The organism is Enterococcus sp. AZ163 (genome assembly GCF_050498925.1).
GTDB lineage: Bacteria > Bacillota > Bacilli > Lactobacillales > Enterococcaceae > Enterococcus_A > Enterococcus_A ferrettii.
Map to the genome: position 1 here is coordinate 403,700 of NZ_JBIPAO010000003.1, position 57,671 is coordinate 461,370.

Genomic DNA, 57,671 nt, shown 5'->3' on the forward strand with positions numbered 1-57,671 from the left:
GCTTCGTTAAGGTAAAGGGACATTCCGGCGACAAGTTTAACGATTTAGCGGATGAGTTGGCCGACAAAGGTACACGGATGGAAATAGGATAGCTTTGCTGATTCTTTGTGACAGTAAAGTTTCCAACCTATAGATGGATTGCCAGTTGTGAAAAGGGCTTTAAGCTGTAAATTGCTTAAAGCCCTTTTTCTATTTGTACCAACTTTATTTTGTGAACGATAAAATCGCCTTTACTATTTTCTAATGCCAATCCGCAATTCGCTAACTCTGAACCCGAATAGACTTGCTCGGTGGCAGAGTCTTGATACAAACAGTCTTCTTTAAGAAACGGAATTTTTATTAATAGAGACAGTTCATATACTTCATATTGATTGCGAAAAACGTAAACTATCGCTTGTTCCATTTCTTTATCAGTAAACATCCAAGCACAATAATTACTGCTGAAGGGAGAAAGTAAACGATAAAAGTTTCCTTGTGTAATTAGCTTACGTTCTTCTTTATATTCCTGTAGATGATCACGAATAATCTCCTTTTTTTTAGGAGAAAGGTCAGTAATGTTCATCTCATAGCCCATATTCGTGGAAGATGCTAGGGCCGCTCTAGTTTCAAAGGATATCGTTCGATTGGTTTGATGGTTCGGTACATCAGAGACATGTCCTGTCATAGCTGAAATTGGAAACAAATAACTAGCACCGTATTGGATCTGTTGGCGATCTTTTCCATCGGTATTGTCACTAATCCAGGTTTGGGGAAAATAGTAGAGCATTCCAGGATCTAACCTTCCACCACCGCTAGAGCAATTTTCGAATAAAACGTTGGGATAAGTTGTCGTTAATTCATTCATAATGCGATAGAGTCCCAAAATATAACGGTGAGAATATTCAGAAGCCTCAAAAGACTGGAGCTGGGAAAAGGGATCCGTCATATGTCGGTTCATATCCCACTTAATATAACTCACATCAAATGTGTCAATTGCTTGAGATACAGTGTCAATAATAAATCGTTGAACTTCCCTATTAGTCAAATCCAGTACGTATTGACTACGCCCTAAGAGCGGTTGATAATTTGAGCTTCTCATGACCCACTCAGGGTGCTGTTGAATTAAGGTTGTTTCCGGTGAAATCATTTCTGGCTCAAACCAGAGCCCAAAACCAATATTTTTTTTCTTTGCGTAGGCTACTAACGGCTGAATACCTTTAGGGAACTTCTCTTGATCAATTACCCAATCACCGAGGGAAGTTTTGCTGCTGTTTCTCTGGCTGTACCAACCGTCATCTAGTACTACGGTTTCAAACCCCAGTTCATCAGCTGCATCAATTAACTGCTTGATTAAGGTCTCATTAACATCGTAATAGGTCATTTCCCAGCTATTAATCAGCAGCGGACGTACTTGATTTTTCCAAATTGGAGGAATCAAATGATCTGCAAAAAAACGATGAAAGCTTTGCGAGCATCCGTTGAAACCTTGGTCACTATAGGAGAGCAGGGCTTGCGGACTTTGAAACGAGTCACCAGGATTTAACTGCCAGGAAAAGGTTTCGCTATTTAAGCCAATTTGCAACCGCAAATGATTGTACTGATCACGTTCCAGCAAAACCTCATGATTGCCGCTGTAAATTAGGGTCATAGCATGAACGTCCCCTTTATTTTCAGTTGCCTCCTTTGATAGTGCAAGATAGGGCGGATATTGTGGGCCGCTGGCACCACGAGAGCTGCCAATTTTGAATAATCCATGTTGAATCGCACTCCGGTTTAACTGATACTCTTTTTGATGAGTCCCGTAAAAAGTTGTGACGAGTTGATCATCATAGCTAGCATCTACCGAGGCACTGAAAAGCCTAGTAAGCTTTATTGATTTTTCGCTTTGATTGTTTACTTTCGTCGAGCGAACAATCACCGGAGAGTTTTCGAAGATTGTATAGGACAAAGCAAGTTCAATTTGAGCGATTGGATCAAACAAATAAATAATGAGTGTTTGAGCTAGTTCCTCCGTATTCCTAGCATGAGGGAGATCGTCCAATTCAATGGCTTTGTTGATAATTTCATATCTCTGATAATGAAATCGAGTAATTCTTTCGCTATTCTTATGTTCAATTTGGACAGCAGGGTTTCGAAAATCACCTTGGTGAGCAACGGGAAGCTCAAAAGGCAAAAATTCTGGTGAGACTTCTGGTTTTTCATTATCAGGTGCAGCTGCAAACGTTCGTTTCTTTAAAATGGGACGGTTACTAAAATGATAACTGCTCAGGCGTTTTCCCCAATAGCGATGGATTAAATAAGTTTCTTCAATGACTTCCATAATGTAGCTGACTTTGCAGTTGTGTAAGCTGAAGGTGTTAGTTTGTGAACAATAATGAATCATGTTTTTCAATGGGGTTGTTGCTCCTTTCTAAATTCTGTGGGAGAATAACCAATTTCTTTTTTAAAGAACTTGGAAAAGGATAAGGCATCAGTAAAGCCGACTGAGCTGGCGATTAAACTGACGGGATCGTCACTTTCCATTAAAAGCTTTTTGGCTTTAGTAGTTTTTAGGTTGGTTAAATATTTTTTTGGCGTAACGCCCATCTCTTCTTTAAATCTTAAAGAGAGGTAATTAGGATGAACACCGATAAAGTGTGCAATATCTGAAATTTGAATGTCATCGTGATAATGTAGATCCATATACCGCATGGCTTGAAAGGCGGCAGAAGCTTCGTGAATATTGGCAGAATCATTTGGTTGAACTTCCTCCAGCAATGTTCCGACAATATTATACATAATCCCGTTAATTTTAAAGTAAGAGGAACGATTGTTGTGATTCAGAGATAGAATTTTACTGATTTCCTTCTCATAAAAAGCTGCATCCGAACAATCCAATACATAATTTTGCTTGCTGGATTGAAGTAAGGTGTGAATAAAATTACTTGATTCAATGCCAGTAAATCCAATCCAGCAGTATTTCCAAGGCACCTGATTATCGGCTGTATAGGTGGAAACAACATTTGCTGGAACAACAAACAGCTGATTCTCAAAAACTTCAATCGTACGATTCTCAACCTCCAGCAGTCCTTTGCCCTCCTTTACAAAATGAATAAAGTGATAATCCCTTCTTTTGGGACCGTAGCTGTAACCAGGTTCACAATATTCAATTCCGCTGTTGTACAAAATGAAGTCTGAGATACTTTTTTTTGAAAAATCAGTAAAGCGATCCGTGTATTCTTTTAAATTAGTATCCATGCTTGCATTATACATGGGAACTCTGCTAAAAAGTTTCGGATATTAGAAATTTCCATGTTTTCCTTATTTTTTTCCATATCCTAAACGGGGGAATTGATGATAAGATCTCATTAACCTAGGTGATGTAAACGCATTAATATGAAATAATAAGAGGAGGAGCTCCTGTTTTGAAAAGGAATGACAAAAATTCTTTCCATATAGAGCCGGTACAAGGATTATTAAATGATCCGAATGGATTGATTCAATTTAAAGGAAAATATTATTTTTTTCACCAGTGGAATCGCTTTGATACAGATCATACTTATAAAGAATGGGGTTTATTTACTTCAACTGATTTAGTCAATTGGGAGAATCCAGGCACAGCAATTGTCCCCGATCAGAAAGAAGATAAAGATGGCATTTACTCAGGAAGTGCTGTTGAGAAAGCTGGTATGCTGTACGTATTTTATACTGGAAATACTAAAGAGAATAACGTCAGAAAAAGCGCACAAAAAATAGCGATTTCTTCTGATGGAAAAACGTTTGTAAAAAAAAATCAGGGAATCAAAACCCCTGAAGGTTTCACGGAACATCATCGTGATCCGAAGGTTTGGCAAAGCCAGGGCAAATGGTGGATGATCGTTGGTGCTCAGACAACCCAAAACGTAGGAGCAATTACCTTGTTTGTATCACTGGATTTGTTACATTGGGAATTTCAAGGAACTTTTTATACTGATTCAGCTTTAGATCAAATGTGTGAATGCCCAGATGTATTCTCATTGACCAATGATGTGGATATTTTGACCGTATGCCCACAAAGACGAACATCCATAGAAGAAAATGACTTGTCACTATCGAGCTATGCCGGATATTTGATTGGAAAGATTGATTACAAGAAAAAGAAGTTTGTACCTGAGAGTGATATACTTCTGCTGGATTATGGCTTTGATTTTTATGCACCGCAATCCTTTGAAGATGATAAGGGTCGTCGTATTATGGTGGCTTGGATGTCGCGAATGAGTGAATTGGAAGAGGCGCAATGTCCCACGACTAAGTCAGGATATGTGCATTGCCTTACGATGCCACGAGAGTTGAAATGGCTGAATAATCAATTACGACAGGTTCCTCTTGAAGAGTATAAGCAACTGAGAAAAGAGGAGCAAAAATATACTACTGCTAATGCGGTCATCAAAAATTGCCAGAAAGCTTATGAGTTATTGATTGATCTTGGTGATTCAACCCCGACTTTTTATTTGACTTTAAATGCTGGGATGAACTCGCTAGAATACAAAAAAGGACTTTTGCAAATTAGCAGAATAAATTGGGTTTCAGGCAAAAAAGAAATGAAGGAGCTGGCGTTAGAGGAATTGCATAATCTTCAGATTTTTTGCGATAATTCAACAGTGGAATTTTTTATAAATGAGGGACAGTATGTGTTTTCGATGCGTAGTTTTTGTGACAGTTTCTCTCGAGAAATTACTTATCAAGAGTTGGGGAAAAAAGGGTCGGTTGTAGTTTACAACTATTAAGGAGAATGATGAATGAATAATAAAGAAATCGCAGCTAAAATTTTAGAGCTGGTAGGCGGAAGCAGCAATGTTCAATCGGCTACTCATTGTGCGACTCGCTTAAGAATTATTACCAATGATAAGGAAAAAATTGATATCAAGGCGGTAGAAGATATTGATAAGGTGAAAGGGAGCTTTTTTAACTCAGGGCAGTACCAGGTTATTTTAGGAACCGGCTTGGTGAATAAAGTTTACGACGAGTTTCTTCCATTGATCGATAGTTCGGAGCAAGCTTCAGTTGCAGCGACTGATGTGAAGCAAAAGCTGACCTTCCAGCGAGCCGTCAGAATCTTCGGTGATGTTTTTGTACCAATTATTCCAGTGTTGGTAGCTACTGGATTATTTATGGGATTGCGGGGACTTTTTACACAGGAAGCAGTTTTAGGAATTGTTGGTTTAGCACCAGAAGATATCCCTCAGCAGCTCTTAATGTTTACTCAAATTTTAACCGATACGGCATTTGCCTTTTTACCCGCGTTAGTGGCTTGGTCAACCTTTAGGATTTTTGGAGGCACACCAATTTTAGGAATTGTTTTAGGTTTAATGCTGGTTAGCTCTGTTTTACCCAACGCCTACGAGGTTGGACAGCAAGCGGCAGAACCATTAGTATTTTTTGGTTTTATCAATGTTGTGGGTTATCAAGGCTCTGTTTTGCCTGCTTTTGTTACCGGAATTCTAGGATCTAAAATTGAGATTTTCTTGCGCAAGCGAATCCCTGATTCATTGGATCTGATCCTGACACCCTTCTTAACGCTATTAATTGGTCTTATTCTAGCATTATTCATTATTGGCCCGATTTTTCATGAGGTCGAGATTGGTGTTCTGCATGCAGTTGAATTTTTACTTGGGTTACCACTAGGAATTGGTGGCTTGATCTATGGCAGTTTTGGTCAGCTATTAGGAATTTTTGGGATTCATCATATTTTAAACTTTTTGGAAATTAGTATGCTGGGACAAGACGGCTGGAACTATTTGAATCCAATTGGTACCTGCGGAAATGTTGCTCAAGCAGGAGCAGTATTAGCTGTGGCTATTAAATCTACTTCGCCAAAAATGAAGCAAATTGCTTTTCCATCCGCTCTATCAGCGGCATTAGGAATCACTGAACCAGCTGTTTTCGGTGTAACTTTACGATTAATAAAACCGTTTGTTATGGCAATGATTGGAGGGGGAATAGGAGGCTTTTTAGCATCAATTCTCCACTTGCGGGCAACATGAATGGCTTTAACTGGAATTCCAGGGACATTGTTATATTTAAATGAACAATTACCATTTTATATTTTAGTGAATTTGGTTGCGTTTGGAATAGCCTTTGGGTTGACTTGGACGATTGGATATAAAAAGGACCAGCAGTTGTAGAAAAGAAAATAATTCTTGAATATTTTACGAGAAATAACAATAAAGTTGTGGTTATTGGGTATAGTGTCAACTATTCTCGATTAACTCCAACTTTTTTTGATGGAGGAAGTATCGTCATAATCTAGGAAAGAGTGAGAAGTCACACAAAATGATTTATTATTTAAAGGGTTGTTGTACTCAATGGCGTTATTATTTTTTTAGCAGGTAAAATATACAAGTAAATCTAAGTATAATTTATGAAAATAGAAAGCAATCAGTTTCCTTTTTAACCCAGAAAAAATCCATATAACTTTTTTGAGCTTTCTTAAATACGAACTATCCAAATGATCAAATACTGTTTATAATAAGACACATTAATCAGAGTGTTAGTGTGGGGGGAGTCAGACATGAACTCAGTAGAAAATTTATATAAGTTGTTGCTGGAGCACCTGCAGCTGGTAGAGGTTGTAACGACACAAGATGTGGAGCAGCTGACAGGGATGAAACGCAGCGTGACGAGTCTTTATCTAAACCAGCTGGCGGATCAGGGACGTCTGGTAAAAACGAATACGCGACCAGTGAATTTTCGGCTGCCGTCAAAAAAAGGGAATTCGTTTCGGACCTTCATTGGTTACGATGGTAGTGTGAAAAATCAAATTGAACAGTGCAAATCCGCGGTGACTTATCCTCCTCACGGCTTGCCGATCTTGATCCATGGCAGCAGCGGAGTGGGCAAAAGTTACTTGGCTAAGCTGATTCACCAGTATGCAATAGAAAAAAAGGTTGTTACGGAGGATGCCCCTTTTGTGGTATTGAACTGTGCCGATTATGCCAATAATAAAGAATTATTGTCTTCTTTATTATTCGGTTATGTCAAAGGGGCCTTTTCGGGTGCGGAAAAGGATACGCATGGTTTAATTAATGAAGCTGAGGGCGGATATTTGTTTTTGGATGAAGTACATAATTTGTCGGCGGAAAATCAGGAAAAGCTGTTTTTGTTAATTGATGAGAAGAAATATCGGCCAATGGGCTCCAATGCTGAATGGCAGCAGGCAAATGTTCGCTTAATCATGGCGACTACAGAAGATCCTGAGTCGTCCTTGTTGGTCACTTTAAAGCGAAGAATTCCTTTTGATGTTTTTTTACCGGATTTTAGCCAGCGGTCCTTTTCCGAAAAAGAAAAATTGATCTTCAGCTTCTTGGACGAGGAAAGGAAGCAGCTGGATTGTTCGTTGCAAGTGGGTGAGGACTACATAATTGAGTTAATTCAATCAAATTATCGCGGAAACATCGGGGAAATCCGTAACCGGATCAAAGCCGATTGCGCGAAAGCCTATAACAAAGCGAAGACAGATGAACCGCTGGTGATTGGAACCGGACATTTTCTCTCCATTAAGGAAAAAAATAAAGAGTTTACCGAGACTTTTCAAGAAGAGGAGACCTATATTGGCAACTTCGGCTTTATTGGTTTTGAAGAGGCGGGTCAAAAGGCGCAAAACTTGATAGACGAACTCTATCACTCTTATTTTCTTAACAAACATTTCAGCAAACGCTTAAGCTATCAGTCTGACTTGGAGCGGTATGTACAGAAGAAAATGGCTTTGCAGAAGTATCTTACCAGTAAAGGTGTGGAAATAGAGGAGGCCGATTTAAATAAGATTATTTTACTGGCAGTTCTGCTGCAATACGATCCTTCCAGTGAATTAATCAATATTAAGGATGGATCGGAGGCACGCTACAACTATCACAAATTTTTCAAGCTGGCTGAAGGAGTTTTGCAGGTGTTGTTCTTGCAAAATACCTCGATCAATGAAAATGGCTTGAGTGTGCTAGCTGCTTACTTGAACCGAGTGCTGGAGATTAGTACCAAAATCAATGCCTTGATCATTATGCATGGGCATAAAAATGCTCAAACTTTAGCTAACACAGTTAATCAACTGGTAAAGGACTTTGTTTTTGAAAGCTTTGATCTGCCAATGGATGTCTCGGCGGAAACGCTGATTGCGGAGGTCAATGAGTACATCAAAAAATACAATACCTCAGATGGACTTGTTCTTTTGGTGGATATGGGTTCTTTGGAGCAAATGTATCAATCAATTCAAGGCAATGTGACCGGAGACCTTTTAATTATGAACAATGTGTCGACTTCCTTAGCATTGGATGTTGGCTTGAAGCTGAGCCAGCGTCAAAAAATTACTCAGCTGGAGCAGTTAGCACTAGAGGATTTTGCGGTGTCGAAGCAATATTTTGCCGGTGTTTCGCAAAAAACCAACTTATTGATTTCCTGCATTTCTGGTGAAGGAATCGCCTTAAAAATTAAAGATATTCTCAGTAAATACGTGAACACAGATGAAATCGAACTATTGTCGATTGACTACAGCAAATTGAAGGAGCTGCTGCAAAAGGATCAGAAAACCTTATTTAAGGATACGGTAGCCATCTTAACCACTTCACCAGTGGAAAAAGCAGTGGTACCTATTATCAATATTGAAGGGATTATTAATGGAGCGGCTAATTTGGATTTATTGGCTTCCTTCTTTCAAGCCGACGAGCTGAAAAAGTGTACCAATGAAATCATCAAGCTGTTTACCTTGGAAGGGGCAGCAGCACGGCTGAACTTTTTGAATCCGGCGATGGTCATTGATGAAGTAGAAGAAGTAATTGAAAAGTATGAAGAGTTCTACCAAATTCATATTGATAATTTTATGCGGATCAACCTTTTTCTGCATCTATCAGCGATGATTGAGCGTATATTGACTGGTGATGGGATTGACGAGAGTGACGAGGGAATTACGGCTCTTCCGCTATATCAACCCTTCAAAGAAACCTCTGCTCATTTCTTTACAGCAATTGAACAAAAATACAAATTGAAGATTCCAGATGGCGAGCTGGAGATGATTTTCCTGATCATTCAGCAGCAGCTGTGATTGTGTGAAACGAAAAAAGCTAGTGTTAAATCTTTTTTTAACACTAGCTTTTTTGCTTGTTTTGCTATACTACCGGGATTCTTGCAGGAAATGTAAGCAAAAAATAGTTGGCACGGTACTTGCTTTTATAAGAATGAAGAGAGAGGTGGAGATCAATGTTTAAGATTATTATCGTTACTCACGGAAGCTTAGCCAGTGGATTTGCGGATACATTGGAATATTTTTTACCAGAGGAGCGGGCGGTTACAGCAATCGATTTGGGAGGTAAGAGTTTAACAGCTTTCGAAGCGGAAATCACTGAGGCAATCAATGGAACGGAGTTGCCGATCCTAGCTTTGGTCGATTTGTTTCAAGGAACACCATTTAAAACTGTTTACGGACAATTAGTGCACCGTCCGGGAAGTCAGGTAGTTAGTAATGCCAATTTTGGCAGTGTGTTGACGGCAGCAATGAACAGAAACAATCCATTGTCTGAGGTGATGGAAGAAATTCTTGCAGCTGGTCAGCAGAATATGTATGATCCACAGCAATTGTTAATGATTGTCAATGAAGGCGACGAATAAGGGGAGGAAAAATAATGGGCGTTTCATCAGTATCAACGGTATTAGTAATTATTTTCGGATTTTTAATGAATTATGAGCGTTGGATCACATGTGTTGGGTTATGGCAGGCATTAATGTGTGGTACGATTACTGGTTTGATCTGTGGAGATTTACAAACAGGATTATATATCGGTGGGACCTTGCAGTTGATGACGTTAGGTATCAGCAGCTTCGGCGGTGCGTCTGTACCGGATTATCCGGTAGCGGCAATCGTCGGAACATACTTGGCGATTACAACAGGTGCCAGTCCAGAAGTGGGTGTAACAATTGGAGTTCCTGTGGCAATTATTATGGTGCAGCTGGACGTGTTGAACAAAACCTTGAACATCTTTTTCCAGCATGGTGCGGAAAAGGATGTTGCGAAAGGCGACTTCCATCGTATTCCAATGTGGCAATGGCTAGGCAATATTTTCACGATGGTTTCAACTGGAGTTCCAATCATGTTGGCAGTTTTATTTGGCCAAGGCTTGGTGGAAAAGGTATTTGAAATCATTCCTGAATGGTTATTGACGGGCTTGCAGGTAGCCGGCGGACTTTTACCAGTAGTGGGTATTGGTTTATTGTTAAGAACGATGCCGGTGAAGCAAAATGTGGCACCGTTGATTGTCGGATTTGTGTTTGCTTCTTACTTAGGGATGCCAATTTTAGGAATTGCGCTATTGGCAATGGCTTGGGCCTTTGTATCTTTTAAAAATAGTCAAAAGACCGCAGTCAGCACAGCGGCAGTACCAACAGATGGGGGGATTGAAGGCGATGAATAATGACATTTCATTCAAGAAAAAAAGAACAGCGATGCTGCGTTACTGGTTAACTGGCGGCTGCGGATCCTTTAACTACGAGAAAATGCAAGGACTGGGGTATTGTTATTCCATGTATCCAGTTCTAAAGGAAATCTACAAGGATGATCAGGAAGGGCTGAAGCAATCGTTACTGACTCATTTACAATTCTTTAACACGAATGCGATGTTTACGCCTTTTATTATGGGTGTTAACATTGCGATTGAGGAAAATGAGAAGGAAAAATCCTTGCCGACCGTTTCATCGCTAAAAACTAGTTTGATGGGACCTTTAGCAGGCCTAGGTGATACATTATTACTATCGACACCTAGTGCAATCTTCGGGGGCATCGCAGCTTCTATGGCGGTTCAAGGAAATCCGGCGGGTGTAGTTCTATGGCTGGTGGTTATGATTGCTATTAAATCATTGATTTTTCCATTTTTCAAAACAGGCTACAAAACTGGTTTGAAGATGATCTCAACTCTAGAAGAAAAAATGCAGCAGGTAACTGCTTCTATTTCAACAGTCGGGTTAATGGTCGTGGGGTCCCTCATCGCGACTGTTGTTTCGGCTAATGTGAAAGTTTCTTACAAATCAGGTGATCTAATGTTACACGGACAGGACATCCTGGATTCAATTATGCCGAATCTTATTCCTGCGTTATTGGTTGCTTTAGTTTACTGGTTATTAGGGCGAAAAAATATGACCCCAGTTCGAGTGATTTTAATCGTTATTGCTTTGGCAATAGGTTTGTCGCTTATTGGTTTATTAGGTTAGTTAAATTAGAAAATTGAAGATAGAATCTAGGAGGAAAATAATGAGTACATTAGAAGGAATTATTCACATTCGAATTGATGACCGGTTGATTCATGGACAGGTAGCCGGCTTATGGACCAACGAATTAAAAGCTACCCGTTTAATGGTGATCAATGATCAAGTGGCTACAGATGACACCCAGAAATCTTTGCTGCGAATGGTCGCACCAGGAACTGTGAACACCTCAATCATTACGGAAGAAACGGCATTTGCCAATATTTCAGCAGGAAAGTATGCTGGGCAACGTGTGTTTGTTATTTTAAAATCACCGGTTGAAATTTTGAATCTGTTGGACAGGGGCTTACCAATCAAAAGAATCAATGTCGGCAATATGTCTTCCCGTGACAATACTGAAGTCATCAAACAAGGCATTTCGGTAACAACTGAAGAGAAAGCGGCCTTTAAGGAATTGTTGGAGAGGGGCATTGAAATCACAACGATTCGCACCCCTAGCAATACGGAAAGCTTTTTGAAATTGTCAGACTTAGCTTAAGGAGGAACTTATGTTAGAGCTGTTGGATAATCAACGAACCTTTCATATTCAAGTGAAGCACACGAGCCTGGTTCTTCATGTTCTGCCGACGGGGCATGTGACCGTCATCTATTGGGGGAAAAGACTGGGATCAAAATCCTTGGCTTATGTCATTCAAGACATCGGTCGGGCAAGCTACATCTCTGATACAGATGGAATAAAGGACTTTAAGCTGGAGCAATTGCCGCAAGCAATGCCAACTTACGGAAATTCTGATTTACGCACGCCAGCCTTGGTGCTGGAGTATGCAGACGGCAGTCGGATCACGAATCTGCGTTACAAAGACTTCAAGGTTTATTCAGGTAAAGAACGGCTGCCCGGAATGCCGACGATTACGAGTGGCGAAGAGGTGGAGACAGTAGAAATTTTACTGGAGGACTATTTGCAGCAAGTAACAGTTAAACTGATTTTCTCCGCTTTTTACGAATACAACGCAATTACGCAATCTGTTGTAGTAACCAATTTAGGTACAAGCAGCGTAACAATTGAAAAAGTAGTCAGCAGCAATATTGATTTTCTAGAAGCAGCATATGATGTTTGCTACCTGTCTGGTGCATGGGGACGAGAAACGCATCGCCAGGTGAGACCCTTATCTCAAGGAGCATTTTTACTAGATAGTAAACGAGGAGCCAGTGGCCACGGACAAAACCCGTTTCTGGCCTTAGCTGATAAGCAAGCCAATGAAAACAGTGGATCGATCTATTCCATGAACATGGTTTATAGTGGGAACTTCCAGGCAATTGCTGAGGTAGATATGCACCAAAATACTCGGATGCAGATGGGAATTAATCCGTTTGATTTTGCTTGGCAGTTAGTACCGCAGGAGTCCTTTTATACACCAGAAACGGTACTGATTTATTCCGATCAGGGCTACAATCAATTATCGGCCATCTATCATCGCTTTTATCGGGAATGTTTGATGAAGAGTTCCCATGCAGAAAAAGTGCGACCGGTTTTAATTAATAATTGGGAAGCTACGTATTTTGATTTTGATAAACGGAAGTTATTGTCTTTGGCAAAAGAAGCAGCCGATTGTGGCATTGAATTGTTTGTACTGGACGATGGGTGGTTTGGCAAGCGATCGGACACGACAACTTCTTTGGGTGATTGGCAGCCTAATCATCAAAAAATTGACGGCAGCCTGTCAGGACTAATTGAGGAAATTGGCCAATTAGGCTTACAGTTTGGTCTGTGGGTAGAGCCGGAAATGGTTTCACCAGACAGCGAATTGTACCGGGCCCATCCAGACTGGATTATTCAAGTAGCAGGACGAGATCCGCAGCTCGCTCGCCATCAATATGTATTAGATATGGCTAATCCGGCGGTACAGAATTATTTGATTACTGAACTATCGACTTTGCTGGAAAAAGAAAACATTGCCTATATAAAATGGGACATGAATCGTAATATCACTGACAGCGGATCAAGCTATTTAGCCGTTGCTCAGCAAAAAGAACTGAGTCATCGTTATATTTTAGGACTATACCATGTGCTGGAAGTATTAACGGAACAATTTCCAGAGGTTCTATTTGAAAGCTGCGCTGGTGGAGGCGGTCGCTATGACCCAGGCATGCTGTATTATATGCCGCAAACCTGGACCAGTGACGATACTGATGCGATCGAACGGTTGCCGATTCAATCTGGTACATCGCTGATTTATCCACCTATTTCCATGGGTTGTCATGTTTCAGCTGTTCCCAATCATCAAGTGGGCCGGATTACTTCAATGGATACTAGAGGAATTGTAGCTATGCAAGGGAATCTCGGGTATGAGCTGGACTTGACCCAGCTTTCCACCGAAGAAAAGCTGCTGGTAAAAGAGCAAGTGGTTCAGTATAAAGAAATTCGCGAAATCGTCCAATTGGGTCAATTGATACGATTGACAGAGATTGAAAACCAAAATCAGTATGCTTGGCTATACCGTTCAAAAGATGCAACAGCTTTCGCAGTCAGTTTTGTACAAGTGTTGGCCAGAGCCAATACGGTTCCTAAACGACTGAAATTAGCCGGTTTAGATGCTAAGGCTTATTATCAAGTAGGGGAACGTATATGTACGGGATCAGAGCTGATGTCCATCGGCTTAAAGCTGGATAAACCAATCGAGGATTATGCTGGACAGCAATGGTTGGTGAAAAAGATCGAAAAATGATCAAATGGAACTATTCACAAATAGACAATATCGAAATAAAGCCCGCGTGTTGATATACTACCCCGAACTAGGACAAAGAAATATTTCTTAGTTAGGGGTTTTTAGTATTGGGAAAAGAAAGATGGCTGAGACTTCAGAAGAACAGGGAGCAATCGTCGAACAGTCTTTGAATGAAAAGATTAGTAGAAACCAAGCCATACAAAAAGCTCAAGTGAACGAATTGATGATTCAGAAAGGGTGCACTCTCTAAGGCAATGAAGAGCCGACTGAGTTACTTGCTACCAAGAAAACAAGCATTATTTCAAAGAATGAAAGGATTTTTTTGGATTCTCAAGAGAGAAAGCTAATACGGGCTGTTAGAGTAGCCTCCAAATCAATTAAGATGAATTCTCAACTTCATTTTAGGTAATTAGCAGAATGGTGTAGTCTACTCATCCCGCATCAGTTCTCCAGCGGTTTTAAAGAATTCTTTTTCGCCAATTCGGCCTAAGACAAATTCCTTGCTTAACAGATACATTTGAATAGTGACTGTAGCCGACGTTTGCAGCTGCTGCACTAATTCTTCCTCATTGGGTAAAGCTTCAAAAACAGATTGTTTCCTAGAAAAAGCTTGATAGTAACGTAACCCAAATTTACGTTGTGAAACCGCATCGAGGTGAATGCCATCGGGATTAGGGGTTAACCCTTTCGCAGTTACAAAATAGCAATTGTCTTCTTGGTCGGCGGCCTGCTTTAGCAGCTGATTAATTTCTTTATATTCAACAGCACTAGCTCCAAAGCCACTTTTGCCTAGATAATCTCCTAGCCCTCCAATCACAATGGGGATTTCAGGCGCGTTTAACTCTTGCCTTAAATAATCAAATAGAGCCTTCAATTTAGGTGCATAGGTTTTGTATAACTGGTTCAGGCTGTCACTTTCTCCTTGATGCCACAAAATACCGACCAGTTCACTGTTTTCCAATGCAAACTTAGCTTCAGAAATTGCATGGCGGGTCAACGAGCTGTCCAAGGCCCATTCATCAATTGTGCTGCCGCCTTCAGCGCAAGGAATTAATCCCAATTCCTCATCGGGATGCTGCTTCACCCACTCTAAAGCAAAGGAGGCAGCGGGGCCAACTCCGGCGACCTCCCGGTCAAAATGGATCGGCTCAACCATCATTTGCCAGCGTCCGTTGCGCAGCATTTGAATATGTTCGTGATAAATAGGTGTCACTTCTTCGATAAATCCGCGTCCAGCCATATTTGACTGACCAATTAGTAAGATTGATTTCATTCTGCACTCTTCTTTCAGTTATTCAAGCAATAATTTATTGGGGAAAGTAAAACGAATTTCATTTTTTTGCGTAACTTAATTACGAACCGATAAATAGAGGCGTCGAAGAACTCTAACAAACACTTTCTTCTCCACTCCTGTTAAATAATAAATCGCTGTCTTACGACGTCTTTATTCTATCGGTCCTGTTTTCAATTGACAACTATATCGATTGTTTTCCACTAAAAGAATATTTAATCGAGATCAGAACGGGTGGTTCAGGTCTTTTTTGTGCTTAAGGACTTTGCTGAGAAATCTAACCCCATGCTATACTAAAAAGGAGCCAACTTGCTATCAAGATAAGTATAGATACAGTCATAGACAGGGGAGACTACTTATGACACAAATTTTTCTCGTCGAGGATGATCTGACGATTGCTAAAAATTTAATGCTGCTATTACGGACCGAAGGATTTACAGTTACGCATGCAGCTACCCGTAATGAAGCGCTAAGATTGTTAATCGTTCGTAAGTTTGATTTGGCGTTAATTGATATTTCTTTGCCGGATGGGAATGGGTTTACAGTATGTACTGAAGTGAAGGAGGTCCAGCCTATTCCGGTTATTTTTCTGACTGCTTCAAATGATGAAGCGAGTGTCGTGACGGGATTAAATATGGGGGCAGATGACTATATCACAAAACCGTTTCGGCCAAGAGAATTAGTCGCTCGCATCAAAAATGCTTTGCGCAAGAATGGTGGCAAATCAAGCGCTTTTGAAATTCAAAATGTACAAGTAAATACAGCCAGCGGGGTTGTAAAAAAGGCTGGCAGTGAAGTTTTTCTTTCTGCTTTAGAATATCGCCTACTGCTAGTGTTTATTAACAATCCGACAAGCATTATTCCTAGAACACGTCTGTTAGATGAATTATGGGATGCCGCAGGAGAATTTGTCAATGACAATACATTGACGGTATATATTAAGCGACTGCGAGAAAAAATAGAAGAGAATCCTGCTAAACCAAGGATCATTTTAACGGTTCGGGGGATGGGCTATCGCTTAGGAGGCAGAGATCATGCTCCGGAATAAAGAATTTCGCTCGTTTATTTTATTGTTTGGATTACTGACTATCGTTTTTACAATCATTGGCTGGAAAATCACTGAAGCGGCTGGAATCTTAGTGTTGATCTCAGCCGTAGTTTTTGATGCGGTCTTTTTTGTTTTTACTCAAAAGCGGTATGAAAGTATTGCTCGCATTTCTGACCAAATTGACTTGGTGCTGCACAATGAGGAACGTTTATTTATGGAAGAATTGCAGGAAGGAGAGCTGTCGATACTCCAAAGCGAAATTACCAAAATGACTCAGCGAATCCGCGAACAAAATGATGCTCTGAAAAGAGAAAAGGCTCATCTTGCGGATTCTTTAGCGGATGTGGCTCATCAGCTTCGAACACCATTAGCTTCTGCCAATCTAACTTTGTCATTGCTGGAAAATACAACCAACCAAAATGAACGAAAGGTTTTGATAAGGGAAACCGAGGAGTTACTGCTGCGGATGGATTGGCTGCTAACTTCTTTATTAAAAATTTCACGTTTGGATGCAGGAGTGGTTATGTTTAACAATGAAACAATTGTTCTGAGTACACTGTTGGAAAATACATTGCGGCCGCTGGCTATTCCAATGGAACTGCGGAACATTCGTATTCGGATAGAAATTCCGGAGGCGGTTAGAATCATTGGAGATTCAGGTTGGTTAGCAGAGGCGCTGCAAAATATTTTGAAAAATTGTATGGAAAGCTTGGATGAGGGAGGTCAAATTGATCTAGTATGCAGTGACAATCCATTGTTTACTGAACTGGCAATTCATGACAGTGGTCCTGGCTTTCGTCAGGCAGATTTACCGCATCTGTTTGAACGATTTTACCGAGGGGAAAAGGATAAAGCTACTGGTTATGGTATTGGATTGGCTCTTTGTAAAATGATTGTTACTCAGCAAAATGGAACAATTACTGCTAAGAATCATCCTCAGGGGGGTGCTCTGTTTACTCTCCGTTTTCCAAAGTGACGAATCTCTCACTTAAAAGTCACCCAGTTGAAAGCTAGAGGTTCTATGATAAAAGAAAAGAAAGGAGCCGCCTATCATGGAGCTTTTAAGAATTGAAAATTTGAGTAAGGTGTATGGCACAGGAGAAAATCAAGTTGCAGCTTTGGATAAGGTTTCGTTGAGTATTGAAAAAGGAGAGTTTGTAGCTATTATTGGTTCTTCGGGTTCTGGAAAATCTACCCTGCTACATAGTATTGGTGGAGTAGATGTACCCACCAGCGGAAACGTGTACGTAGATGGACAGGATGTTTATGCGCAAACGAATGAAAAGCTGGCAATTTTTCGGCGCCGCCAGGTGGGCTTGATTTATCAATTCCATAATTTGATTCCAACTTTAAATGTGGTCGAAAATATTACCTTACCAGTATTAATGGACAAACGAATGGTTAATCAAGAACGGTTGAAGGAATTATTGGCATTATTAGGTTTGGAAAAAAGGCAACATCATTTGCCTAATCAGCTTTCAGGAGGTCAGCAGCAGCGGGTTTCGGTTGGTCGTGCTTTGATGAATGCTCCGGCGGTTATGCTGGCGGATGAACCAACGGGCAGTTTGGACAGCCGTAACGGTCATGAGATTATTCAATTGCTGAAGCTCAGCAACCGCAAGTATGGACAGACTCTGATCGTGGTTACCCACGACGAAAGTATTGCTTTACAAGCCGATCGGATTATCGGTATTTCCGATGGTAAGGTGGTACGGGATGAGAGGACGGTACGTCCATGAATATTTTCAACAAGATAACGCGAGAGAATATGAAGAAAAATCGCACCCGTACTTTAGTAACAATCATTGGGGTAGTTTTGTCAGCTGCGATGATTACAGCGGTGGCGACTTTTGCGATTTCACTGCAGGATTATACCATACGAGGAGCCAGTGAAAGATACGGCAAATGGCAGGTGGCGTTTCCTGACGTAACTGCTTCTTTTGTTGAAAAGCAAGCTAATAATGCAGAAGTAGCTAATACGGCCAGCATTGAAAATCTAGGCTATGCAGCACTGTCTACCAACAAAAATCCCAATAAGCCCTATCTATTTTTGACGGGTTTTAATCAGTCTGATTTTGATCAGCTGCCGCTTAAATTAATTTCTGGCCGACTGCCAAAAGATAGCAGTGAGGTGCTTATTCCTGAACATTTAGCCTCGAATGGCGGGGTACATTTTGCAGTAGGAGATAAGATTACTTTAAACCTAGGGGATCGAAGGCAGGAAGATCGAGTTCTAGGCCAGCACGATCCCTATCTTACCGAAGGGAAACCTGGAGAATTTAAAGAAAAATTGGTGTCCAAAATGGAGAAAGCTTACAAAGTAGTGGGAATTTGCCAACGGCCCAGCTTTGAGGAATTTGCTGCACCTGGATACACGTTAGTTACAGTAGCCGATCCTGCTGTTCCGTCAACCAGTCGTAGTCTTTTTGTCACGCTTAAGAATCCGCGTAAGGTTAAGGCCTACGCAGAAAAGATTGCCGGTAAAAAATCCTATGTTTTAAATGAAAATGTCCTACGGTTTATGGGATTATCTGAGGATACGATTTTTAACACCCTGCTCTTCTCGGTTGGAGGAATTTTAGTATTATTGGTGATGATTGGGTCGGTGTTCCTCATTTATAATTCCTTTGTTATTTCTCTAAATGAACGGATACAGCAGTTTGGGATTCTTTCCTCAGTTGGGGCTACGCCGAAACAGTTGCGTAATTCTGTATTGTTTGAGGGGATATGTATCGGTGCTATTGGGATTCCAGCAGGTGCACTCGTTGGATTGGGCAGTATTCGCTTAGTCATTTCCCTGGTAGCCAAAAACTTTAGCAATATTATGTATGCGGATGTTCCACTAAAATTAATCATTTCGGTGCCTGTCCTGCTTTTTGCTGCAGGGATCAGCTTGATCACTATTTTGATTTCGGCTTACTTGCCAGCTCGCAAGGCAGCGAATACACCTGTGATGGAAAGTATTCGTCAAACCAACGAGGTAAAAGTAGAAGCAAAAAGTATTCGAACATCGAAGGTTGCTAAAAGGCTTTACGGTTTGGAAGGAACCTTGGCACTAAAAAATTTCAAACGTAACAAAAGACGTTACCGCAGCATTGTGTTGTCATTAACCTTGAGTGTGGTATTGTTTGTGGCAGCTCGTTCATTCGGGGCACATTTACAGCAGGCTGCGGAACGATCAGTGGTTGATAGTGATTATGATCTTGTTTTTACCACACCAGATATGCCAGAAAAAGAACTTTTTCAGCTGTATGAAGAATTGAAAATAGTCGATGGCGTTAGTGCTAGTTCGTATCAGGCTATCGTAAATTACTCCACAGTAGTGCCAACTACAGAACTATCGGCGGCTTATCGAGAAGGGCTTCAAGATTCAAAAACTAAAACCCATGCATTTCCACTGACAATCCAATTTATCGAAGATAGTGAATACCAAAAGTTCCTGCAAAGCTTAAACTTGCCAGTGAAAGAATATATGGGTACAAATGCCAAAATGACTGCGGTAGCGAAGACTAAAACTGAAAAACAAGCGAATGGAAAAAGCGATTTGCTCAATCTATTTGCACAGGACAAACAGACACTGACAATCACGCCTAAAACAGAGGATCCAAATGCGGTTCAACAACAGGTGGAAGTAACCTTTGTTGACACCATCCCACTTGATACTTTGCCAAGCCAGCCAGGAGAAAGCAAACCTTATGTTTTCATAATTGTAGCCCCTTATCAGCTGAAGGAACAGTTTTCTCCAGTGGGAATTGACCAGCAATTAGGCTTGACCTTCTTATCGGATCAACCAGCACAAACGGTGAAGGAAATGGATGCTATTATTCAAAAAAAAGGAATCGCGGCGGCCTATACCTTATACAATGCAAAAGAAATCTTTGATCAAAATCGCAACATCATTTTTGTAGTCAATGTTTTCACCTATGTATTCCTGGTGATGATTTCGCTAATCGCAGTTGCGAATGTATTCAATACGATTTCTACAAATATTAAGCTGCGCAGAAGAGAATTAGCTATGCTGCGTTCAGTGGGAATGTCGGATCGAGGATTCAATAAGATGATGCTTTTCGAATGTGCTTTTTACGGCCTACGAGCGTTACTACTAGGAATACCTGCTGCATCAATCATCGCTTGGCTGATCTACAAAGGAATGGTCGCAGGGGGTGCTGAGATAACCTTCGTATTTCCTTGGGAGAGTATGTTGATTAGTATCCTAAGTGTCTTTTTGATTGTACTAATCACAATGTTCTATGCTGTCAGCAAATTGAAAAAGGAAAATATCATTGATGCTTTGCGGGATGATTTGGCGTAATTATTTCCAATTAAAAATTTTCGTTGACTTTCCCCTTACTGGAACCTTTACCATAGGATCAGAAACGGGGGAATGAAAATGGCGAACGAAAAATTTATGGCATTAGAGAATACGATTCAGACAAGGTATGGGAACACAGCAGGAATTACTGTAGTAAAGAACGGTGACTTCGTTTATGAAAAGTATTTTGGCGACTGTGACGCAGAAAATTTTATCCATGTTTTTTCAGTCACTAAAAGTGTCATTTCAGCGTTAATCGGAATTGCATTAGACAAAGATTATATCAAAAGCCTTGATCAGAAAGTGTTGGAATTTTTCCCGGAATACCAGGTGAAAGAAAAGGAAAAAACGATCAAAGAGATTACACTAAGAAACCTGCTTACAATGACAGCACCCTATAAGGAAAAGCTGAATCCTTACCCAGAATATTTCACCAGTCCCGATTGGGTGGAATTCTCATTGGACATGTTAGGCGGTAGTGGCAAAATTGGCGACTTTCAATATGCTCCATTAATTGGCCCAGATATTTTATCAGGCATCTTAGAAAGAGTGAGTGGACAAACAGTCTTGGATTTTGCTTGCGAACAATTATTTGCTCCGATGGACATTTCGGTGGCGGAAGCGATTGTCTTTCGCAGCCAAGAAGAACAGATGGCTTTTTATGCTTCCACCACTACTAGCGGCTGGGTTGCTGGCCCAACTGGAGTAAATACAGCGGGTTGGGGTTTAACTTTGACGACTAAAGATATGGCAAAAATCGGTCAATTATATGCGGCTGGTGGTGTTTGGAACGAGCAGCAGCTGGTACCTAAACGATGGATTGAAGAAAGTACTCAGGAGCATAGCTGCTGGAAGGAGATGAACCTTCAATACGGATATCTATGGTGGGTATTGGGAGATGGATCTTTTGCGGCACTAGGCGATGGAGGAAATACGATATATGTAAATCCACAAAAACAGCTGACAGTAGCAATTTCAGCTTTGTTTGTTCCGGAGGCAGAGGACCGGATTGATTTGATTAAGACTGAAATTGAGCCATTGTTTGAATAAAAAATACCAGACTGGAATGAACTCATTTCCGTCTGGTATTTTTTTCTATTCTTCATCTTCGATATACTCCAAAATATCTCCTGGCTGGCATTCCAGTACCTTACAAATTTCGTTCAAGGTCGAGAAACGGATAGCCTTAGCCTTGCCGGTTTTTAGGATGGAGATATTGGCATTGGACATGTCAACCCGCTTGGCTAGTTCCCCAGAGGGCATTTTCTTCTTGGCTAAAACAACATCTAGATTTACTTGAATCATGAATTTTCCTCCTCAAAAGGTTTAGATCGTGAGTTCGTTTTCTTCAGCAATCAAATTAGCTCTTTCCAAAATCTTAGCTAAGGCCCAAACGATGGCTGCTCCTACCATATAGGTTAGATCTAACGAGAAACCTTCCGTACTAAAGCCCTGTAAGTGCGCCATTACATCGGGTAAGCTGCTGGCAAAGGACAAGATCAGCAATAAAGCCGCAACTTTTTTAGCAGTAGTTACATTTTCGGAAACGAAGATTCGATCCATTTCCAAATTTTTGAAAAAGCTACGAGTGAAATAGAATAGTACGCCATTTAAAAGCAGGACCACCATCAGAGAACCGAGAATCAATGGTGAAGCAAACAGCATCGGTGTCTTCGTTCCATAAATCAGTTCACCTTCAGGAATGGATTGAATAAAATTATGAACCTGCGGAGAGTTCAATAAAATCGCTACCCCGATCACTGTGACGGCAGCAACCACCATTAATCCAATTGCTAAACTAAATAAAATTTTTAATCCTTTGTATACATTCTTTTCTGCGTTCATTTTCATACACTCCTTTTTTTGTGTGAAACCTTAACCTTGAACATAGTATATCCTTATGATTAAATTAAGTCAATAAAAATATATCGATAATCGATAAAAAAGTATTGCTTATCACTAAAAATATATCGAATTAATGATTTAGAACTGGCGGAAACAGCGGTGTAGGGCTGTCCTAGAAAGTTTTGGGATAAAAAGCAGCTGTAGGGAAAATTTTTTTAAATTCGTGATTGACAGCGTTTTCCAGCCGTGCTATGATTTATTTATAGATATATGAGGAGTGTAACTGATCCGATCAGGCACCACCAAATCTACTGTAGTTATAACTACTTTAGTTTGGTGTTTTTTTGTTTTTCTGGCCATAAAGATAAGAGGTGATCAACATTTATTCGATGATAAAATCACTAAACAATAATCTCGTTTTGGCAGTGGATGAACACCAAGAAGAATTTGTATTGTTTGGCAAAGGTATTGGCTTCAAGATGAAGAAGGGAGACATTGTTGATCAAAGTTTAGTGATAAAAACTTTTCAAGCAAAGGATCGGGAACAAGATTTTAGTACTTTTTTCGAAGCGATCTCACCAGAGGTATTAACTGCCTGTGAGAAAATTATTGAACAAGGAGAGGCGGCATTAAACAAGAAACTCAATGCCAGCATCATTGTTTCATTAGCTGACCATCTACAGTCAGCAGTAGATCGTTTCCAAGAGAATCAGGTAATTCCTGAAAACGCGTTGCAGTGGGAGATTCCATTTCTATACTATAAGGAATATCAGTTGGGAAAAATGGCCTTAGAAATTGTCGACGAAGTAGTTGGCATCCAACTGCCTAAGCTAGAGGCCTCCTTTATAGCTTTGCATTTTGTCAATGCTCAGGATGGTTTGGAATCGATGGATGAAACCTTGTTAATCACGGAAATTACTAAAAGCATTGTAAAAATTATCCAATCGTTGTACGATGTGTCACTGAACAAGGAAAGTATTAATTAATCGCGGTTTGTGACCCATATCCGCTATTTCATGAATCGACAGCTGCATAATAAGGTACTAGAACCCCATTCAGATAATAAATTATTTGAAATTATTCAAGCTCAGTATCCTATGAGCTATGCCTGTGGCTTAATGGTTCGGGAAATGTTAAAAAAAGACTACCAAATGCAAATTGATAATGATGAAATGGTGTATTTAATTATCCATATTGAACGAGTGGTTTCTGAAATGAAAACTGAATAAATGTAAACTAGGTGTGTAACATAATTGGCATTAACCTAAACAACTATTCTGCGGGAGCAGTGTATTTGTTTAGGTTTTTTGTTTGCTGTCAAGGGAGGATAAAACGATGACGAATAAAGAATTAGCTCGAAGAATCATTGAAAAAATGGGCGGGAAAAACAATATCACGCAAAGCTGGCATTGCATCACTCGGCTGCGCTTTAACGTTCGTGATAAAAACGCGGTAAATCTGATGGAGATCAAAGAGCTGGAGGGTGTGATTGGTGCCCAATATCAAGGAGGACAATTCCAAATTATTATCGGTAATGAGGTCGTCAATGTCTTTAATGAGGTCAGCAAAATTCTCGGCTTGAATCCAGAAGCGGGTGCCGAGCAGGGGGCGAAGGGGAACCCGATTGAACGAGTTTTTGATGTTATCTCAGGGGTATTTACTCCGATTTTACCAGCGATTATTGGAAGTGGGTTACTGAAGGGCTTCATGGCAATTTTGCTAGCTACCAGCCTGCTGTCCGATCAAAGTGCCACCTACTTGATTTTGAACGGGATTTCGGATGCGGCTTTTAAGTTTCTGCCTTTTCTCGTAGCTTTTTCAGCAGCGAAGAAATTCCAAACGAGTGCTTCTGTAGCCGTGGCTCTAGCTGGGGTATTAATGTATCCATGGCAGGAACTGATTAACAATCCAGAAATTACTAACTTGAGCTTTTTAGGCTTTATGAATGTGCCGGTGGGCAACAGCTACGCCTCTTCGGTTTTACCAATTATTTTAGGTGTTTGGCTGTTAAGTTTTGTGGAAAGGTTAGCCAAGAAGGTAGTACCTAATTCACTGACCATTGTTTTTGTTCCACTGATTTGTTTGGTTATCACTGCGCCTTTACTATTGACATTCATAGCTCCACTGGGAACGATGATTGGAACTTATTTGGAACGTTTCTTTACAATGCTGTTTGATGTAGCTGGTCCTTTTGCAGGGGCGTTATTGGGAGGATTAATGCCACTGATTGTGATTACCGGCATGCATTATGCCTTCTTCCCAGGCTCCTTTGCCAGCTTCGAAAAGTTTGGTTACGACATCATGCTGCTGCCGATGAGCTTGGTTTCCAACATGGCCCAGGCTGGCGCTACATTAAGTATTTTCTTCAAAACGAAGGATTCCAAGATGAAGCAAGTGGCCTTCTCGGCGTTTGTGCCCGCGATGTTTGGGATTACTGAACCGGCGATTTATGGTGTAACCATGAAGCTGAAGAAACCATTTTACGCTAGCCTAATCGGTGGAGCTGTCGGAGGTGCAATCTTTGGTGCATTTACTGTAAAGGCACTGAGTTTTACTGTTCCAGGTGTGTTGGCTTTGCCGACATACTTAGATGAAGCTTCAAACAACTTTATCTTTGCTTTAGTTGGCGTGTTTGCCAGCTTTGCTGTTTCTTTTATAATGACTTGGATTTTGAAATTTGAAGAAACCGAGACTGCTGAGCAAGCACCAGCTAGTGAAGTGATTGCCAGAAGCGGTGGTCCTACCCATATTGTCGCTCCTATTACTGGTGAGGTGAAGCAGCTAGCCGATTGTCCGGATGCTACTTTTGCAGGTGAGATGGTTGGTAAGGGTGTGGGGATCATTCCGAGCGAAGGAAAGGTAGTGGCACCTTTTGATGGGGTAGTTACTTTAACCACTGAAACCAACCATGCCATAGGGGTGACTTCAAACGATGGTGTGGAGCTGTTGATTCATATTGGTATTGATACGGTTAATCTAAAGGGAGAAGGTTTCTCTAGAGAAGTCAGCGAAGGAGACGTTGTCAAACTGGGGGATACATTGCTGCAGTTTGATCTCGAAAGAATTCAAGCAGCTGGCTTAAGTGTCTATTCGCCAGTGGTTGTAACCAACACAGCAGATTTTCTGGATTTAGTTTCCGCAGTTACGACGGGCAAGGTGTCGTCAGGAAAAGATGATTTAATTATTGGGATCAATTGATTTTAGATAAATAAAGGAGGAATTTTTAATGAAAGAAATGCAAACAGGTTTTCCAACAGGTTTTTTATGGGGCGGCGCAACTGCGGCCAATCAAATAGAGGGGGCTTATTTAGAGGATGGGAAAGGCTTATCTACCTCCGATTTTGCGGCGTACAAGGATCCCTATCAAGGAGAAAAGATCGATAATTTTACTTTTAATGTGACCTCGAAGGAATTGGCAGCATATAAAGCGAATCCAGAAAAGTATCTATTCCCGAAACGTTGGGGCATTGATTTTTATCATCGTTACCAAGAGGATATCGCACTATTTGCGGAAATGGGCTTCAAAACCTTCCGCTTCTCTATTTCTTGGGCGCGGATTTTCCCAACTGGAATGGAAGAGGTACCCAACGAAGCGGGTTTAGCTTTTTATGATAAAGTAGTTGATGAGTGTCTAAAATATGGCATTGAACCGTTGGTAACTATCTCCCACTATGAAATGCCCATTGCTTTGACGGAAACGTACAATGGTTGGGCAAGCCGTGAGTTGATTCCATTGTTTGAAAAATTTGCTGGGGTATTGTTTGATCGTTACAAAGGCAAAGTGAAGTACTGGATTACCTTTAATGAAATGAATATGAACCTAAATAGTTTGTATACCGGAGCAGGAATTTTAGAAGATTTAATCGATCCTGAGGAAAAAATGCAGGTGACCTATCAAGCTTCTCATCATCAATTTGTGGCCAGTGCCTTAGCCGTGAAGCTGGCACATGAGCGTATGCCAGAAGCAAAAATCGGCTGTATGATTAACCAAATTGAATCCTATGCTAAAACGACTAAACCAGAAGACCAGCTGCAAGCGTTAAAATCTAATCAACTAAATATGTTTTATCCAGATGTTCAAGCTCGGGGCGAATATCCGTCTTATATGGCCCGTTATTTTGCAGATAATCAGATTGAATTGGTGATGGAAGCCGACGACGAGAAGATTTTGCAGGAAGGAAGGGTTGACTTTGTTGCAATTAGTTACTACATGTCTCACGTGACCGAAGCTAGAGATGATGCAGCTGAGATAGCAGGTTCTTTTGATAGCCCAATTAAAAATGAGTATCTTGAGCTGTCTCAATGGGATTGGCCAATTGATCCAATTGGTTTACGGATTTCATTAATGAAGCTGTATGATCGCTACCGTCTGCCGCTGTTTGTCTGCGAAAACGGCCTAGGAGCAAAGGATGTACTCACTGAAGACAACAAAGTGCACGACGATTATCGCATTGATTATTTGAAAAAGCATGTTGTTCAAATGAAAGAAGCGATTGAAGATGGTGTGGATTTGATGGGCTACACTACGTGGGGCTGTATTGATTTAATTAGCTGCGGCACCTCACAAATGTCTAAACGTTACGGTTTTATCTATGTTGATCAGGACGATCAGGGGCTGGGGAGTTTGAAACGTTATCGTAAGGATTCCTTTGAGTGGTATAAGAAAATTATTGCAGAAAATGGGAATGAAGAACTGAAGTAAAAAGAAATTAAAAGCAAACAAAAATTGACTATTTATGTCAATTTTGTTTGCTTTTTACTATATTTTAAGCCGAAATATGTTCATTTTAGTGAGTTTCCTCTATAGTAGGACTAAGAGGTCAAAAAAAGGAGAGGATTCCCTTGGCAAAAGAATGGACGAAGCAAGAAGCTAAACAATTGCTGGAACAGCACCAGCAGTTTTTTGCCACTCACCAAACCAAAGATCTGAATTTTCGTGTGGCACAATTAAAAAATTTGCGACAAAGTATCGTGGATTATGAAAAACAGTTAATGGAAGCTTTACAACAGGATTTGGGGAAACACCCCTTAGAGTCGTATGCAACAGAAATCGGTTTTGTTTTAAAAAGTCTCAGCAGCATGATCAAAAAAGTTCCTAAATGGGCGAAGGATCAACGGGTCAGCACGCCATTTTTCTTGTGGCCCTCCAGTAGTCGGATTCATTATGAACCCTATGGAACAGTATTAGTGATCGGTCCTTTCAACTATCCGTTTCAATTATTGATTGAACCATTAGTGGGTGCTTTGGCTGCTGGAAACTGTGCAGTGATTAAGCCTTCCGAACTGACACCAAACTTTTCACGAGTGGTTAGTGATATGATCAAGAACACCTTTGATTCGAAGTATGTTTCAGTCGTTGAGGGTGGTGTTGACACTAATAATGCATTGTTAAGTTGTCCTTTTGACTATATCTTTTTTACTGGCAGCGAAAAGGTTGGTAAAATAGTGATGCAGGCAGCTGCAGAACATTTAACACCGATAACGTTGGAATTGGGCGGGAAAAGTCCAGCAATTGTTACCGAAAATGCTGATGTTCGCCTAGCTGCTAAACGAATTATTTGGGGAAAAACGATTAATGCCGGACAAACCTGTGTAGCCCCTGACTATGTGGTGGTTCATCAGCAAGTGAAAAAGGCGTTTATTCAAGAGGTTTGCAATGTGCTGGAAGAATTTTACGGTACGCGTATTGAAAAAAGTGATAGTTATGCTCGAATCGTCAATGAGAAGCATTTTATTCGATTAGCTGACTTAATGGAAGAGACACAGGATGAATGGCTGTTTGGTGGAGAAATGAATCCCGACGATTTATACATAGAGCCGACTCTTTTGGAGGCTTCTTGGAAATCTGCTGCTATGGAGGAGGAAATTTTTGGACCGATTTTGCCAGTGATTTCCTATACCAATCTAGATACAACCATTTCTGAGATTAACAAAATGGCCAAACCATTAGCGATGTATATTTTCTCCCAAAACAAACAGCAGCAGGATAAAATTATTAATGAGACCAGCTCAGGTGGTTTATGTATTAACAATACCGTAATGCATCTGGTTTCAGACAACATGCCTTTTGGCGGTGTGGGCAGCGCAGGAATCGGGTCTTACCATGGCAAGTACAGCTTTGAGACGTTTTCCAACGCCCGCAGTATCTTGTCATCAAAGAAGCTAGATACACCGTTTATTTTCCCGCCCTACACGGAAAAGAATTTGGCGTGGATACGAAGGATATTGAAATAAATAATACAGCCTCGCAAAGGTTAAGCTGCGGGGCTGTTTGTTGTGCAATGGGGTATGAATTATTTACTGGGTTGAGACTTATCAAAACGATAGCTGGCAACAATATATTCAGTGTGAGCATTAACAATTTTTGCAAAGCTTTTAATGCCATTTTTTTGAAAGCGGCTCAAAAAGGTCATAATGTACAGAATGTCACGTGAATGTCTCGAAGGAACAGCCTTTCTGTCGATCCCTCTAATTTTTAAAAGTTTTCGTTTGCCGGCGCCATCTTTGTATTGAGCGATCAGGGTAGCTTCCTCTGTAACCTCACGACTGCCAGAAGAAAGATAGGGCCCTATAATTTTTAAGATTGGGTCGTTTCTTGAAGCATAAAACAGGTATTCTTCGGGGCTCTCAAATAAACGAGTGATTAGTCTGCTCCATTCATCATTCGTAAAATAATCGCGAAAGAAGAAATACAGATTTCGATTTTCAGGAAGCTTTTGTCCCGTTAAAAACAAGGAGCGAATGAAATCCTTCATAAAAAAAGAAAAATCATCTTTGCTGTAGGCATTACGAACTTGGACAGAAAGAGCGCATTCGATGATGTAGGCACTGTCCTCGGTCTCCGCATAGTATTCTAAAAAACGTTCTTCTAATTTTTGGCGAGTCGTGTTAAAAAGTTGGCGTTGCTCAAGGGGTTTTGTTGGCATTATAATAACTCCTTATCATTTGGTGTATAGTTCTATTATGAATAAAGGTTTGGTAAAAAAGCAAGAGTAAATAAAAAAAGTTGTCTCTGCGTAACATCCAGCACATTTTTCATTATTCAATGAGGTTTTCAGAATAATGGAGCTTTAGAAAAGTCCCCCTCATTTAGAAGGTTAGTATCTCTCCCTCATAAATCTAAAGTGTACAAATTTTCCCCAAATAGAGGATCAAAATTTTTATCATTAGATCACTAAAAAACCAATTGTTCGGATACTTTTTTAATAAGTCACTCAGATTCACGCTGGCTGATTTTCACAAAATTACAAACACCTTTTTTTAGCTCAGACAATAAAGTCAACATAAGTGAATGTTTGCGGATGTTGATTGCTGAAATATCGATAGCGGTATTATTTATTTTTACATCATGATAATTTATCGAACTATCTTTGAGCTGCTGAAGTGGATTTGTCGAAAATGTCGCGTTTGTCAGAGGAAAGCAAGGATTTCAGTGGACTAACGGTTTGGGTGCGATCAGTAGCTTGTATCATTTAGTCTTTCAAGTTTTTAAAGTATCGTTCAATTACAGTAGGCATTCGTTGTCTAAAAAATAGGTACGAAAGAGAAACAAAGCTGTTTTTTTAAAGAAAATAGTCTACTTGTGTACAATACGAATCGAACGGATTCTTTTGCTAGAAAGGAAAAAATTTCTTGGTTTAAACAATGTGCACTTGGACAGTAATAAGCACATTCGAGTCTATTTTTAATTTATTTCAGGGATAAGAAGACTCTTTTATTAGTAAGAGATGACCTCTTCATAACGAGTGCTTCACCTGATTAATTCAAATAGATTTTAGTAATTGAATTGAATTTTTATAAAAGGCTCATATTTTTTTAGATAGAGCAAAACTCATTGAAATAGTTATTCTGAAATAGTAAACAACTTTATCAAGGATTCTACATTCCATCCTGATCTAATACAAGTATTCAGTCTTTTCCCACTTTGGTGAAGGAAAATTATCAAGAACGATTGTGTTTTAGGAAACTGAGGCCCCTTTTTTCCTCTATAATAAAGGATGATATTTTTACAAACAGTTGTTGAAGCAGCATTTTTTTCTGCAACAAGTGTACGAGATGTTGAAGCGACTTGTTGCAACGAATTGTAATATTCAATCTTTTAATCCCCACTTATAATTAAGCCATGATCATGATAACGCTATCAGAGATGAAGGCCTTTATTCCAGATAGTTAGGAAGTGTTTATCATTATGCTTACAAAAAGACAAAAAGAGTTGCTGGAATTATTGACGCAAGAAAATAACTTTCAGACAGTTGAGTATTTTGCAAGCAAGCTAGGGGTTTCTAAACGGACGACCCACATTGAATTGGGAATTATTGAAGAATATGTTCAAAGTTCCGGAGAGTATCTTGAAAAGAAGCGTGGAGTCGGAATTGCTTTAAGAGGTCTAAGGGAAGTGGCGTCCGCCAAAGAACACAATGAAGGAAGTGATCTATACGATACGTTAAGCCGTAGAATTCAAATTATGAATATGCTGCTGTTTGAAGAAAAAATAGTAAGTTTTAATCATTTGTCGGAGAATTTTATGGTGAGTAAATCTTCTATCATTAAGGATTTCGAATTCATCATGAAAATATTAAATGTAGGATCCAACATCAAATTATGTAGTGATATTCATGGTACCTCATTAATCGGCTCAGAAGAAGAAATTCAAAAAGCGCTGCTGCAATTTAATCGGTATTTGTTAAGTAATTCCGATATTTATTCAGATGACGATTTTGCGGAGAACATCAAACTGCTGAATACTTATTATGGAGAAAGCTTGATCAGTGTTTGTTCTAATATTTTGTACACCTATGTCAGAGAAAACGTAAATGCGATTTCTGATTATTATGTTCAAAATATTTTGAATATTTTTATTATCCTCGTCTTCAGAATAGCGAAGCTCAATCATCTGGAGGGACAAGCAAGCAGTACGTTGGAAGCCAATATTTTCTTTGAAGAAAGTGCTGTCAGAATGTTGCATAAAGCAGCCTTACGATTGGGGCTTTCTTATACCAATGAGGATGTGCAATATCTTTCATTGCATTTAGTATCCAATCGTTTTGAACCATTACCAGAAGATGAGATTGATGAAGTAATTGTGGATCAGCTGCTTGCTAAGGTTTCTGAGGCCTTGAATATCAATTTCTCTAGCGACCAGAAGCTGGAGGAACAGTTAAAGAATCATATCCCGCCCATGATCTACCGTCTCAAGTCAAATAATAAAACAGAAAACCCGTTTACATCGCAAATAAAGAACGAGTTCTCTTTAACCTTCAATGTGATTTGGGTTGTTTTAAGTGAGTATGAACAAGAGCTGGGAATTAGCTTTAACGAAGATGAGATTGCCTTTTTAACCATGTATTTTCAGGCAGCTATTGAACGGGCCAGAATGAATCGTAAAATTTTGATTGTCTGTCAGATGGGAATTGCTACCTCAGAATTATTAATCAATCGAATCAAAAATGTCTTGCCTTCTTTGGATACTTTTGAGATAGCTTCAATACCTGAGTTAGAACACACAGACTTTGATCAGTATGACCTAATCATTTCGACCATTAAAGTGGAGATTCCAAGAAAAAAGGTCATTCTAGTTTCTCCTTTCTTAACGAATAAGGATATTGATGAGATCAAAAATTCTGGTTATCGACCAAACAAGGTGAATAAGGTTGTTAAATTTGCTAGGAGTCATCATTTAAAGAAATTTACCAGAAAAGAAACACTGTACGTAAATTCAGCATTTACTTCTAAGGAAGAGCTGATTACTCAGATCGGTGATCAGCTGGTTATTCAAAATATTGTTGAGCCAAAATTTATTGAAACGGTTCTTGAGAGAGAAGAGGTAGGAGGAACAGATTTGCCTTCCGGTACGGCAGTTCCTCATGGCAACTCAACCTGTGTCAATCAAACGACAATTATAGTAGTAAAAAATAGTAAGAAGTTCAAATGGAACAGTTATTATGTGGATATTGTTTTTCTGATTTGTATTGCTAAACAAGATACCTTCGAGACGAGAAATATCTTATCAGATATCTATAACATTATCGATAACAATGAACAATTAAAAGAATTACGTGAAGCAGCCTCGAAAGATGAGTTGTACAAAAAACTCGGGAGTGATTAGTATGGAAAAAATTCAGGAAAACAGCAGAGATGTTATTTCAACGGATCTCATTTTTTTAGACAATGAATTGAACAATCAAGAGGATGTGATCCATTTTATTGTGGAGAATGCGGAATTTGTTGGATATGCAGCTGACGCAGATGAATTGTATCAAGCAGTGAGACGTCGAGAAGAAGAAATTCCAACCGCTATTGGCTATGATATTGCGATCCCTCATGGAAAAACGGAAGCAGTAACAAATCCATTCATTGCTTTTTTAAGAGTGAAGAGAGCTTTTCAATGGACGGTTCAAAGTGAAGAGAGGGTCCGTTTAATCTTTCTCATTGGGGTTCCAAAAAACAGTGAAAGCAAACTGCATCTTAAATTCATTTCAGAAGTCAGCAAAAAATTATTAGATGATGATTTCAGAGCCAAGCTATTAACAGAAACAGACAAAAATAAAATTTTTGAACAATTGAGTTCAATCTCAATCTAAGGAGGAATTAGGATGAAAGTAGTAGCAGTTACAGCGTGTCCAACAGGGATCGCCCATACGTATATGGCTCAGGAAGCTATTGAAAAGGAATGTAAAAAACGTGGGTATGAGGTTCAAGTAGAAACCCAGGGGAGTATGGGAATTGAGAACGAATTAGAGCAGGATACTATTGATGAAGCAGATGTATTAATTTTAGCGGTGGCTATTGATGTGGAGGATGGCGAGCGTTTTGAAGAAAAAATTGACTCTGGAAAATCACTTTCTGTTGACCCTGGAGAAATGATTAAACATCCTGATAAATACTTGGATCAAGCTGAAAAACTATAAAATGGACAGGGAGAGAAAAAATGAAGAAAGAAAATAAATTCTTTAAAGACGTTCAAAAGGCCTTCAATACTGGGGTTTCCTTTATGCTGCCATCTGTAGTAGTGGGAGGTATCTTTTTAGCGGTGGCTTTAGCAACGGGTACTGCCACTGATGCAGGCATGGAAATTACCAGCCCTTTTATGCAGAACTTGAATGATTTAGGGGCTGCTGGTTTTGCGATGATGATTCCGCTATTATCTGGTTATATTGCTCATTCGCTTGCTGGTAAGCCTGGCTTGGTCCCTGGAATGATTTTAGGATTTGTTGCTAACAATCCAATTGGTACAGGCCAAGTTAAAACGGGCTTCTTGGGCGCAATGATCATGGGGGTAGCAGCAGGATACTTTGTTCGTTGGTGTAAAACCTGGAAAGTACCGGCAACCATTCGTACCATTATGCCGATTTTGATTGTACCTGTTGTTTCAACCTTTGTTTTAGGTATGTTTTATATTTATGTCATTTCAATTCCAATTGGCGCAGCAATGGATTGGCTAGTACAAGTTCTGGGACAGATGCAAGGTGGCAGCGCAATCCTGTTAGGTGTGATCATTGGTGCGATGACGGCTATCGATATGGGCGGTCCTATCAATAAGACAGCAACAGCGTTTACTTTAGCATTAATGGCTGAAGGTGTTTACGGACCCAATGGCGCTCACCGAATTGCTTGTGCTATCCCGCCTTTAGCATTAGCGATGTCTACTTTTATTGATCGCAAAAAATATACTTCCGAAGATAAAGATTTAGGCATTTCTGCTTTCTTTATGTCCTTAATTGGTATTACAGAAGGGGCTATACCTTTTGCGGCCAAGGATATCAAACGTGTTCTGCCTGCGATCATCATAGGTAGTGCAGTAGGCGGAGCGATTGGAATGGCTACCGGGGTAGAAGCCCTAGTTCCTCACGGCGGATTCATTATCCTGCCTGTTGTTAATGGCAAAGTCTGGTATGCTATTGCCATTATTGTTGGGGCCGCTATTTCAGCCGCCATTCTTCACTTTACTAAACCAAGCCTAGTAGACGAAAAGACTAAGGTGAAAAAAGAAGAAACCAATAAACAAATCGAAGTAGCTAAATAAACATTCTGATAGTGCCGATTCCTGAAGGGAGTCGGTACTTTTTACTTGATTTACTATGAACAGCCAGCGATCATCCTTTATTTTCGTTTTTTTCCTCGTTTATTTAACTGATTCAGCAGCCCCTGTTTGCTTTGTTTATTGCGATTCTTTTGTTCCAGTAGTTTTTGGTATCGTTCTTTGTTGCTGAGCGGCTTTTCAGGTGATATAGGTACAGTCCTTTTTTCTGGTTCTAGCTGTATCTCTTCTTTAGTTAACGCCGTTTTCAACTGGTCTTCTTGAGCTTGATAGGTTTTCAGTGCCGAATCGGGTATAGTGGAGCGATCGATCGTTTTCAAGGAGTCTTTTTGTCCTTGAGTGTCTTTTTTAGTGGATATTTTGTCAGTTGATGTATCAATTCCTGCTTCTTGCCCAGCGTCAGTTGCTTCACTAGTTGACGTAAGTTCGACTTTTGTGTCTGATTCGTGAGCGCCTTCTTCTATTTTTTGAGTGGTAATTGGCAGTAGCTTACCCGCCTTAGCCTGTAACTTCATTGCTTCTTCTTCAGATCGACTGTCAAAGCTTGGTTCATAGGTCATGAAATCAGCATAGATCGGCTCCACAAATCGTCGCACACCGTCTTTTTCAAAAATGGTTAGTGTACCTAGAATTGATAATAAGGCATAATGCTCTTCATTGGTGATGTTGGGATTGACATTGCTTAGACTCCAGCTGTGTCTTTTGCCATTGGCATCCTTAAAATAAGAAATCATGTTGGTTTTCTTTTCGGTAGGAAATTCCCCAGAATTTAATAAGGGGCGAAGGTCTTCTAAGTATAAACGAGTACTTTCGGTAAGCTGCTCGTATTCTTCTTGGCTGCTAAATAGACGATTAATGACGGTTTGCCATTCGCTATCATTGAAATAATCTCGAAAGTAGACACAGGAAAGAGGGATGGAAAGTATCTCTTCATTCTCTAGGAATAGTGAACGAATTAAGTCCTTAGCCATGAAAGAGAAATCAGACGTACTCAGTCCATTGCGTACAGATATCGCAATAACAGAAAAAATGACACGAATTGCGTCGCGAGATTGATGGAAGTGGTCGGTTATTCGTTTCTCCAAGTTAGCACGGTTTCGCATGCCAAAAATTTGTCTGTTCTCAAGTTTTTTTACGGTTACCATTAGTCCATCTCCTATACAAACTTTCTTTTGAAAACATTTTATATTAAATGCCTTTATTTTGTCAATATTACGTCGCAATCACTTATCTTTATAAAAATAATTTTTTTAATTAGTATTTTTAGATTATTTCGAACAGCGTAGGATATTAATATTTTGATAATAATTTGCCGTGTATTTCGCGTCTTATTTGATTATTTATCGATTATGAACTAGTTATCTCTATCAGAAAAGCCTGGAAAAAATTTTTGAGAAATTTTTTTAGTTCACTTTTTTTTGCAGCAAGTTTAGTCAGCGATACCCAAATCAAGAGTAAAAAAAACTGTCCACAGGCAGTGATACTCCCATGTTGAGAATAATAAAAATAACAAGTGTCAAGTCAATAAATTTTTTTTGATACTAGCAATATAAAGAATTCAATAATCCGGTTTATTGAATGGTTGGTCAACTTATACCAAGATTACTTACAAAGAATGCTCTGAGTTCAAGGAGGAACTCAAGAAAATTCACTTCGTTGTTAAACGATTCGTAAGCGATCTCAATAGCTGGAACGCATTTAGTGATAGTGACTTGAGGGGAATGATTATTAGAAACTATGAATGTACAACGGACCTGGTCGTAACGACTGGCGATTTAGTGTAAAATAAAGGAGATCGAAGCATGGTCACGTTGATTGCTTCAAGCTTTCTTATAATAACAGGAGGAGACAAAATGACTACCATTATTTTTGATGTAGATGATACTTTATACGACCAGTTAACACCTTTTCAGCTGGCTTTTGAGGATGTTTTTCATGATCCAACCATTCCAATTGAAGAGCTGTTTAAATACAGTCGTATTTACAGCGATGAAGTTTTCCAACAGACTGAGGATGGCTTGATTAGTCTGCTGGACATGCAGATTTATCGTATAAGAAAAGCTATGGAACATTACGATCGTCAAATTACTGATCAAGAAGGAACAGAGTTTCAGAAAAACTATCAGTACTACCAAAGTCAGCTTCAGTTAGATCCAGACATGAAGGAAGCTCTAGATTTGTGTGTGCAGCACAAAATTCAGATCGGCATCATCACCAATGGTCCGTCTAAGCATCAACAAAAAAAGATTCGCCAGCTGGAATTAAAAAAATGGGTGCCTGAGAAGTATATTTTTGTTTCTGGTGAGCTGGGGATTGCTAAACCAGATATTCGGGTTTTCCAGCAAGTGGAAGAAGTGATGGATTTAGACAAGGCCAATACGTACTATATTGGCGACTCTTATCCTAATGACATCATCGGGGCTAAAAGAGCAGGATGGCAGGCTATCTGGGTAAACCGCCGCAATCATCCGATTCTTTCCGAAGAGTATTTTCCTGACTATATTATTGATTGCAATACTAAGATTCAGCAGCAACTTCTTGCGCTAATCACACCAAAAAATTAAGACTTGCCCTCGTTTAAAAAATTGTTCTTAGCTAAATGCAGCTGAGGACGGTTTTTTCTGCAACAAGTCATTACTGGCTGCAACAATTCCCGTTTAATGCACCGACTTGTTGCAACGAAATGTAATATTCACCAGTTGCTTTCCAGCCTATACTTTAAGTGTGATAAGGATCTGTTATCAAAAAAGTTAGGAAATGGAGAGGGACTTAACATGGAAAAATTACCTATAAAGGCAGTTGTAGAGGGACTATTAAATTTACAAGCTACGGGTGAAAGTGCAACACTTCTTGGAATCGGCCCAATGTCAAAAAATTGTGTACAGGCAACTTTGGAGTTATCTAAAGACGATGATTATCCGGTTATGTTTATTGCCAGTAGAAATCAGGTGGATGCCGATGAATTAGGCGGCGGTTACGTGAATGGCTGGAACCAATTCACTTTTGCTAAAGCAGTAGAAGAAGTAGCTGCAGAAATCGGCTATGACAACTTATACTATTTATGTCGTGACCACGGTGGACCATGGCAGAGAGATAAAGAACGCAACGACCACCTGCCAACTGAAAAAGCAATGGAATTAGGTAAAAAATCTTATGTGGCAGATATTGAAGCCGGTTTTGATTTATTGATGATTGATCCAACTAAGGATCCATTTGAAGTAGGTAAAGTGATTCCTTTAGATACCGTTTTAACACGAACCGTTGACCTAATTGAATTTTGTGAACAAGAGCGTAAAGCCCGTAATTTGCCAGAAATCGGTTACGAAGTAGGAACAGAAGAAACGAACGGCGGCTTAACTTCAACTGAGACTTATGAAACATTTATCCTGCGATTAAAAGAGGAGTTGGAAAAACGTGGATTGCCAATGCCAACCTTCATCGTCGGACAAACCGGAACCTTAACTCGTAAAACTGAACAAGTAGGAACTTTCAATTTCAAAAATGCTTATGACTTGGCACAAATGGCGAAATCATACGGTGTTGGATTGAAGGAACACAATGGCGATTACTTAGATGATGTGACATTATTAGAACACATTCCATCACAAATTACGGCAACCAATGTGGCTCCACAATACGGAACGGAAGAAACACGAGCTTACTTAAACCTAGCTGCTGTTGAAGCTAAACTAGTTGAGTATGGTTTAGTTGAGGATGCATCAAATACACACGAGGTGCTATTGAAGCATGCGATCAAGAGTGAACGTTGGCGAAAATGGATGGTTGGCGCACAAAAAGAATTGACAGTAGATCAAATCATGGAACAAAATGATGCGCAGCTTCAGGCTGATATTTTGGATATCGCGGGTCACTATACCTTTAATGACGACGAAGTTAAAGCTGAAATCGAAAAAATGTATGCGAACCTGAACGCACACAACATTGACGGTCAACGTTATGTAGTCGATCACATTAAGCGCCCCATTCGCGACTATGCAGAATGCTACAACTTAAACGGTGTGACAACTCGGATTAAAAAAAACGTTAGATAGACTAAAAAGTACTGCGTCGGTGATTAAACGGTGCAGTATTTTTTCTTCTATCCAGAAAGGAACTAAACGATGAAAAAAGCGTTTATTTTTGATATCGATGACACCATTTACGACCAGCAACAGGCTTTTCAACAAGCCTTCGAGAATCAAAACATTCAAGATAGTGAGAAGATAGACGGTTCACAGTTGTATAAGCTGGTGCGTGAGTATGGCGATGAAAGTTTTCAGGATGGTTTTGAACAATCGAAATTGCGAAGTATGCAAATTCATCGTATTCAACAGGCTCTACAAGACTATAAAATAACTATTGATGACAATCAGGCACTGGCCTTTCAGCTTGACTTTGAGAAGTTTCAAGAAGAAATCCAACTGTTCCCCGAGGTTGAGCAGCTGTTTGATACTCTGACCGAAAGGAAAATAACTGTCGGGATCATTACTAATGGGACCAAAGAAAAGCAAGCGCTAAAAATTAAAAAGTTAAGGCTGAACCAGTGGATTTCTCCAGAAAATATGCTGATTTCTGAAGAGGTGGGGGTTTCTAAACCCAATATCCGTATCTTCAAAACGCTGGAGGAAAAGCTGACAATTCGGAAAGAAAATCTATACTATATCGGTGATAATTTTTTGAATGATATAGTAGGAGCACAATCCGCTGAATGGAAAACCGTGTGGGCGAATTATCGCGACCATCAAACTACTGACGAAACAGTAATTCCAGATTATGTAGTTGAAAGTCCAAGAGCGTTGATTCAGACAGTAAAAAAGCTGGCTGCTGGAATGAAATAAGGACAAATTAATTGTTGAATTGGGTGTGGGGTTCAGTTTGTTGAGTATTTCTTTCCGTGAAAGGGGAAAGCTGATACGTTTTTATTGGTTATGGAATCTTAACAGATGGATAGCTGCATTTTTTTTGAAAGATTCACAACATTCTAAAGGGTTTGTAAATCCGGAAGGCTTGGTAATCATAATAGACTGCCAAAATACTGGCAGGGCCATCAGAGGAAACTGTTAGAAATTCACACTGGACAGAAAGACTGCCAAGCTCGAGTATGTCAAGCCAACCCTGATAAGACAGAATTTTTTTCCAGTAAGCTGGACTTCTCAACCTTGATGTCTTTAAACAAAGATTCAATTCCTTGCATGTGGATTGACTGAAGAAACTTTTTTTGAGTATGAATTTAGTAGTAAATGACAAATAAAAACAGCCTAAACTGAGACTGCTTTCCAATTCACCTTCATTAAAATTGCTACTCATCCTCACATTGCCAAACTTTGACCCCAGCTTCAGCATACGCTTTGGTGTCTTTTCCAGTTGTAACCATCGTATCCAGCATACTGACTGGGCCAATCACATAATTTGAAATCGTGTCTAGCTTTTCTTCTGTGACTAGGCTTATGGTTTCCATAGACGATTCTGACATATATTTTTTTAACAACGATTCTTCAAGCGTAGGAACGGTTAGACCAGTCACAGCATCAATGTTATACATACCCATTAAATAATAATCTACTCGGATTTTAGCAATTTTATCGGCCATCTCTAGCCCCATGTTCACCATGTATTTATGATTTAAAGTGCCGCCCAAAACAATAACCTCCAAGTTCTGGTGCATCTCCAAAGCCATTACGACTGGCGGACTGTTGGTGATAATGGTTGCTCGAAAGGATTCGTTTAGGGCCTTGGCGAAAGCTAGATTGCTGGTTCCACCATCAATTAAGATAACACTGTCCTCGTGAACTAGCGAGGCTGCTTTTTTAGCCAATAAATTTTTTTCGTTGGTTTTGCTGTTGACTCTGTATTGGAACATGGTTTCTGGCGGACCGATCTGAATGGCGCCGCTGTGAATCCGTCTAACCAGCTTCTTTTGATCCAACTCTCTTAAATCTCGGCGAATCGTATCCTCGGAGACTTTTAATTTCGCCGCTAAGTCTTTTGCTAAGACTTTTTTTTCTTCATTTACCAATTCAACAATGCGCTGCTGCCGCTCCACTCTCTTCATTCATTTTCCTCCGTAAAAAAACACGATAATACAAAATCTATCTAATTAAATACTTGAAAGCTTGATCCCACAAGCTTCCAAGTCTATTTTTAGCTTTAGCTTTATGTCAAACAAAATTTTGTTGCCTTAGGTAGCAAAGTGACCACTTTACAAGGAGTAGCATTGAGCTACAGTACTTGTTTTGAAGTGATTGTTTACTACGTTATTATTGTCAGAACGCTTAATAATGGAGACTCATTGTCAACTGCGTCGGTTACTATGTGAGAGGCTTTTCATAGAGCTAAAGTTATTCCTCTAGTAAGTTATGCTGCCGCTATAATTATATCAAATACGGCCTTAAATTTGGATATATGATCATAAAAGTGCAAAATATTACGCAAACATGCAAAATTTCAGCTTGTTTACATTTTTTCAGGTGATATAATGTCCGTAAAAATAAAAAAGAACTCGGAGGATAAACCAATGGCATTATTATTATCTGAAAGTGCTTTTACCGATTATATGGACTCGCTTAAATCTAATGCTTCTAAAACAGTCGGAATTTCTTTGATTTCCCTAAATCTTCGTTCTCTGAATCCCACCACAAATATAATCTATTTGTCGGATAATTTTCTTTTTGCTGCCAGGTATAATGAAAAAAGCGGCAGTTATTCTGATGGATTTTTTCTTAAGCAAAAAGAGATTGTCAGCTTTGAACTGACTAAAGGCATTCTATCAGATATTTTGTTGGTGAATACCACAATTGTTTTGGAAAATGGAGAAACCATGCAACTGAAGATGAGCTTTCCCAAAGCTTCCGCCAGTTCTTGGCACCGTCAAAGTCTAAATCGTTTGCCAGTATTCATTAAAGAGAATTGGGAGCGTCCTTATGAAGAGAATTGATCGAATCTTTCAATATCTGTTGGAGGTATGGGGAGATAGCAGGGTGGAAGATTTGCAGAAACAGGCAGGAAGTACGGCTAAGGAAGTCTCTCAAGCCTTAGAAATCGCCCGTTCCAATGTGAGTGCAGAACTGAATAAACTGGTTAGAGATGAACGAGTTGTAAAGATTAAGTCTTATCCTGTAAGGTACATCCCACTAGAAATTTTATTGAACAATCATCTAATGGAAATCTCCGACATGAATTTCGAAATTGAGGATTTCGTCAGTTTAGATGATGAAAAACCGGTTAAAATTTCTCCGACAAATAAGTCAGTATGCAAACGTGCGAGTGATCCTTTTCAATTGGTGATTGGCCACAATGATAGTTTGAAGAAGGCAATCTCTCAAGCGAAGGCCGCGATTCACTATCCACCTAATGGTTTGCACATGCTTTTATTGGGACCGACTGGCTCAGGTAAAACATTTTTCGCGAAGAAGGTTTTTCAATATGCGCAATATGCTGGTATTGTTGGCGAGGGGAATCCATTTATCACCTTTAATTGTGCAGACTATTACAACAACCCTCAGCTGTTAATGTCGCAGTTGTTTGGTTATGTTGAAGGAGCCTTTACCGGGGCTGCTTCTGAGAAAAGTGGGTTAATTGAACAAGCCGATGGGGGGATTTTACTGTTGGATGAGGTTCACCGCCTTCCCCCCGAGGGACAGGAAATGCTATTTTACTTTCTAGATAATAAAACTTTTTCCCGTTTAGGTGAAAGTGGAAAGAGCCGCAGCGCCAATGTGCTGATTATTTTTGCCACTACCGAGAATCCGTCTTCCGTGCTTTTATCTACCTTTACCCGCCGTATTCCTATGACGATTGAAATTCCACCTTTATCTAAACGCTCGCTGCCGGAAAAAATTGAATTGTTGAAGTATCTGTTTAGAATTGAAGCCAAACGAATTGAGAAAACTCTCAGTATTGATATTGATGTCATGAATGTTTTACTATCAAGTGCTAACTTTGGCAATGTGGGGCAATTAAAATCGCAGGTCCAGCTGGTTTGTGCGCAGGCCTTTGTAAATAATCTTAATTCAAAAGATAAAATTGAGATTCACGTACAGGATTTGCCCAGTCAAGTAGGTCAGGAGTGGATGACCAGCCGCTCCAACATGATCGGCACCAAAGACATTTCAGACTATTTAGATGTGGTTACATTGGTCTATCCTACGAACGATGAAGAAGAAAATCATGAGGATGCGGACTTTAATATTTACGAATCCATTGAAAAAAAAGTCAAAATTCTGCGGGAGGAGGGAGTTTCTCAGGAGGATATTTATCAGTACATTTTGACTGATCTGCATATCCATATTCGCAATGTCGTTGAAAAAGATTCACCTAACTATTCGTTGCAGAAATTCGTTAATCCTAAAATCACGAAAATTGTGGATGTACTAAAAGAGCAGGCTGAACAACAGTTGAATCGAAAATTTGATCGGCGTTTTAATTATTATGTGGGCATGCATTTGGATGCCTATTTGAAAAGAGGGGAAAAAACCAATTTGTCTCTTTCAACTAGTCATAAGGAGATTATCGATACGAACAAAAAGGAATATGAGGCAGCCTTGACCATCTGTAAAACGCTGCAGGAAAGATACGATATTCATTTGCCAGAAATCGAAGTGGTGTATTATACCATGCTGCTTTCTTCGATAATTTCGTTGGAGACGGTCAAAAAGGTTAGTGCACTGGTTGTAACCCACGGCAACTCCACGGCAACTTCAATGGTGGATGTGGCTACGGAATTGTTGGGCTATGCACCAATTGAGGCCGTAGACATGCCTTTGACGGTGTCTCCAGCTGAAATTATTGCTATTTTGTGTGAAAAGGTCAGTAAAATTGACAATGGTAAAGGAGTGCTGCTGCTGGTGGACATGGGATCCCTAGCCATTATGGATAAGAAAATCCAGAAGGAGACGGGAGTGAAAGTACTTTCGATCCCCAATGTTACTACAGCGGTTGTCTTAGATGTAGTCAGAAAAATCAGTTACACCAATTTTGATCTGCACTCTATTTATAGTTCAGTCAAAAAGGATTTTATGAATTCGCTGCAGCTCTATGAAGACCGTAGTCAGCGTCCGAAGGCAATTCTATCGATTTGTATGTCTGGAGAAGGAACGGCTAAGAAGCTAGAGCAAATGATTAACAGTATTATTTCACGGAATGGCAGCGAAGTAATTGAAGTGCTGACGGTTTCGGCTTTAGAGATGAAGCAGAAGATTCCAGTACTGGTTGAACGATACGAACTTATGGCAGCAGTGGGAACCAAAGATCCCGAAGTAGATTGTCCGTTTATTTCACTGGAGGCTTTGATCGAGGGTCAGGGGGAGCAGTTGTTGCGGTCAATTGTTTCGGGAGAGGATCTGTCTAGTCTGCCATCAGACAACTCGCCCAATGGCAGCATGCTGATTAAAGATCTTTGTGAAGAAACCCTGCGCTCTTACTTAGTCTATTTAAATCCAATTCATATCACTGATTTATTGCTGCAATGGATGAGTGATCTGGAAAGCTATAGTGAAGCTGCTTTTTCGAATTCGACCATTTTGAAAATGGTCGTCCATACTTCCTTTGCTTTTGAGCGGGTGATCAAGGGAAATTCCCTAGAATACTCAGAGGAGGTTACCCCATTGTTAGAGGAATACCTTCATAAAGTGGAAAAAAGTATTGCTAGTGTTGAGCAGAAGCTGGATTTAGTTTTGTCACGGGATGAGAAATTGTTTATCGCTGAAATAGTAAAAGAGATCAGTTGAAGTAGTATCAAACCTGAATAGCAGTGAACAAAGTGTATCAATTTCCGTTTGATACACTTTGTTTTTTGTCAAAAAAAGCACTCAGTCAATGCATTTTTTATTGATACAACCATTTTGGCACGTAAATTGCTATTAATTAAGTAACTGAAAAAGAAAGGAGCGAAAAAATGTCAGTAATCATTGTTAGTGGGCATGGAGATTTTTCGTTGGGTTTGCTGGATGCCTTTGAGATGGTCTTTGGTACCGACGAAAAAATCAAAGCCATTCCATTTAAAAAAGGAGAGGGAATTCCTCAGTTACAGGAGAAATATCATGAGCAGCTCCGTTTATTCCCAGAGGAAGAAATTCTGTTTCTGGTGGATATCTATGGGGGAACGCCATACAACGCGGCTACTCAGTTGATTTTTGGACAGGAGAATTGTGATGTTGTGACGGGGGTAAATTTACCGATGTTGTTGGAGACTGCAGCGCAAAAGGATCAAGCTTTAGTTGAATTAACTAAGGTAGCTAAAACGGCTGGAGAAAGCAGCGCCAAGGTTTTCTCGGAGGAAATCAGCAAAATAACGCATACAGATTTGGAGGATGATGAGTTATGAAAATTGAATTAGCACGAATTGATGATCGGTTTATTCATGGGCAGGTTTTAACCAAGTGGGTGAAACTGCGACCAGTAGACCGGATTATTGTAGTATCCGATGCGGTAGCCAGTGATGAAATGCGTAAAACCTTAGTTTTATCAGTAGCACCATCAAATATTAAAGCAAGTGCGGTCAGCGTTGATAAAATGGCTCGTGCGTATAAATCACCCAAATACGCAGATGCCAAAGCAATGCTGCTGTTTGAAAATCCTGAAGATATTGTTCGTTTGGTTAAGCAGGGGGTCGACATAAAGGAAGTAAATGTCGGCGGCATGCGTTTTGAAACCGACCGCAAGCAAATAACGAAAGCAGTCAGTGTGAAGGATTCAGATATCGAAGCTTTCAAAGAGCTGGATCAGTTGGGAGTAAAATTGGAATTAAGACAATTGCCAGGAGATCAAAGTGTTGATTTTATCCGTACGCTGAAAAATGAGCTAAACAAATAAAAGTGAGGAGTTGTAAAAATGAGTGTCATTCAAATTATTCTGTTAATGATAGTGGCAGGTATCACGGGTGTGGGCAGTGTTTTAGATGAAGCGCAAACACATCGTCCTTTAGTTGCCTGTACCTTAGTTGGTTTAGTGTTAGGGGATGTGACGACAGGCATTATTTTAGGCGGAACATTAGAAATGATGGCTTTGGGCTGGATGAATGTCGGGCTGGCTATGGCTCCAGACACAGCGATTGCTTCAGTTATTTCAACCATTTTAGTTATTACGGCTAATCAGGGTGTTGGGGAAGGAATTGCTATTGCTGTACCTTTGGCAGCAGCCGGTCAGGCCTTAACCATTTTCGTTCGAACGATTACAGTATTTTTTATTCACCGCGCGGATACGTATGCTGAAAACGGCAATTATAAAGGAATTGAAATTATGCATGTGACGGCCATGGGGTTGCAGGCACTGCGGGTGATGATTCCAACCTTGATTATTTGTTTAATTAACGCGCAAGCAGTTCGGAATTTCCTTGGTCAAATTCCCGAAGTGATCACTGGTGGATTACAAATTGGTGGCGGAATTATTGTTGTAGTTGGTTACGCCATGGTAATCAACATGATGGACGTTCCTCACTTAAAACCATTTTTCTATATTGGGTTCCTGTTTGCAGCATTTACAGAATTTAATTTAGTTGGCTTTGGCGGTTTGGGATTATGTATGGCCTTCTTATTCCTGCAATTGAAATACCGCAATGAAGAAATGGTAGTCCAAACAGCAACTGCAAATGCCGGAATGATCGATGATGATTTAGATGATGATCTGGATATGTAAGGGGAGGAACGAAGATGGAACAAAAAGGATTAACTAAAAAAGATATCAACAGCATGTTTCTGCGGTCAAATTTTCTTTTAGGATCAATGAACTTTGAGCGAGTCCAGGCAATGGGGTACTGCTTCACTATGATTCCAGCGATCAAACGTTTTTACCAGCCGGGACCGGAAAGAAATGCTGCATTGAAGAGGCATCTGGAATGGTTCAATACTCATCCTTGGCTGACAGCACCTATTTTTGGAGTAACGGCGGCGATGGAAGAAGAACATGCTTTAGTGGGCGAACAGCAGTTGCCCGGCTCATCTATTTCCGCTATGAAGATTGGATTAATGGGTCCGTTGGCAGGTGTGGGAGATCCGATCTTTTGGGGGACTCTTCGTCCAGTTTTGGCAGCGTTAGGTGCTTCTTTAGCTTTAAGCGGCAGTATTGGTGGACCACTATTATTCTTTTTATCGATCAATGCCATTCGTTTAGCAACCAAATATTTCGGTTTGAAATACGGCTATGAAAAAGGAAATGAAATTATTAAGGAAATGGCCGGCAACCGTGTGAAGAAGCTGACCGAAGGAGCATCAATTGTCGGGCTGTTTGTTATGGGGGCCTTAGTCAGTAAGTGGACGACGATAAATATTCCGATTGTGGCTACCAGAATTACCGGCGAAGATGGGAAGGTTGTTACCCAAACGGTTCAAGACATTTTAGATAGTATTATGCCGGGAATGCTAGCCTTAATTTTAACCTTATTTGTGTCATGGCTATTGAAGAAAAATGTAAGTCCGTTGTTGATCATTTTCGTCATTTTTGGTGTTGGTATTTTAGGAAAAGCGCTTGGATTTTTAGGATAGGAGGATGGGTCAGAACGTGAAATTACAGTTAGCAATTGACGAGTTAAATTTAGAAGAAGCCTTGGTTCAGTTGGAAGACTTAGTTGAATATGTTGATATCGTGGAAGTAGGAACTCCTTTTGTAATTGATGCCGGCAGAGAAGCCGTTCGTCAAATCAAGAAAAAATTCCCACAGCTAAAGGTTTTATGCGACGCCAAAATTATGGATGCAGGTGCTTATGAAGCACAGCTGGCTTTCAATGCGGGTGCTGAATATGTAACCGTGTTGGGAGTAACTGACGATTTAACCATTAAAGGTTGTGTGGAAGAGGCCACCAAGCAAGGCAAGAAAATTATGGTAGATATGATTTGCGTGGAGGATTTGGCTGCTCGAGTTCCTGCTGTAGAAAGTCTGGGTGTTGATGTGATTGCCGTTCATACTGGAGCGGATCAACAAGCCGCGGGTCGGACGCCTTTACAGGATTTAGCAGAAATGAAAAAGCATGTAAAAAAAGTTAAAGTCGCGGTAGCTGGTGGTATCAGCAGCCATACCATTTATGATTACTTAGCACTTGAGCCAGACATTGTTATTGTTGGCAGTGGAATTTTGAATGCAGAAGATCCGATAAAAGAAGCGCGCAGGATATCTGAAGCGTTGAAAAAGGGGTCAGACAAATGATAGATGTTAAAAAGAATACAGCTATGATTTTGGAGGAACTGACGACAAATTTGGAAAAAGTGGATGGTGCACAGTTGAACGAATTTGTGGAATTGATTCCTAAAGCCAAGAAGATTTTCGTTGCTGGTGCTGGCCGTTCCGGGTTGGCGATTCGCGGTTTTGCGAATCGGATGATGCATCTAGGATTTGATGTGAGTGCAGTGGGAGATATTACGACGACCAGTGCTCATGAAGGGGACCTGCTGATTATCGGTTCTGGTTCAGGAGAAACCCAAAGCTTGGTCGCGATGGCGGAAAAGGCTAAGAAGAACGGGGTAAAGGTGGCTCTTAACACCATTAATTCTGAGTCAACCATTGGACAACTAGCCGATGTGACATTCGTTCTGCCAGGAGCTTCACCTAAGGTTGAGGATGAGGAATTAGTGGGGAAATCAGTCCAGCCAATGGGTTCCTCTTATGAACAACTGAGTTTTTTGATTTACGATGCTATGATTATGACTTTAATGGATTTAGTTAATGAAACGACCGATACTATGTTTCCACGACATGCTAATCTTGAATAGGAAAAAGGAGAGCAATGCTTTACTGGATTGAGTCAGCCTCTTCTATCACAAAAGATGTGTTTCTTTTAGTAGCAAATCCGATTCTCATTAAGCAAAGCATAGTGATAGTTTAGCTGTTGTTACTTCAGCAATAGTTATTTTAGCTAAAACGATCGTTACAGGTTTGGTAGTTGGACTTTTTAACCAAAAATCTTGAATAGCTTTCTGCAAAGCAGCTTCTACTGGATTTCCAGTTAGAAGCTGTTTTTTCTGTAAATCTCAAAGGCTTTAAAAAAGGATAAGCTTTACTAGCACAAAAATGTCACACCTTCCTCTGAAATATTTAGCACTATCAACGATAGACTCGGGGCGTAAAACAACTTATGATAAGTATGTAGAAAGCGCTTATACAACTAAATGAAATGATTCGTTAAGGAGGATATTCAATGGAAGGTAAAGTTTCCGTTCCAAGTAAAAGTGTTGATTGGAAAACGAAGGTACAAAAATTCGGCAGCATGTTAAGCTCGATGATTATGCCCAATATTGGCGCATTTATCGCTTGGGGATTAATTACAGCCTTATTCATCCCAACCGGTTGGTTTCCTAATGAGACATTGGGTCAGTTGGTAGACCCTTCAATCAAATATTTGCTGCCATTATTAATTGCCTACACAGCAGGTGCAAACGTATATGACCGACGAGGTGGAGTAATTGGAGCCGTTGCAACGATGGGTATTATTATCGGATCGGATATGCCGATGCTGATGGGAGCCATGGTCATGGGACCTGTCGCTGCCATCATTATTCGTAAGGTCGATAAATTGTATGAAGGAAAAGTTAAACCAGGCTTAGAAATGCTGGTAGACAATTTCTCAATCGGTATTGTGGGTGGCATACTGATGATCCTGGGTCTAATTGCCATTGAACCAATTTTCAATGTCATTTTATCAGGCCTATCAACTGGAGTGAACTGGTTTGTTGACAAGAACCTGATTCCTTTAACTAGTATCTTTGTTGCCCCAGCTCAAGTGTTGTTTTTAAACAATGCAATCAATCATGGAATCATGTCACCATTGGGAATTGAACAGGTGGTGGAAACAGGTAAATCAATTTTATTTCTAGTTGAAGGAAATAGTGGTCCATTGGTAGGCGTTATGCTGGCTTTTTGTTTCTTCGGTAAAGGGGTGGCTAAGAAAACGGCGCCGGCTTCTACCATTATCGTAATGTTTGGAGGAATCGCTGAAGTTTACTTCCCGTACATTTTGATGAAACCAATCTTAGTTTTGGCTCCAATTTTTGGAAGTATGACGTCACTAACCATCTTCCAGTTCTTCGGCGGCGGAACGGTAGCGGTACCGTCACCAGGAAGTATCATCGCTTTTCTATTAATGACACCGAGAGGCAGCTTCATTGTAAATATTGTCGGTTACTTCGCCGGAATGGGGGTCTCCTGCCTAATTGCCAGCTTCCTGCTGAAACGCGACAAAACTATGGTGGACGATACTGAAGAACTGATCGAAACCGAAGTGGGACCAATCAATGACGGAGCGGCTCTAGAGCATGCTGTTGCAAGCGCTCAGACTGGTCAAGCAATCACTGGAGAAATCGATCCAAGTCGAATCCATAAAATTGTGGTGGCCTGTGACGCCGGAATGGGTTCTAGTGCTATGGGGGCTTCAATGCTGAAGACTAAGGTTAACAAGGCCATGCTAAATATGGAGGTTATCAATAAATCCATCAATAATATCCCAGATGATGCCGACTTAGTAATTACCCATCAGGATTTGTTGGATCGGGCCATGGAAAACAATAAAGATAAACCCAACATTCAATATCTAACCTTGAGTGCCTTTATGGATGGTGCCGAATATGACGCCATCGTTAAGAAATTAAAAGATGAATAGGTGATTAATATGATCATTACTCCTCGAACAAGAGAGATTTTGCGACTACTAATGGAAAATTTGAATAGTTATGTTTCGGTACATGAGATTGCAGAGCACTTGAACGTGACCAATCGGACGGTCTATCGTCAGCTGGAGGAAGTGTATGAAGCAGTGGAGCATTACGGTCTAAAAGTAATCAATGAAGCTGGAAAAGGGATGAAACTGTCGGGTTCTTCAACAGAAGTAACTGCATTGAATACTTTGTTCGAGGGTGAGGATCAAGATTATGAATTAACAACGGAGGACCGAATCAACGCGACACTCTTCTACTTGCTGCATGAACAGGAATATGTGAAGGCTCAGTATTTTGCGGAAGCCCTCAATGTTTCGGTTCAATCGGTTCGCAACGACCTGCAGCAAATAAAAAAAGAGTTAGACTTCTATGATCTGGACTTAGTTGTAAAAAAAGGAGACGGCTTTCTAATCACTGGCTTCGAAACGAAAAAACGAGTGTTGCTGTCCAATATTTTCCGCGACCATATTTCTTTTGTGGAGCTAGTTCACTGGATCGAACAGGAGCGAAGCAGTTCAATCTATTTTAAGCTGCTGAGTGATACTCACTATCATTCGGTCATTAAAAGAAGCTTCCAGCTTTTGGAACAGTTGTTCCAAAAACACCGGATTCAAGTGACGGATACCATGTTTCAGGATTACGTTTTCCTGATTTCTATCATGGTTAAACGACTTAACTGGGATCACAGCAACAATTATTATTTAGACAATATGGTCAAACACAAAGACCGTCCCATCGAAATTTATCAGGAATTCAAGGAGCTGATCCAAAAGACTTTTGAAATTACTTTAAGCGAAAGTGAAGAAAATTATTTGGAATGGTTAATCTCTATTAATAATAATTTCCAAAGCTTGGAGCTTTCCGAGGATATTCAAGAGCTGGACTTAGTCAACAAGGTGCATGATTTCATTGTCTTTGTGGAAACTAGTATGGGCTGTCGGTTACGGACGGATGCCCATCTGCAAAAGGCCTTATTTGAACATCTGGATCGAGCCTTGGCACGAACCAGAAGCGGTATTACCATTAAAAACCCGATGCTGAAGGAAATTCGCCGCAGCTATGAAAAATTGTATTCAACGATTAAGATTGCGACAGAATACGTGTTTAAAGAAGACAAGTTTCCCGAAGACGAGATTGGTTTTTTAGTTCTCCATTTTGCTGTGGCCTTAGACAAGGTTTTGGATAAATCAATTACGGCATTAGTGGTTTGCTCCAGTGGGATGGGGTCATCGAAAATGCTAGCGAATCGGTTAATCCGCGAAATTCCCGAAATTGAGATAAAAAAGATTGTCAGTTTTCTTAAGCTAACCCAAGAAGATTTAGAACAATACGATGTCATCTTCTCCACCGTATCATTACCATTGGATGTTCAGGATTATGTGATGGTTTCGCCACTGCTAAACAAGAAAGAATTGGCGGAGGTCAAAAAGCTGTTGGAAACGATTCGCTTCAGTAAACTCCATCGTAAAGAGTTGTTGATTCCCAAAAGACCAGTGGATGTTTCCCAGCTTCCAGCGGAACTAGAGGAATTAAGCTTAATTGCCAAGTACAGCAGTCAGGTGTTGAAAAATTTTCATACCATAAAAATTGATCCTGAATTTCAGGATTTGCCGATTTTGAATATCTTAGGAACTTACTTGGTGGAAAAAAAGTATACAGTGGATGCTGAGCTGCTGGTAGATTACGCCGAACAAGCTAAGTTGGAATCGTATTTCGGCATCCCAAATACTCGCCTAGGTTATATTCACTGTCAAACCGACAAGATTGAGCAGCCCTTGTTCATCGTTTTTGATTTAGAAAAAAACATTGTTTTCTCCTCTATGGAAAAAGAATTGATGGAAGTAACCAGTGTGATTTTAGTCGTATCACCAAAAAAAGATCAAGTCATTGTAGCGGATTTGTTAAGTATGATTACGATGCTGATTATTGAAACGCCTGAATCCATTCAACTATTTGAGCAATGTGAAGAAAGTAAAATTCGCGACTTATTGGGTGAACGAATTAAAAACTACGTTACCGAAAAATTATTATAGAGGTGAAAGAACATGAAAGAAATCATGCCATTAGAAAACATTAAATTGGGTATTGCCTTAGCCGATAAAGAACAGGCCATCAAAGCTGCTGGTCAGGTGCTGGTGGAGAACGGCTACGTCGATGAAAACTATATCGACTGTATGCTGCAAAGAGAGGAAGTTGTTTCAACTTATATTGGCAGTCAAGTTGCAATTCCTCATGGTGTGGACGGCTCTCAACAGTACATTAAGCATTCGGGACTGTCTTTCCTACAAGTACCAGAAGGTGTATCTTTTGGACCAGATAAGGAAGCCAAGCTGTTAATTGGTATTGCCGGTAAAAATGATGAACACCTGGAAATATTGGCAAAAATTGCTGGACTATTAGGTGAAGAAGAAAATATCGAGAAGCTAATCAATGCCCAATCTAAGGAAGAGATTGCTGCATTATTTGAAGGAGTGGTTTAAACGTGAAAGCATTGCATTTTGGAGCCGGAAATATCGGCCGAGGATTTATCGGAGATTTACTACACAAAAGCGGCTACGATATTACCTTTGTAGAAGTGACTGACAAAGTGGTACGTCAATTGAATCAAGACCAAAGCTATGAGTTGTATATCTTAAATGAAGACAATCGAAAAGTGGTGATCAACAACATCCAAGCAGTCAGCTCTCTGACTGAAGAACAAAAGGTAATCGAAGCTATTTGTGAAGCTGACCTAATTACAACCTCAGTTTGGGCAGATAACCTGCCAAGAATTGCACCGATTTTAGCCAAAGGTCTACATGTCCGTCATAACCGTGGGCAGTTGCCGGTTAATGTCATTGCCTGTGAGAATGCGTTGTTTGCTTCAGATATTTTGCGAGGTGTGCTGCTGAAGCATGTGTCTGAAGAAGTATTGTCGGAGATTGCCCGATTTGCTAATACCTCAGTAGACCGTTTGGCTTTGGGGAAAGAAGTTGATGGCAAAAGCTGTGTTGAAATTGATTCTGCTTTTGAACTTGTTATTGAAGAAAAACCATTATTCCGTAAAGAACCGATTAAGGGTGCCACCTATGTTGCAGAGCTTCAGCCATATTTGGAACGAAAGCTTTATATTGTCAACTGTGGACATGCAGCCTTAGCCTATTTGGGGTTTGTCAAAGAGTATCCAACTGTACAGGATGCCCTGAAGGATCAAGAAATTAAAGCAACGGCGGTTGCAGCAATGGAGGAATCGGCAAAACTGCTGGAACAAAAATATGGTTTCACATCACAGGAATTATCTAAGAAAATCGACGAATCAATTGCTCGTTTCTCGGCCACCTTTGTGATGGATGATGTCTTAAGAGTCGGACGCTCACCGTTAAGAAAATTAGATCCAACTGACCGCTTAGTGGCACCAGCTGTTCAATTAGCTGAAAAAGGTCTAGCCAACGATGCCTTGGCAAAATGTATCGCAGCTTTATTGAAATTTGAAAATCCAGCCGATGAACAAGCAGTAGAACTGCAGCAGGAAATTCAAGCTAACGGTATAGAAGCAGCATTAAGCAAATTTAGTAAAATCGAAAAAGATACACCGTTGTTCCAAAAAATTTTAGAAGAATATAAGGGGTAGGGATAAACCATGAAATTACAATTAGCAATTGACGAGTTAAACTTAGAAGAAGCATTGGTTCAGTTGGAACCATTAGCAGAATACGTAGACATTGTTGAAGTGGGTACACCATTTGTTATCGATGCTGGTCGTGAAGCTGTCCGTCAAATTAAAGCCAAATTTCCTCAACTAGAAGTATTGTGTGATGCTAAAATTATGGATGCAGGTGCTTATGAATCTCAATTGGCTTTCGATGCAGGAGCAGAATACGTAACAGTCTTAGGAGTAACAGACGATTTAACTATTAAAGGTTGTGTAGAAGAAGCCAACAAACAAGGCAAACAAATTATGGTAGATATGATTTGTGTGGATGATTTAGCAACTCGCGTTCCGGCTGTAGAAAGCTTAGGCGTGGATGTGATTGCAGTACACACCGGAGCAGATCAACAAGCAGCCGGTCGGACCCCTTTAGAAGATTTAACCGAAATGAAAAAGCATGTTAAAGAGGTCAAAGTAGCAGTAGCTGGTGGAATCAGCAGTAAAACGATCAATGACTATATGGCCTTGAATCCCGATATTGTGATAGTCGGAAGCGGTATTTTGAACGCCGAAGATCCGGTTAAAGAAGCACGTCTGATTGCAGAAGCTTTGAAAAAGGGGTAAGCAGAATGGTGAATGTGAAAAAAAACACAGAGATGATTCTAAAAGAGTTAAGCATTAACTTGGAAAAAGTAGATGGTTCACAGTTGAATGCTTTTGTAGAAATGATCCCCAAGGCTAAGAAAGTTTTCGTGGCTGGAGCTGGACGTTCTGGATTAGCGATTCGAGCGTTTGCCAATCGTATGATGCATTTGGGTATTGATGTAAGCATCGTGGGTGATATAACAACTACCAGTGCCCATGAAGGAGATCTGTTGATTATTGGTTCTGGCTCAGGGGAAACCCAAAGCTTAGTAGCGATGGCGGAAAAGGCTCAGAAAAACGGGGTAAAAATCGCTTTAAATACGATTAATCCTGATTCAACCATTGGGCAAATGGCTGATGTGAAATTTGTTTTACCAGGAGCTTCGCCTAAGGTTGAGGATGAGGAATTAGTAGGAAAATCAGTTCAGCCAATGGGTTCATCCTACGAACAATTAAGCTTCCTGATCTATGATGCCGTGATTATGGCCCTGATGGAATTGGTCAATGAAACCACAGATACCATGTTTCCACGTCACGCAAATCTGGAATAACAGGAAACTGCTCAGGAAGCAGTTTTTCTATCGCAAGGTTTAGGTAAAAAAAACTAAAAAATGGAGGGTTCATTTTTATGGCAGAACATGTATTTTATGTACCAGCAACAAACATCATGGGTAGAGGGTGTATCAATAATATCGGTGAACACATCAAACCGCTAGGCTTCAAAAAGGCTTTATTGGTTACCGACAAATTTTTAAGCAGCAGCGATATTTTGCCGAAGGTTACAAGACCATTGGATGAAATTGGTGTAGAATATTTGATTTTTGACAATGTAAAAGCAAACCCAACTGTTGCCAGTGTGGAAGAAGGTTTAGCTTTATTAAAAGAAAACAATTGTGATTTCATTATTTCATTAGGTGGTGGTTCACCCCAAGATGCTGCCAGCGGAATTGCTATCTTGGCTACTAATGGTGGTAAGATGCAGGACTATGAAGGTATGCATAAAACTACCAAAAAAGCGCTGCCGGTTGTGGCCATTAATACCACGGCTGGAACCTCAGCCGAGATTACAATTAATTATGTGATTACTGATGAAGATCGTGGTGTGAAAATGATCATGATTGATCGCAACAGCTTGGCACTGATGTCGGTAAACGATCCAGAATTAATGATAGACAAGCCGGCTGATTTAACAGCGGCTACTGGCATTGATGCCTTGACTCATTCGATCGAAGCTTTAGTTACCCCAGGAGCTTTTCCGGTTACCAATGTAGTTGCAGAAGCAGCAGTAAAACTGATTTTTGACAACCTGCCAACTGCGGTTAAGGATGGTTATAATTTAGATGCTCGAGAAAACATGGTTTACGCAATTTTCTTAGCAGGGATGGCCTTCAACAATGCGGGCTTAGGTTATGTTCACGCAATGGCTCATCAATTAGGTGGTTTGTATGATTTACCACATGGCGTATGTAATGCCATGCTGCTGCCGATTGTCGAACGGGAAAATGCCAAGGTTGTACCTGAACGCTTCCGTCGAATCGCTGAAGTCATCGGCTTAGATACTGCCGGAAAATCCGATCAAGAATGTGCTGATTATGTCATCGAACAAATCAAAGCTCTTTCAAAAGAAGTCGGTATTCCTGAGAAATTGTCTGAATTAGGCGTTCATGAAGTTGATTTACAAAAATTAGCTGAGAACGCTCAATTGGATGCTTGTGCAGGGGCCAATCCATACTTGCCAACTGTAGAAGAAACAATTGAGCTGTTCAAAGAGATCCTTTAAACTCTGCGAAAAAACCAAAAAAACACCTGACTACTATATCCTGCCGATTTATGCAGGGTTAAGTAGTCAGGTGTTTTCTTATCAATCAATCAACAACAACTTCTTCTTATTGTATTCCCTCCGAACCTTCTCGGGAATATCCTCAGAAATCAGAAAGCTCAGATCATCCACCGGTCCGACAATCGCATTGCTGATGGTGCCGAATTTATCATTGGTAATCATGCCTAGCACCTCAGTCGAAACGCGAGTCATTTGCTGCTTAATTTCAGCTTCCTGCACGGTTGGGACGCTGGTTCCGGCATCAATGTCGATATTGTAGATGCCCATCACGTACAAATCGGCACGAATGTTTTGCAGGTTTTTATAAGTTTCTACCCCCAGATTAATCATCGACTGCTTGTAAAAGATACCGCCGATATTGATTACCTCAACTTGTGCGTGCTGTGCCAGCTCGACTGCAATTGGCGGGCTGTTGGTAATAATAGTGGCTCTAAAGTCATGAGGAATTTCTTTTACCAAGGCTAAATTTGTTGTACTACCATCGATAATAATAACCGAATCTTCTTTTAAAAAAGGGAGTGCTTTATGGGCGAGAACTCTTTTTATTTCGCTATCAACGGTTTCGCGGTAAGAAAAATCAGTTATTGGCGGCCCAACGCGCAATGCACCGCTGTGCACCCGCTTTAACATTCCTTGGCTATCCAGTTCCTTCAAATCCCGACGAATAGTATCTTCAGAGACAGTAAAACGTTGACTCAAGTCACTCGCAATAACCTTTTGTTCAATATTTAAAATATCGATGATTTTTTGCTGTCTTTCTTCTTTCAACATGGCTGATTCCTCCATCTTTTGCTGCTTTTATTTTCCCACGCATGCTGGTTTGTGTCAATTCATTTCCGCTCTATCAGCATAAACGGGCATATAATGCGCAAAAATATGCATGTTTGTATTGACTTGTGCTAGTGGAGCGTTTACAATGAGTGTGTAATCAAGAAATAGTTCATTGTTAATTAAGCGCGCGAATGAATTATTTTTTGTACATGACATTCCAATGGAGGAGCAGGAGTAATGAAAAACCAAGTGAAGTTGTCCCCGTCAATTATGTGTGCTGATTTAGTAAATTTAGAACAAGGAATGCAGGAACTTGCAGATATCGGAATTGATACACTGCACATTGATGTAATTGATGGCAGTTTTAGTCCCAGCATGCCTTTAGGATTAGAGACGATTAAACGGATGCGGGAAGTATCCTCAAGGAATTTTGATATCCATATTATGGCTAATGACAATGAGTATTTTATCCAAGAAATGCTGAAAATCGGAGTGGAAAGTATTACGTTTCATCACGAAACCAGCTTACATGTCGATCGCTACATTCAATTAATCAAACAAGCTGGAACAAAAGTAGGGATAGCCTTAAACCCTGCCACTTCATTAACAGTATTGGACTATGTGCTGCCGGAAATTGATCTGGTATGTTTGATGTTAATTAATCCAGGATTTGCTACCAATAAAAATGAAAAACAAGTTCCTTATGCCGCCAAAA

50 protein-coding genes and 1 pseudogene (2 of these 51 running past the window's edge) are annotated in these 57,671 nt (G+C 40.1%); 42 read left to right on the forward strand and 9 right to left on the reverse strand.

Features of this window, described 5'->3' with window-relative positions:
* Nucleotides 1-92: the end of a viroplasmin family protein gene (locus tag IGI46_RS23560; protein ID WP_429974399.1), read on the forward strand. 508 nt of this gene lie to the left of the window's left edge; the window shows 92 of its 600 coding nt (coding positions 509-600); its start codon lies off the left edge, out of view; its stop codon occupies nucleotides 90-92.
* An 83-nt stretch (nucleotides 93-175) separates the two neighbouring features.
* Here IGI46_RS23560 and IGI46_RS23565 read toward each other — a convergent pair whose 3' ends face one another.
* Together IGI46_RS23565 and IGI46_RS23570 are read right to left on the reverse strand one after the other, a co-directional pair.
* The gene (locus IGI46_RS23565; protein ID WP_429974463.1) at nucleotides 176-2,362 is read right to left on the reverse strand and encodes an alpha-galactosidase; all 2,187 of its coding nucleotides are present in this window, start codon (nucleotides 2,360-2,362) and stop codon (nucleotides 176-178) included.
* 5 nt (nucleotides 2,363-2,367) lie between these two features.
* Nucleotides 2,368-3,231, reverse strand: a complete 864-nt coding sequence (locus tag IGI46_RS23570; protein ID WP_429974400.1) for an AraC family transcriptional regulator — start codon at nucleotides 3,229-3,231, stop codon at nucleotides 2,368-2,370.
* Nucleotides 3,232-3,383: 152 nt separating this feature from the next.
* Between IGI46_RS23570 and IGI46_RS23575 the strand changes: the two genes are divergently transcribed.
* From IGI46_RS23575 to IGI46_RS23610, 8 genes and pseudogenes are all read left to right on the forward strand, one after another.
* Nucleotides 3,384-4,724 (forward strand): glycoside hydrolase family 32 protein, encoded by a 1,341-nt coding sequence (locus tag IGI46_RS23575; protein ID WP_429974401.1) that lies wholly within the window; start codon nucleotides 3,384-3,386, stop codon nucleotides 4,722-4,724.
* Nucleotides 4,725-4,736: 12 nt separating this feature from the next.
* A pseudogene (locus tag IGI46_RS23580) lies at nucleotides 4,737-6,122 on the forward strand (PTS transporter subunit EIIC).
* 386 nt (nucleotides 6,123-6,508) lie between these two features.
* Entirely contained in the window at nucleotides 6,509-9,028 is a 2,520-nt protein-coding gene (locus IGI46_RS23585; protein ID WP_429974402.1) for a sigma 54-interacting transcriptional regulator, read from the forward strand.
* 155 nt (nucleotides 9,029-9,183) lie between these two features.
* Nucleotides 9,184-9,591, forward strand: a complete 408-nt coding sequence (locus tag IGI46_RS23590) for a PTS sugar transporter subunit IIA (RefSeq protein WP_429965448.1) — start codon at nucleotides 9,184-9,186, stop codon at nucleotides 9,589-9,591.
* A 14-nt stretch (nucleotides 9,592-9,605) separates the two neighbouring features.
* The gene (locus IGI46_RS23595) at nucleotides 9,606-10,391 is read left to right on the forward strand and encodes a PTS mannose/fructose/sorbose/N-acetylgalactosamine transporter subunit IIC (RefSeq protein ID WP_207704676.1); all 786 of its coding nucleotides are present in this window, start codon (nucleotides 9,606-9,608) and stop codon (nucleotides 10,389-10,391) included.
* The gene (locus tag IGI46_RS23600; protein ID WP_429965447.1) at nucleotides 10,384-11,184 is read left to right on the forward strand and encodes a PTS system mannose/fructose/sorbose family transporter subunit IID; all 801 of its coding nucleotides are present in this window, start codon (nucleotides 10,384-10,386) and stop codon (nucleotides 11,182-11,184) included. The genes IGI46_RS23595 and IGI46_RS23600 overlap by 8 nt, the downstream gene beginning before the upstream one ends.
* Before the next feature lie 40 nt (nucleotides 11,185-11,224).
* Nucleotides 11,225-11,716 (forward strand): PTS system mannose/fructose/N-acetylgalactosamine-transporter subunit IIB, encoded by a 492-nt coding sequence (locus IGI46_RS23605; RefSeq protein WP_429965446.1) that lies wholly within the window; start codon nucleotides 11,225-11,227, stop codon nucleotides 11,714-11,716.
* 10 nt (nucleotides 11,717-11,726) lie between these two features.
* Nucleotides 11,727-13,904: an alpha-galactosidase gene (locus IGI46_RS23610; protein ID WP_429974403.1), complete on the forward strand. Its 2,178-nt coding sequence runs from the start codon at nucleotides 11,727-11,729 to the stop codon at nucleotides 13,902-13,904.
* 427 nt (nucleotides 13,905-14,331) lie between these two features.
* On the opposite strand, the gene IGI46_RS23615 is transcribed toward IGI46_RS23610, so the two are convergent.
* Nucleotides 14,332-15,177, reverse strand: coding sequence for a sialate O-acetylesterase (locus IGI46_RS23615; protein ID WP_429974404.1), 846 nt, complete (start codon nucleotides 15,175-15,177; stop codon nucleotides 14,332-14,334).
* Between the two features lie 376 nt (nucleotides 15,178-15,553).
* On the opposite strand from IGI46_RS23615, the gene IGI46_RS23620 reads away from it, so the two are divergent.
* The 5 genes from IGI46_RS23620 (at nucleotide 15,554) to IGI46_RS23640 (ending at nucleotide 21,605) form a co-directional block, all read left to right on the forward strand.
* Complete coding sequence (locus IGI46_RS23620; protein ID WP_429965442.1) at nucleotides 15,554-16,243, forward strand: response regulator transcription factor; 690 nt, start codon at nucleotides 15,554-15,556, stop codon at nucleotides 16,241-16,243.
* On the forward strand, nucleotides 16,230-17,219 hold the full coding sequence (locus IGI46_RS23625) for a sensor histidine kinase (protein ID WP_429974405.1): 990 nt from the start codon (nucleotides 16,230-16,232) through the stop codon (nucleotides 17,217-17,219). Before IGI46_RS23620 ends, IGI46_RS23625 begins: the two co-directional genes overlap by 14 nt.
* 76 nt (nucleotides 17,220-17,295) lie before the next feature.
* Complete coding sequence (locus IGI46_RS23630) at nucleotides 17,296-17,982, forward strand: ABC transporter ATP-binding protein (protein ID WP_429974406.1); 687 nt, start codon at nucleotides 17,296-17,298, stop codon at nucleotides 17,980-17,982.
* Nucleotides 17,979-20,555, forward strand: coding sequence for an ABC transporter permease (locus tag IGI46_RS23635; protein WP_429974407.1), 2,577 nt, complete (start codon nucleotides 17,979-17,981; stop codon nucleotides 20,553-20,555). The genes IGI46_RS23630 and IGI46_RS23635 overlap by 4 nt, the downstream gene beginning before the upstream one ends.
* Before the next feature lie 78 nt (nucleotides 20,556-20,633).
* Nucleotides 20,634-21,605 (forward strand): serine hydrolase domain-containing protein, encoded by a 972-nt coding sequence (locus IGI46_RS23640; RefSeq protein ID WP_429974408.1) that lies wholly within the window; start codon nucleotides 20,634-20,636, stop codon nucleotides 21,603-21,605.
* 45 nt (nucleotides 21,606-21,650) lie between these two features.
* Here IGI46_RS23640 and IGI46_RS23645 read toward each other — a convergent pair whose 3' ends face one another.
* Nucleotides 21,651-21,860, reverse strand: a complete 210-nt coding sequence (locus IGI46_RS23645) for a helix-turn-helix domain-containing protein (protein WP_429974409.1) — start codon at nucleotides 21,858-21,860, stop codon at nucleotides 21,651-21,653.
* Nucleotides 21,861-21,881: 21 nt separating this feature from the next.
* Nucleotides 21,882-22,400: a DUF2975 domain-containing protein gene (locus tag IGI46_RS23650; protein WP_429974410.1), complete on the reverse strand. Its 519-nt coding sequence runs from the start codon at nucleotides 22,398-22,400 to the stop codon at nucleotides 21,882-21,884.
* Nucleotides 22,401-22,789: 389 nt separating this feature from the next.
* On the opposite strand from IGI46_RS23650, the gene IGI46_RS23655 reads away from it, so the two are divergent.
* The 5 genes from IGI46_RS23655 (at nucleotide 22,790) to IGI46_RS23675 (ending at nucleotide 28,634) form a co-directional block, all read left to right on the forward strand.
* Nucleotides 22,790-23,386, forward strand: coding sequence for a PRD domain-containing protein (locus IGI46_RS23655; RefSeq protein WP_429974411.1), 597 nt, complete (start codon nucleotides 22,790-22,792; stop codon nucleotides 23,384-23,386).
* A gap of 9 nt (nucleotides 23,387-23,395) precedes the next feature.
* Nucleotides 23,396-23,629 (forward strand): PRD domain-containing protein, encoded by a 234-nt coding sequence (locus tag IGI46_RS23660; RefSeq protein WP_429974412.1) that lies wholly within the window; start codon nucleotides 23,396-23,398, stop codon nucleotides 23,627-23,629.
* Between the two features lie 106 nt (nucleotides 23,630-23,735).
* Nucleotides 23,736-25,598, forward strand: coding sequence for a beta-glucoside-specific PTS transporter subunit IIABC (locus tag IGI46_RS23665; RefSeq protein ID WP_429974413.1), 1,863 nt, complete (start codon nucleotides 23,736-23,738; stop codon nucleotides 25,596-25,598).
* Between the two features lie 28 nt (nucleotides 25,599-25,626).
* Nucleotides 25,627-27,102: a glycoside hydrolase family 1 protein gene (locus tag IGI46_RS23670; protein ID WP_429974414.1), complete on the forward strand. Its 1,476-nt coding sequence runs from the start codon at nucleotides 25,627-25,629 to the stop codon at nucleotides 27,100-27,102.
* Between the two features lie 140 nt (nucleotides 27,103-27,242).
* Nucleotides 27,243-28,634, forward strand: a complete 1,392-nt coding sequence (locus IGI46_RS23675; RefSeq protein WP_429974415.1) for an aldehyde dehydrogenase — start codon at nucleotides 27,243-27,245, stop codon at nucleotides 28,632-28,634.
* Nucleotides 28,635-28,693: 59 nt separating this feature from the next.
* Here IGI46_RS23675 and IGI46_RS23680 read toward each other — a convergent pair whose 3' ends face one another.
* Nucleotides 28,694-29,326, reverse strand: coding sequence for a hypothetical protein (locus IGI46_RS23680; RefSeq protein ID WP_429974416.1), 633 nt, complete (start codon nucleotides 29,324-29,326; stop codon nucleotides 28,694-28,696).
* Nucleotides 29,327-30,588: 1,262 nt separating this feature from the next.
* Between IGI46_RS23680 and IGI46_RS23685 the strand changes: the two genes are divergently transcribed.
* Genes IGI46_RS23685 through IGI46_RS23700 form a run of 4 tightly spaced genes read left to right on the forward strand, consistent with a single transcriptional unit; the run spans nucleotide 30,589 to nucleotide 34,422 of the window.
* Nucleotides 30,589-32,505 carry a BglG family transcription antiterminator gene (locus IGI46_RS23685; RefSeq protein ID WP_429974417.1) on the forward strand — a complete coding sequence of 639 codons (1,917 nt, stop codon included), beginning with the start codon at nucleotides 30,589-30,591 and terminating at the stop codon, nucleotides 32,503-32,505.
* A gap of 1 nt (nucleotide 32,506) precedes the next feature.
* Entirely contained in the window at nucleotides 32,507-32,980 is a 474-nt protein-coding gene (locus IGI46_RS23690) for a fructose PTS transporter subunit IIA (protein ID WP_207704658.1), read from the forward strand.
* 12 nt (nucleotides 32,981-32,992) lie between these two features.
* Complete coding sequence (locus tag IGI46_RS23695) at nucleotides 32,993-33,307, forward strand: PTS fructose transporter subunit IIB (protein ID WP_207704657.1); 315 nt, start codon at nucleotides 32,993-32,995, stop codon at nucleotides 33,305-33,307.
* Between the two features lie 20 nt (nucleotides 33,308-33,327).
* A complete protein-coding gene (locus tag IGI46_RS23700) occupies nucleotides 33,328-34,422 on the forward strand; it encodes a PTS fructose transporter subunit IIC (RefSeq protein ID WP_429965428.1) in 1,095 nt (364 codons plus the stop codon).
* Nucleotides 34,423-34,499: 77 nt separating this feature from the next.
* Here IGI46_RS23700 and IGI46_RS23705 read toward each other — a convergent pair whose 3' ends face one another.
* The gene (locus IGI46_RS23705) at nucleotides 34,500-35,582 is read right to left on the reverse strand and encodes a hypothetical protein (RefSeq protein WP_429974418.1); all 1,083 of its coding nucleotides are present in this window, start codon (nucleotides 35,580-35,582) and stop codon (nucleotides 34,500-34,502) included.
* Nucleotides 35,583-36,290: 708 nt separating this feature from the next.
* Between IGI46_RS23705 and IGI46_RS23710 the strand changes: the two genes are divergently transcribed.
* The 3 genes from IGI46_RS23710 (at nucleotide 36,291) to IGI46_RS23720 (ending at nucleotide 39,275) form a co-directional block, all read left to right on the forward strand.
* Nucleotides 36,291-37,001 (forward strand): HAD family hydrolase, encoded by a 711-nt coding sequence (locus IGI46_RS23710; protein WP_429974419.1) that lies wholly within the window; start codon nucleotides 36,291-36,293, stop codon nucleotides 36,999-37,001.
* A gap of 210 nt (nucleotides 37,002-37,211) precedes the next feature.
* Nucleotides 37,212-38,489, forward strand: coding sequence for a class II D-tagatose-bisphosphate aldolase non-catalytic subunit (locus IGI46_RS23715; RefSeq protein ID WP_429974420.1), 1,278 nt, complete (start codon nucleotides 37,212-37,214; stop codon nucleotides 38,487-38,489).
* A 69-nt stretch (nucleotides 38,490-38,558) separates the two neighbouring features.
* Nucleotides 38,559-39,275: an HAD family hydrolase gene (locus IGI46_RS23720; RefSeq protein WP_429965424.1), complete on the forward strand. Its 717-nt coding sequence runs from the start codon at nucleotides 38,559-38,561 to the stop codon at nucleotides 39,273-39,275.
* 461 nt (nucleotides 39,276-39,736) lie between these two features.
* On the opposite strand, the gene IGI46_RS23725 is transcribed toward IGI46_RS23720, so the two are convergent.
* Complete coding sequence (locus tag IGI46_RS23725; protein WP_429965423.1) at nucleotides 39,737-40,489, reverse strand: DeoR/GlpR family DNA-binding transcription regulator; 753 nt, start codon at nucleotides 40,487-40,489, stop codon at nucleotides 39,737-39,739.
* A gap of 462 nt (nucleotides 40,490-40,951) precedes the next feature.
* On the opposite strand from IGI46_RS23725, the gene IGI46_RS23730 reads away from it, so the two are divergent.
* From IGI46_RS23730 to IGI46_RS23800, 15 genes are all read left to right on the forward strand, one after another.
* The gene (locus IGI46_RS23730; RefSeq protein WP_429965422.1) at nucleotides 40,952-41,371 is read left to right on the forward strand and encodes a hypothetical protein; all 420 of its coding nucleotides are present in this window, start codon (nucleotides 40,952-40,954) and stop codon (nucleotides 41,369-41,371) included.
* A complete protein-coding gene (locus tag IGI46_RS23735; RefSeq protein WP_429965421.1) occupies nucleotides 41,358-44,162 on the forward strand; it encodes a sigma 54-interacting transcriptional regulator in 2,805 nt (934 codons plus the stop codon). The genes IGI46_RS23730 and IGI46_RS23735 overlap by 14 nt, the downstream gene beginning before the upstream one ends.
* A 167-nt stretch (nucleotides 44,163-44,329) precedes the next feature.
* Nucleotides 44,330-44,758 (forward strand): mannose/fructose/sorbose PTS transporter subunit IIA, encoded by a 429-nt coding sequence (locus IGI46_RS23740; RefSeq protein ID WP_429965420.1) that lies wholly within the window; start codon nucleotides 44,330-44,332, stop codon nucleotides 44,756-44,758.
* Nucleotides 44,755-45,246, forward strand: coding sequence for a PTS system mannose/fructose/N-acetylgalactosamine-transporter subunit IIB (locus IGI46_RS23745; RefSeq protein WP_207704647.1), 492 nt, complete (start codon nucleotides 44,755-44,757; stop codon nucleotides 45,244-45,246). The genes IGI46_RS23740 and IGI46_RS23745 overlap by 4 nt, the downstream gene beginning before the upstream one ends.
* An 18-nt stretch (nucleotides 45,247-45,264) precedes the next feature.
* Nucleotides 45,265-46,068 carry a PTS mannose/fructose/sorbose transporter subunit IIC gene (locus IGI46_RS23750; RefSeq protein ID WP_429965419.1) on the forward strand — a complete coding sequence of 268 codons (804 nt, stop codon included), beginning with the start codon at nucleotides 45,265-45,267 and terminating at the stop codon, nucleotides 46,066-46,068.
* A 14-nt stretch (nucleotides 46,069-46,082) separates the two neighbouring features.
* Nucleotides 46,083-46,913 (forward strand): mannose/fructose/sorbose PTS transporter subunit IID, encoded by an 831-nt coding sequence (locus IGI46_RS23755; protein WP_207704645.1) that lies wholly within the window; start codon nucleotides 46,083-46,085, stop codon nucleotides 46,911-46,913.
* Between the two features lie 16 nt (nucleotides 46,914-46,929).
* Nucleotides 46,930-47,571: a 3-hexulose-6-phosphate synthase gene (gene hxlA, locus IGI46_RS23760; protein ID WP_429965418.1), complete on the forward strand. Its 642-nt coding sequence runs from the start codon at nucleotides 46,930-46,932 to the stop codon at nucleotides 47,569-47,571.
* On the forward strand, nucleotides 47,568-48,134 hold the full coding sequence (gene hxlB / locus IGI46_RS23765; RefSeq protein WP_429965417.1) for a 6-phospho-3-hexuloisomerase: 567 nt from the start codon (nucleotides 47,568-47,570) through the stop codon (nucleotides 48,132-48,134). The genes hxlA (IGI46_RS23760) and hxlB (IGI46_RS23765) overlap by 4 nt, the downstream gene beginning before the upstream one ends.
* Before the next feature lie 425 nt (nucleotides 48,135-48,559).
* On the forward strand, nucleotides 48,560-50,017 hold the full coding sequence (locus tag IGI46_RS23770; protein ID WP_429965416.1) for a PTS mannitol transporter subunit IICB: 1,458 nt from the start codon (nucleotides 48,560-48,562) through the stop codon (nucleotides 50,015-50,017).
* Between the two features lie 9 nt (nucleotides 50,018-50,026).
* A complete protein-coding gene (locus IGI46_RS23775) occupies nucleotides 50,027-52,105 on the forward strand; it encodes a BglG family transcription antiterminator (protein WP_429965415.1) in 2,079 nt (692 codons plus the stop codon).
* A 12-nt stretch (nucleotides 52,106-52,117) separates the two neighbouring features.
* The gene (locus tag IGI46_RS23780) at nucleotides 52,118-52,552 is read left to right on the forward strand and encodes a PTS sugar transporter subunit IIA (protein ID WP_429965414.1); all 435 of its coding nucleotides are present in this window, start codon (nucleotides 52,118-52,120) and stop codon (nucleotides 52,550-52,552) included.
* Between the two features lie 2 nt (nucleotides 52,553-52,554).
* Entirely contained in the window at nucleotides 52,555-53,682 is a 1,128-nt protein-coding gene (locus IGI46_RS23785) for a mannitol-1-phosphate 5-dehydrogenase (protein ID WP_429965413.1), read from the forward strand.
* A gap of 9 nt (nucleotides 53,683-53,691) precedes the next feature.
* Nucleotides 53,692-54,324 carry a 3-hexulose-6-phosphate synthase gene (gene hxlA / locus IGI46_RS23790; RefSeq protein WP_207704638.1) on the forward strand — a complete coding sequence of 211 codons (633 nt, stop codon included), beginning with the start codon at nucleotides 53,692-53,694 and terminating at the stop codon, nucleotides 54,322-54,324.
* 5 nt (nucleotides 54,325-54,329) lie between these two features.
* Nucleotides 54,330-54,896 carry a 6-phospho-3-hexuloisomerase gene (gene hxlB, locus IGI46_RS23795; protein WP_429965412.1) on the forward strand — a complete coding sequence of 189 codons (567 nt, stop codon included), beginning with the start codon at nucleotides 54,330-54,332 and terminating at the stop codon, nucleotides 54,894-54,896.
* A gap of 77 nt (nucleotides 54,897-54,973) precedes the next feature.
* Entirely contained in the window at nucleotides 54,974-56,125 is a 1,152-nt protein-coding gene (locus IGI46_RS23800) for an iron-containing alcohol dehydrogenase (protein WP_429965411.1), read from the forward strand.
* 81 nt (nucleotides 56,126-56,206) lie between these two features.
* Here IGI46_RS23800 and IGI46_RS23805 read toward each other — a convergent pair whose 3' ends face one another.
* The gene (locus IGI46_RS23805; RefSeq protein WP_429965410.1) at nucleotides 56,207-56,956 is read right to left on the reverse strand and encodes a DeoR/GlpR family DNA-binding transcription regulator; all 750 of its coding nucleotides are present in this window, start codon (nucleotides 56,954-56,956) and stop codon (nucleotides 56,207-56,209) included.
* A 237-nt stretch (nucleotides 56,957-57,193) separates the two neighbouring features.
* Here IGI46_RS23805 and IGI46_RS23810 point away from each other — a divergent pair, with 237 nt between their 5' ends.
* Nucleotides 57,194-57,671 carry the 5' portion of a ribulose-phosphate 3-epimerase gene (locus tag IGI46_RS23810; RefSeq protein ID WP_429965409.1) on the forward strand. The gene runs 230 nt beyond the window's last position, so the window shows 478 of its 708 coding nt (coding positions 1-478); it begins with the start codon at nucleotides 57,194-57,196; its stop codon lies beyond the right edge, outside the window.

Coding starts and splice junctions, on each gene's coding strand:
- IGI46_RS23690 (WP_207704658.1), top strand. CDS start 32,507: ATGGAAAAAATTCAGGAAAACAGCAGAGATGTTATTTCAACGGATCTC.
- IGI46_RS23805 (WP_429965410.1), bottom strand. CDS start 56,956: ATGTTGAAAGAAGAAAGACAGCAAAAAATCATCGATATTTTAAATATT.
- IGI46_RS23625 (WP_429974405.1), top strand. CDS start 16,230: ATGCTCCGGAATAAAGAATTTCGCTCGTTTATTTTATTGTTTGGATTA.
- IGI46_RS23635 (WP_429974407.1), top strand. CDS start 17,979: ATGAATATTTTCAACAAGATAACGCGAGAGAATATGAAGAAAAATCGC.
- IGI46_RS23665 (WP_429974413.1), top strand. CDS start 23,736: ATGACGAATAAAGAATTAGCTCGAAGAATCATTGAAAAAATGGGCGGG.
- IGI46_RS23800 (WP_429965411.1), top strand. CDS start 54,974: ATGGCAGAACATGTATTTTATGTACCAGCAACAAACATCATGGGTAGA.
- IGI46_RS23615 (WP_429974404.1), bottom strand. CDS start 15,177: ATGAAATCAATCTTACTAATTGGTCAGTCAAATATGGCTGGACGCGGA.
- IGI46_RS23700 (WP_429965428.1), top strand. CDS start 33,328: ATGAAGAAAGAAAATAAATTCTTTAAAGACGTTCAAAAGGCCTTCAAT.
- IGI46_RS23570 (WP_429974400.1), bottom strand. CDS start 3,231: ATGTATAATGCAAGCATGGATACTAATTTAAAAGAATACACGGATCGC.
- IGI46_RS23590 (WP_429965448.1), top strand. CDS start 9,184: ATGTTTAAGATTATTATCGTTACTCACGGAAGCTTAGCCAGTGGATTT.
- IGI46_RS23650 (WP_429974410.1), bottom strand. CDS start 22,400: ATGAACGCAGAAAAGAATGTATACAAAGGATTAAAAATTTTATTTAGT.
- IGI46_RS23710 (WP_429974419.1), top strand. CDS start 36,291: ATGACTACCATTATTTTTGATGTAGATGATACTTTATACGACCAGTTA.
- IGI46_RS23610 (WP_429974403.1), top strand. CDS start 11,727: ATGTTAGAGCTGTTGGATAATCAACGAACCTTTCATATTCAAGTGAAG.
- IGI46_RS23755 (WP_207704645.1), top strand. CDS start 46,083: ATGGAACAAAAAGGATTAACTAAAAAAGATATCAACAGCATGTTTCTG.
- IGI46_RS23585 (WP_429974402.1), top strand. CDS start 6,509: ATGAACTCAGTAGAAAATTTATATAAGTTGTTGCTGGAGCACCTGCAG.
- IGI46_RS23680 (WP_429974416.1), bottom strand. CDS start 29,326: ATGCCAACAAAACCCCTTGAGCAACGCCAACTTTTTAACACGACTCGC.
- IGI46_RS23595 (WP_207704676.1), top strand. CDS start 9,606: ATGGGCGTTTCATCAGTATCAACGGTATTAGTAATTATTTTCGGATTT.
- IGI46_RS23695 (WP_207704657.1), top strand. CDS start 32,993: ATGAAAGTAGTAGCAGTTACAGCGTGTCCAACAGGGATCGCCCATACG.
- IGI46_RS23565 (WP_429974463.1), bottom strand. CDS start 2,362: ATGATTCATTATTGTTCACAAACTAACACCTTCAGCTTACACAACTGC.
- IGI46_RS23605 (WP_429965446.1), top strand. CDS start 11,225: ATGAGTACATTAGAAGGAATTATTCACATTCGAATTGATGACCGGTTG.
- IGI46_RS23705 (WP_429974418.1), bottom strand. CDS start 35,582: ATGGTAACCGTAAAAAAACTTGAGAACAGACAAATTTTTGGCATGCGA.
- IGI46_RS23775 (WP_429965415.1), top strand. CDS start 50,027: ATGATCATTACTCCTCGAACAAGAGAGATTTTGCGACTACTAATGGAA.
- IGI46_RS23600 (WP_429965447.1), top strand. CDS start 10,384: ATGAATAATGACATTTCATTCAAGAAAAAAAGAACAGCGATGCTGCGT.
- IGI46_RS23750 (WP_429965419.1), top strand. CDS start 45,265: ATGAGTGTCATTCAAATTATTCTGTTAATGATAGTGGCAGGTATCACG.
- IGI46_RS23735 (WP_429965421.1), top strand. CDS start 41,358: ATGAAGAGAATTGATCGAATCTTTCAATATCTGTTGGAGGTATGGGGA.
- IGI46_RS23640 (WP_429974408.1), top strand. CDS start 20,634: ATGGCGAACGAAAAATTTATGGCATTAGAGAATACGATTCAGACAAGG.
- IGI46_RS23645 (WP_429974409.1), bottom strand. CDS start 21,860: ATGATTCAAGTAAATCTAGATGTTGTTTTAGCCAAGAAGAAAATGCCC.
- IGI46_RS23720 (WP_429965424.1), top strand. CDS start 38,559: ATGAAAAAAGCGTTTATTTTTGATATCGATGACACCATTTACGACCAG.
- IGI46_RS23725 (WP_429965423.1), bottom strand. CDS start 40,489: ATGAAGAGAGTGGAGCGGCAGCAGCGCATTGTTGAATTGGTAAATGAA.
- IGI46_RS23730 (WP_429965422.1), top strand. CDS start 40,952: ATGGCATTATTATTATCTGAAAGTGCTTTTACCGATTATATGGACTCG.
- hxlA (WP_207704638.1), top strand. CDS start 53,692: ATGAAATTACAATTAGCAATTGACGAGTTAAACTTAGAAGAAGCATTG.
- IGI46_RS23740 (WP_429965420.1), top strand. CDS start 44,330: ATGTCAGTAATCATTGTTAGTGGGCATGGAGATTTTTCGTTGGGTTTG.
- IGI46_RS23620 (WP_429965442.1), top strand. CDS start 15,554: ATGACACAAATTTTTCTCGTCGAGGATGATCTGACGATTGCTAAAAAT.
- IGI46_RS23780 (WP_429965414.1), top strand. CDS start 52,118: ATGAAAGAAATCATGCCATTAGAAAACATTAAATTGGGTATTGCCTTA.
- IGI46_RS23630 (WP_429974406.1), top strand. CDS start 17,296: ATGGAGCTTTTAAGAATTGAAAATTTGAGTAAGGTGTATGGCACAGGA.
- IGI46_RS23685 (WP_429974417.1), top strand. CDS start 30,589: ATGCTTACAAAAAGACAAAAAGAGTTGCTGGAATTATTGACGCAAGAA.
- hxlB (WP_429965412.1), top strand. CDS start 54,330: ATGGTGAATGTGAAAAAAAACACAGAGATGATTCTAAAAGAGTTAAGC.
- IGI46_RS23670 (WP_429974414.1), top strand. CDS start 25,627: ATGAAAGAAATGCAAACAGGTTTTCCAACAGGTTTTTTATGGGGCGGC.
- IGI46_RS23715 (WP_429974420.1), top strand. CDS start 37,212: ATGGAAAAATTACCTATAAAGGCAGTTGTAGAGGGACTATTAAATTTA.
- hxlB (WP_429965417.1), top strand. CDS start 47,568: ATGATAGATGTTAAAAAGAATACAGCTATGATTTTGGAGGAACTGACG.
- IGI46_RS23745 (WP_207704647.1), top strand. CDS start 44,755: ATGAAAATTGAATTAGCACGAATTGATGATCGGTTTATTCATGGGCAG.
- IGI46_RS23655 (WP_429974411.1), top strand. CDS start 22,790: ATGATAAAATCACTAAACAATAATCTCGTTTTGGCAGTGGATGAACAC.
- IGI46_RS23770 (WP_429965416.1), top strand. CDS start 48,560: ATGGAAGGTAAAGTTTCCGTTCCAAGTAAAAGTGTTGATTGGAAAACG.